The sequence below is a fragment of the Guptibacillus spartinae genome (genome assembly GCF_028610625.1).
GTDB classification, from domain to species: Bacteria; Bacillota; Bacilli; order Bacillales; family Guptibacillaceae; genus Guptibacillus; species Guptibacillus spartinae.
On sequence record NZ_JAQQWU010000001.1, the window covers coordinates 515,066 to 572,736 of the forward strand.

The 57,671-nt window shown below is 42.0% G+C and carries 53 protein-coding genes (1 of these 53 cut by a window edge); all 53 read left to right on the forward strand.

Annotated features, from left to right (window positions below; genetic code table 11):
- The first annotated feature begins 87 nt into the window (after positions 1-87).
- On the forward strand, positions 88-819 hold the full coding sequence (gene rpsB / locus PQ511_RS02730) for a 30S ribosomal protein S2 (RefSeq protein ID WP_159782362.1): 732 nt from the start codon (positions 88-90) through the stop codon (positions 817-819).
- 100 nt (positions 820-919) lie between these two features.
- Positions 920-1,801: a translation elongation factor Ts gene (gene tsf / locus PQ511_RS02735; protein WP_273850393.1), complete on the forward strand. Its 882-nt coding sequence runs from the start codon at positions 920-922 to the stop codon at positions 1,799-1,801.
- A 73-nt stretch (positions 1,802-1,874) separates the two neighbouring features.
- The gene (gene pyrH / locus PQ511_RS02740) at positions 1,875-2,600 is read left to right on the forward strand and encodes a UMP kinase (protein WP_273850394.1); all 726 of its coding nucleotides are present in this window, start codon (positions 1,875-1,877) and stop codon (positions 2,598-2,600) included.
- A 1-nt stretch (position 2,601) separates the two neighbouring features.
- Complete coding sequence (gene frr / locus PQ511_RS02745; RefSeq protein ID WP_098443378.1) at positions 2,602-3,159, forward strand: ribosome recycling factor; 558 nt, start codon at positions 2,602-2,604, stop codon at positions 3,157-3,159.
- Between the two features lie 91 nt (positions 3,160-3,250).
- Positions 3,251-4,018, forward strand: a complete 768-nt coding sequence (gene uppS, locus PQ511_RS02750) for an undecaprenyl pyrophosphate synthase (RefSeq protein WP_411909156.1) — start codon at positions 3,251-3,253, stop codon at positions 4,016-4,018.
- Between the two features lie 21 nt (positions 4,019-4,039).
- Positions 4,040-4,846, forward strand: a complete 807-nt coding sequence (locus tag PQ511_RS02755) for a phosphatidate cytidylyltransferase (RefSeq protein WP_273850395.1) — start codon at positions 4,040-4,042, stop codon at positions 4,844-4,846.
- Positions 4,847-4,878: 32 nt separating this feature from the next.
- Positions 4,879-6,027 (forward strand): 1-deoxy-D-xylulose-5-phosphate reductoisomerase, encoded by a 1,149-nt coding sequence (gene dxr, locus PQ511_RS02760; protein WP_273850396.1) that lies wholly within the window; start codon positions 4,879-4,881, stop codon positions 6,025-6,027.
- A 15-nt stretch (positions 6,028-6,042) separates the two neighbouring features.
- A complete protein-coding gene (rseP, locus tag PQ511_RS02765) occupies positions 6,043-7,296 on the forward strand; it encodes an RIP metalloprotease RseP (RefSeq protein ID WP_273850397.1) in 1,254 nt (417 codons plus the stop codon).
- 41 nt (positions 7,297-7,337) lie between these two features.
- On the forward strand, positions 7,338-8,957 hold the full coding sequence (locus tag PQ511_RS02770; protein ID WP_273850398.1) for a proline--tRNA ligase: 1,620 nt from the start codon (positions 7,338-7,340) through the stop codon (positions 8,955-8,957).
- A 79-nt stretch (positions 8,958-9,036) separates the two neighbouring features.
- Positions 9,037-13,326 (forward strand): PolC-type DNA polymerase III, encoded by a 4,290-nt coding sequence (locus PQ511_RS02775; protein WP_273850399.1) that lies wholly within the window; start codon positions 9,037-9,039, stop codon positions 13,324-13,326.
- A 158-nt stretch (positions 13,327-13,484) separates the two neighbouring features.
- Complete coding sequence (gene rimP, locus PQ511_RS02780; protein ID WP_273850400.1) at positions 13,485-13,955, forward strand: ribosome maturation factor RimP; 471 nt, start codon at positions 13,485-13,487, stop codon at positions 13,953-13,955.
- A gap of 19 nt (positions 13,956-13,974) precedes the next feature.
- Complete coding sequence (gene nusA / locus PQ511_RS02785; RefSeq protein WP_159782372.1) at positions 13,975-15,084, forward strand: transcription termination factor NusA; 1,110 nt, start codon at positions 13,975-13,977, stop codon at positions 15,082-15,084.
- Between the two features lie 24 nt (positions 15,085-15,108).
- Positions 15,109-15,372, forward strand: a complete 264-nt coding sequence (rnpM, locus tag PQ511_RS02790) for an RNase P modulator RnpM (protein WP_273850401.1) — start codon at positions 15,109-15,111, stop codon at positions 15,370-15,372.
- The gene (locus tag PQ511_RS02795; RefSeq protein WP_273850402.1) at positions 15,373-15,678 is read left to right on the forward strand and encodes a YlxQ family RNA-binding protein; all 306 of its coding nucleotides are present in this window, start codon (positions 15,373-15,375) and stop codon (positions 15,676-15,678) included.
- A gap of 15 nt (positions 15,679-15,693) precedes the next feature.
- Positions 15,694-17,778: a translation initiation factor IF-2 gene (infB, locus tag PQ511_RS02800; protein ID WP_273850404.1), complete on the forward strand. Its 2,085-nt coding sequence runs from the start codon at positions 15,694-15,696 to the stop codon at positions 17,776-17,778.
- On the forward strand, positions 17,775-18,050 hold the full coding sequence (locus tag PQ511_RS02805; protein WP_273850405.1) for a DUF503 domain-containing protein: 276 nt from the start codon (positions 17,775-17,777) through the stop codon (positions 18,048-18,050). Before infB ends, PQ511_RS02805 begins: the two co-directional genes overlap by 4 nt.
- Positions 18,051-18,070: 20 nt before the next feature.
- Entirely contained in the window at positions 18,071-18,421 is a 351-nt protein-coding gene (gene rbfA / locus PQ511_RS02810) for a 30S ribosome-binding factor RbfA (RefSeq protein WP_098443391.1), read from the forward strand.
- 65 nt (positions 18,422-18,486) lie between these two features.
- A complete protein-coding gene (gene truB, locus PQ511_RS02815) occupies positions 18,487-19,383 on the forward strand; it encodes a tRNA pseudouridine(55) synthase TruB (RefSeq protein WP_273850406.1) in 897 nt (298 codons plus the stop codon).
- An 18-nt stretch (positions 19,384-19,401) separates the two neighbouring features.
- Positions 19,402-20,334, forward strand: a complete 933-nt coding sequence (ribF, locus tag PQ511_RS02820; RefSeq protein WP_273850407.1) for a bifunctional riboflavin kinase/FAD synthetase — start codon at positions 19,402-19,404, stop codon at positions 20,332-20,334.
- A gap of 131 nt (positions 20,335-20,465) precedes the next feature.
- Positions 20,466-20,735: a 30S ribosomal protein S15 gene (gene rpsO / locus PQ511_RS02825; RefSeq protein WP_048309782.1), complete on the forward strand. Its 270-nt coding sequence runs from the start codon at positions 20,466-20,468 to the stop codon at positions 20,733-20,735.
- Between the two features lie 138 nt (positions 20,736-20,873).
- The gene (gene pnp / locus PQ511_RS02830) at positions 20,874-22,991 is read left to right on the forward strand and encodes a polyribonucleotide nucleotidyltransferase (protein ID WP_273850408.1); all 2,118 of its coding nucleotides are present in this window, start codon (positions 20,874-20,876) and stop codon (positions 22,989-22,991) included.
- 132 nt (positions 22,992-23,123) lie between these two features.
- Positions 23,124-24,080, forward strand: a complete 957-nt coding sequence (locus PQ511_RS02835) for a polysaccharide deacetylase family protein (RefSeq protein WP_273850409.1) — start codon at positions 23,124-23,126, stop codon at positions 24,078-24,080.
- A gap of 83 nt (positions 24,081-24,163) precedes the next feature.
- Entirely contained in the window at positions 24,164-25,405 is a 1,242-nt protein-coding gene (locus tag PQ511_RS02840) for a M16 family metallopeptidase (RefSeq protein WP_273850410.1), read from the forward strand.
- Between the two features lie 100 nt (positions 25,406-25,505).
- Entirely contained in the window at positions 25,506-25,748 is a 243-nt protein-coding gene (locus PQ511_RS02845; RefSeq protein ID WP_273850411.1) for a YlmC/YmxH family sporulation protein, read from the forward strand.
- A gap of 105 nt (positions 25,749-25,853) precedes the next feature.
- Positions 25,854-26,756 carry a dipicolinic acid synthetase subunit A gene (gene dpaA / locus PQ511_RS02850; protein ID WP_273850412.1) on the forward strand — a complete coding sequence of 301 codons (903 nt, stop codon included), beginning with the start codon at positions 25,854-25,856 and terminating at the stop codon, positions 26,754-26,756.
- Positions 26,753-27,346 (forward strand): dipicolinate synthase subunit B, encoded by a 594-nt coding sequence (locus PQ511_RS02855; protein ID WP_273850413.1) that lies wholly within the window; start codon positions 26,753-26,755, stop codon positions 27,344-27,346. Before dpaA ends, PQ511_RS02855 begins: the two co-directional genes overlap by 4 nt.
- A gap of 131 nt (positions 27,347-27,477) precedes the next feature.
- Entirely contained in the window at positions 27,478-28,524 is a 1,047-nt protein-coding gene (asd, locus tag PQ511_RS02860; RefSeq protein ID WP_273850415.1) for an aspartate-semialdehyde dehydrogenase, read from the forward strand.
- Between the two features lie 19 nt (positions 28,525-28,543).
- Entirely contained in the window at positions 28,544-29,797 is a 1,254-nt protein-coding gene (dapG, locus tag PQ511_RS02865) for an aspartate kinase (RefSeq protein ID WP_273850416.1), read from the forward strand.
- Positions 29,798-29,820: 23 nt separating this feature from the next.
- Positions 29,821-30,687 carry a 4-hydroxy-tetrahydrodipicolinate synthase gene (gene dapA / locus PQ511_RS02870; protein ID WP_273850417.1) on the forward strand — a complete coding sequence of 289 codons (867 nt, stop codon included), beginning with the start codon at positions 29,821-29,823 and terminating at the stop codon, positions 30,685-30,687.
- A gap of 158 nt (positions 30,688-30,845) precedes the next feature.
- Positions 30,846-31,592, forward strand: a complete 747-nt coding sequence (locus tag PQ511_RS02875; RefSeq protein WP_273850418.1) for a ClpP family protease — start codon at positions 30,846-30,848, stop codon at positions 31,590-31,592.
- On the forward strand, positions 31,589-31,816 hold the full coding sequence (locus PQ511_RS02880; RefSeq protein ID WP_273850419.1) for a YlzJ-like family protein: 228 nt from the start codon (positions 31,589-31,591) through the stop codon (positions 31,814-31,816). The genes PQ511_RS02875 and PQ511_RS02880 overlap by 4 nt, the downstream gene beginning before the upstream one ends.
- A gap of 111 nt (positions 31,817-31,927) precedes the next feature.
- Entirely contained in the window at positions 31,928-34,279 is a 2,352-nt protein-coding gene (locus tag PQ511_RS02885; RefSeq protein ID WP_273850420.1) for a DNA translocase FtsK, read from the forward strand.
- Positions 34,280-34,588: 309 nt separating this feature from the next.
- Positions 34,589-35,686, forward strand: coding sequence for a BMP family lipoprotein (locus PQ511_RS02890; RefSeq protein WP_273850421.1), 1,098 nt, complete (start codon positions 34,589-34,591; stop codon positions 35,684-35,686).
- Positions 35,687-35,831: 145 nt separating this feature from the next.
- Positions 35,832-37,361: an ABC transporter ATP-binding protein gene (locus PQ511_RS02895; RefSeq protein WP_273850422.1), complete on the forward strand. Its 1,530-nt coding sequence runs from the start codon at positions 35,832-35,834 to the stop codon at positions 37,359-37,361.
- Positions 37,358-38,416 (forward strand): ABC transporter permease, encoded by a 1,059-nt coding sequence (locus PQ511_RS02900; RefSeq protein WP_273850423.1) that lies wholly within the window; start codon positions 37,358-37,360, stop codon positions 38,414-38,416. Before PQ511_RS02895 ends, PQ511_RS02900 begins: the two co-directional genes overlap by 4 nt.
- A complete protein-coding gene (locus PQ511_RS02905; RefSeq protein ID WP_226658276.1) occupies positions 38,416-39,378 on the forward strand; it encodes an ABC transporter permease in 963 nt (320 codons plus the stop codon). The genes PQ511_RS02900 and PQ511_RS02905 overlap by 1 nt, the downstream gene beginning before the upstream one ends.
- A 489-nt stretch (positions 39,379-39,867) precedes the next feature.
- A complete protein-coding gene (yfmF, locus tag PQ511_RS02910) occupies positions 39,868-41,145 on the forward strand; it encodes an EF-P 5-aminopentanol modification-associated protein YfmF (RefSeq protein WP_273850424.1) in 1,278 nt (425 codons plus the stop codon).
- 2 nt (positions 41,146-41,147) lie between these two features.
- Positions 41,148-42,434, forward strand: coding sequence for an EF-P 5-aminopentanol modification-associated protein YfmH (gene yfmH / locus PQ511_RS02915; protein ID WP_273850425.1), 1,287 nt, complete (start codon positions 41,148-41,150; stop codon positions 42,432-42,434).
- 71 nt (positions 42,435-42,505) lie between these two features.
- Positions 42,506-43,216, forward strand: coding sequence for an elongation factor P 5-aminopentanone reductase (ymfI, locus tag PQ511_RS02920; RefSeq protein ID WP_273850426.1), 711 nt, complete (start codon positions 42,506-42,508; stop codon positions 43,214-43,216).
- Between the two features lie 69 nt (positions 43,217-43,285).
- Positions 43,286-43,537: a DUF3243 domain-containing protein gene (locus PQ511_RS02925; RefSeq protein WP_226658272.1), complete on the forward strand. Its 252-nt coding sequence runs from the start codon at positions 43,286-43,288 to the stop codon at positions 43,535-43,537.
- Positions 43,538-43,704: 167 nt separating this feature from the next.
- A complete protein-coding gene (locus tag PQ511_RS02930; RefSeq protein WP_224600091.1) occupies positions 43,705-44,487 on the forward strand; it encodes a YmfK family protein in 783 nt (260 codons plus the stop codon).
- A 17-nt stretch (positions 44,488-44,504) separates the two neighbouring features.
- Positions 44,505-45,452: a helix-turn-helix domain-containing protein gene (locus tag PQ511_RS02935; protein WP_273850427.1), complete on the forward strand. Its 948-nt coding sequence runs from the start codon at positions 44,505-44,507 to the stop codon at positions 45,450-45,452.
- A gap of 166 nt (positions 45,453-45,618) precedes the next feature.
- On the forward strand, positions 45,619-46,197 hold the full coding sequence (gene pgsA / locus PQ511_RS02940) for a CDP-diacylglycerol--glycerol-3-phosphate 3-phosphatidyltransferase (RefSeq protein WP_273850428.1): 579 nt from the start codon (positions 45,619-45,621) through the stop codon (positions 46,195-46,197).
- 184 nt (positions 46,198-46,381) lie between these two features.
- The gene (locus PQ511_RS02945; RefSeq protein WP_273850429.1) at positions 46,382-47,611 is read left to right on the forward strand and encodes a competence/damage-inducible protein A; all 1,230 of its coding nucleotides are present in this window, start codon (positions 46,382-46,384) and stop codon (positions 47,609-47,611) included.
- 12 nt (positions 47,612-47,623) lie between these two features.
- Positions 47,624-49,192 carry a DEAD/DEAH box helicase gene (locus PQ511_RS02950; RefSeq protein ID WP_273850430.1) on the forward strand — a complete coding sequence of 523 codons (1,569 nt, stop codon included), beginning with the start codon at positions 47,624-47,626 and terminating at the stop codon, positions 49,190-49,192.
- Positions 49,193-49,385: 193 nt separating this feature from the next.
- A complete protein-coding gene (gene recA, locus PQ511_RS02955) occupies positions 49,386-50,432 on the forward strand; it encodes a recombinase RecA (protein ID WP_226658266.1) in 1,047 nt (348 codons plus the stop codon).
- Between the two features lie 377 nt (positions 50,433-50,809).
- Positions 50,810-52,372, forward strand: a complete 1,563-nt coding sequence (rny, locus tag PQ511_RS02960) for a ribonuclease Y (RefSeq protein WP_194221458.1) — start codon at positions 50,810-50,812, stop codon at positions 52,370-52,372.
- 105 nt (positions 52,373-52,477) lie between these two features.
- Positions 52,478-53,272, forward strand: coding sequence for a TIGR00282 family metallophosphoesterase (locus PQ511_RS02965; protein WP_273850431.1), 795 nt, complete (start codon positions 52,478-52,480; stop codon positions 53,270-53,272).
- Positions 53,273-53,373: 101 nt separating this feature from the next.
- A complete protein-coding gene (gene spoVS, locus PQ511_RS02970) occupies positions 53,374-53,634 on the forward strand; it encodes a stage V sporulation protein SpoVS (protein WP_044391806.1) in 261 nt (86 codons plus the stop codon).
- Positions 53,635-53,717: 83 nt separating this feature from the next.
- Positions 53,718-54,641, forward strand: coding sequence for a dipeptidase (locus tag PQ511_RS02975; protein ID WP_273850432.1), 924 nt, complete (start codon positions 53,718-53,720; stop codon positions 54,639-54,641).
- A gap of 109 nt (positions 54,642-54,750) precedes the next feature.
- Entirely contained in the window at positions 54,751-56,502 is a 1,752-nt protein-coding gene (locus PQ511_RS02980; protein ID WP_273850433.1) for a 2-oxoacid:acceptor oxidoreductase subunit alpha, read from the forward strand.
- On the forward strand, positions 56,489-57,355 hold the full coding sequence (locus PQ511_RS02985) for a 2-oxoacid:ferredoxin oxidoreductase subunit beta (RefSeq protein WP_273850434.1): 867 nt from the start codon (positions 56,489-56,491) through the stop codon (positions 57,353-57,355). Before PQ511_RS02980 ends, PQ511_RS02985 begins: the two co-directional genes overlap by 14 nt.
- A 185-nt stretch (positions 57,356-57,540) precedes the next feature.
- Positions 57,541-57,671, forward strand: partial view of an L-threonine 3-dehydrogenase gene (gene tdh, locus PQ511_RS02990; protein ID WP_273850435.1) — the 5' portion only. Its footprint extends 910 nt past the window's final position; 131 of the gene's 1,041 nt are visible here — the first part of the coding sequence; it begins with the start codon at positions 57,541-57,543; its stop codon lies beyond the right edge, outside the window.

Below are 57,671 nucleotides of genomic sequence, written 5' to 3' on the forward strand. Positions count from 1 at the left end.
TTGATTTGGAAAGTGGTGCTGCAGACGCAGTTTTTTCCGAAATAGATGCAAGCGGAGGATAAAAAAACCATTAGGAGGAACACAATCATGGCAGTAATCTCTATGAAACAGCTTCTTGAAGCTGGGGTACACTTCGGTCATCAGACTCGTCGTTGGAACCCGAAAATGAAACCTTATATCTTCACTGAAAGAAACGGTATCTACATTATCGATCTTCAAAAAACAGTGAAGAAAGTCGAAGAGGCTTATAACTTCGTTCGTGACATCGCTCAGGACGGTGGTAAAGTTCTTTTCGTCGGTACTAAAAAGCAAGCGCAAGATTCCGTTAAGGATGAAGCGATCCGTGCTGGTCAATACTACATCAACCAACGCTGGTTGGGTGGAACACTTACAAACTTTGAAACAATTCAAAAGCGTATTAACCGCCTGAAGAGCCTTGAGAAGATGCAAGAAGACGGTACTTTCGAAGTACTACCTAAGAAAGAAGTTATCCTTCTTAAAAAAGAAATGGATCGCCTTGAAAGATTCCTTGGTGGTATTAAAGATATGAACGGCGTTCCAGACGCATTGTTCGTAATCGACCCTCGCAAAGAGCGTATCGCTATTGCTGAGGCTCGTAAGCTTAATATCCCAATCGTTGCGATCGTGGATACAAACTGTGATCCAGATGAGATCGACTATATTATCCCTGGTAACGACGATGCAATCCGCGCTGTGAAACTTCTAACTGCTAAAATGGCTGACGCTGTGATCGAAGTTAGCAAAGTAGAAGAAGAAGCAGAAGTTGAAGCGGTAGAAACTGAAGAAACATCTGTATAAGAACACAAAGGGGTGATAAAGGGGAACTCTAACCCCTTTATCACCTTTTTTTAACCCAAAAGGGTATGATTACATATCATAATTCAAGGAGGAATTACTAATGGCAGTAACAGCTCAAATGGTAAAAGAATTGCGTGCACAAACTGGTGCAGGTATGATGGATTGCAAAAAAGCTCTAACAGAAAACGATGGTGACATGGACAAAGCGATCGACTGGCTTCGTGAGAAAGGAATTTCTAAAGCAGCTAAAAAGGCTGACCGCGTAGCAGCTGAAGGTCTTGCAAGCATCGCAGTTGAAGGGAATAAAGCGGTTATCGCTGAAATTAACTCAGAAACTGACTTTGTCGCTAAGAACGAAAGCTTCACAACGTTGATCAACGACATTGCACATCACCTACTTCAAGCTAACCCAGAGTCTGTTGATGCAGCTCTTGAAAGCAAAATGGAGAACGGACAAACTGTTACAGAATTCTTAAACAATGCAATTGCTAAAATCGGTGAGAAAATTTCTCTTCGTCGCTTCCAAATTATTGAGAAGACGGATGCAGATGCATTCGGCGCATACCTTCACATGGGAGGACGTATCGGCGTTCTAACACTTCTTGAAGGCACTACTGACGAAGAAGTAGCAAAAGACGTTGCAATGCACACAGCTGCTGTTAACCCTCGTTTCGTATCTCGTGATGCTGTTCCAGCTGAAGAAGTTGAGCGCGAGCGCGAAGTACTTAAGCAACAAGCTTTAAACGAAGGTAAGCCAGAGAAAATTGTTGAGAAAATGGTAGAAGGCCGTATTAACAAATTCTTCGAAGAAATTTCTCTTGTTGATCAGCCGTTTGTTAAAGACACTGATCAAAAAGTAGGGAAGTACGTTGAATCTAAAGGCGCTACTGTAAAAGGCTTCATCCGCTACGAAGTTGGCGAAGGCATGGAGAAACGTGAAGATAACTTCGCTGAAGAAGTTATGTCTCAAGTGAAGAAGTAAAACAATGATAGGGAACACGCCGTGTTCCCTATTTTTCAAGAACAAATACTGATAAACATGCTGGAGGGTTAAAATGAGCGGAGCCAAGTATGAACGCGTTGTGTTAAAATTAAGCGGAGAAGCATTGTCCGGTGGAGAAGGTCAAGGAATCTCACCTTCAATCGTTCAATCAATCGCATCACAGGTGAAGGAAATTCATGAAATGGGTGTAGAAGTTGCCGTCGTTGTTGGTGGTGGAAACATCTGGCGTGGAAAAGTAGGCAGTGAAATGGGAATGGATCGTGCTACTGCTGATTATATGGGAATGCTTGCAACCGTAATGAATTCACTTGCTATGCAGGATAGCTTAGAGAGCATTGGAGTTGAAACACGTGTTCAAACTTCAATCGAAATGAGACAGGTAGCAGAACCCTATATCCGTCGTAAAGCCATTCGTCACCTTGAGAAAAAACGCGTTGTTATTTTTGCGGCAGGTACTGGTAACCCATACTTCTCAACAGATACAACGGCAGCTCTTCGGGCAGCAGAGATTGAAGCGGACGTTATTTTAATGGCGAAGAACAATGTAGATGGTGTATATACGGCAGATCCAACTGTTGACGCGACTGCGAAGAAGTATGACACACTGTCTTACCTTGATGTCCTCAAAGAAGGATTGGCTGTTATGGACTCTACAGCTTCGTCACTTTGTATGGATAACGATATTCCACTTGTTGTCTTCTCAATTATGGAAGAAGGTAATATTAAGCGCGCCATTTGTGGCGAAGAAATTGGAACAGTAGTAAAGGGGAGAAATTAAGATGACGAAAGAAATCTTGAAAAACGCTGAAGAACGTATGCAGAATGGAATTTCAAGCTTAAAGCGTGAGCTAGCGACACTACGAGCAGGAAGAGCAAATGCGTCTCTACTTGATAAAGTTCAAGTGGATTACTACGGTGCTCCAACACCTGTTAACCAGCTTGCTGGTGTTTCTGTTCCAGAAGCGCGTATGCTATTGATCCAACCTTACGACAAAACGGCAATTGGCGATATTGAAAAAGCTATTCTTAAATCCGATCTTGGTCTTACACCTTCGAATGATGGAAATGTGATTCGTCTTACAATCCCAGCCCTTACGGAAGAGCGACGTAAAGATCTAGTTAAACTCGTTAAGAAATATGCTGAAGAAGGCAAAGTTGTTATCCGTAATATTCGCCGTGATGCAAATGATGAATTAAAGAAACAAGAAAAAGACGGCGACATTACAGAAGATGAGCTTCGCCGTGGAAACGACGATGTGCAGAAGCTTACTGACAAATATGTGGCCGAAGCTGACAGCATTGCTGCTGATAAAGAAAAAGAAATCATGGAAGTCTAATTCAATAACATGTAAAATAAGATAATAAAAGGACCCTCTTTTCCCACAGGGGGTTTTTTTGTTAAGTAAGTGACACAATGGAGGATTTGCAATGCTTGGGAAGTTCTCGAACTGGATGAGAAAGAATGAAGATGAGGAACAATTAGAAATTAACACATCTGCTAATATCCCAGGGCATATTGCGATCATTATGGATGGCAATGGACGCTGGGCCAAGAAGCGAGGTCTCCCACGTGTGGCTGGCCACCGTGAAGGTGTGAAGGTTGTGAAGAAAATTGTTCGAAAAGCAAATGACTTAGGTGTTCAATACTTAACGCTTTATGCCTTTTCAACTGAAAATTGGAAGCGACCGAAAGAGGAAGTAGACTTTTTGATGAAGCTCCCAGAACAATTTTTACTTAGTCATCTGCCCGAATTAATTGAGCAGAATGTTCAAGTACGAATAATGGGAGAACGAGAGCAGCTGCCCCCCCACACGTTCAAAGCCATTAGTAAGGCAGTGAATGAAACGAAAGACAATACCGGATTAATTCTTAATTTCGCACTCAATTATGGCAGTCGTCATGAAATGAAAACAGCCATGCAGCGGTTATTAAGTGACGTGAAAAAGGGGATACTGACGGAAGAAGAGATTACGGAAGAGAAAATTTCTTCCTATTTACTCAGCAGTCAATACCCGGATCCGGATTTACTTATACGGACAAGCGGAGAAATTCGCTTGAGTAACTTTATGCTCTGGCAGTTGGCTTATACAGAACTTTGGTTTACAGAAGTTCTTTGGCCAGATTTCACAGAGCACCATTTTCTTGAGGCCGTACAGGAATATCAACGAAGAGGTAGACGTTACGGCGGGGTGTAAGTGTAGGAGGACATTAACGTAATGAAACAACGTGTTATTACGGGTGTGATTTTTGGCGCCCTTTTGTTAGGAATGATTGTTGTAGGAGACTGGCCATTCATTCTATTAATGGCGCTGGTTGCCACAATTGGGATGGTGGAACTGTTACTAATGAAGAAAATCACATTGGTTTCACTTCCTGGTTTACTTGCCATCGTTGGAACGTGGATCCTAGTCATGCCTGATGCTTGGATTGCCTCAATAACATCATCTGTATTTACCAAAATCGATCTCTTATTCTTCGGATTGCTTATTTTACTGGCAATGACGGTTTTAACGAAGAATAAGTATAGCTTCGATGAAAGCTCTTTTATTATGATGGCATCACTCTATGTTGGTTTAGGTTTCTATTACTTCACAGCAACAAGATACTTAGGTGAAAGTAATTTAGATGGCATGATCCATTTGTTTTTTATTATCTTTTTAATATGGGCGTCTGATTCCGGAGCCTATTTTGTAGGACGATCACTTGGCAAGAAAAAACTTTGGCCACATATCTCCCCGAACAAAACAGTAGAAGGTGCCATTGGTGGAGTAGTGATGGCAGTCATTGTGGGGGTTGTGTTCCAACTGATCTATCCGGTATATGATTCCATGATTGTCGTTCTGATTGTATCTGTGTTAACGTCTGTTTTTGGACAGATTGGGGACCTTGTTGAATCTGCATTTAAGCGTCATTATGGAGTGAAAGATTCAGGCAGTATCTTACCAGGACACGGAGGGATACTCGATCGATTTGATAGTCTCATATTCGTTCTCCCCCTTCTGCATTTACTTAACCTGGTTTAGACGAAACAGAGTGGATTGGAGGAACGGTTCGTTTGAAGAAAATTAGCTTACTAGGAGCATCTGGTTCGATCGGTGTTCAGACTCTCGATATTGTGAGAATGCATCCTGACAAGTTTTCTCTAGTAGCGATTTCAGTAGGGAAAAATGTCAAGAAAGCGATAGAAATAGCTGAGGAATTTAAGCCGAAGTTATTATCTGTCCAAAAGAAAGAAGATGCTGAATCGCTCAGAAGAACCATTTCAAGAAAAACGAAAATTGTCTATGGCGAGGAAGGATTAGTAGAAGTAGCCTGCCATCATGAAACAACCGTTCTCGTTAATGCAATTCTAGGAAGTATCGGACTTTCTCCGACTCTTTCAGCAATTGAACAGGGAAAAACAATTGCGATTGCAAATAAAGAAACGTTAGTAACAGCAGGTCACCTTGTAACGGAAGCTGCCAAAAAACATGGCTCTGCTCTTTTGCCAGTAGATAGTGAGCATTCAGCACTCTTTCAGTGTTTAAATGGGGAAAAGCAGGATCAGATGGAACGGCTTATATTAACTGCATCAGGCGGTAGCTTTCGAGATAAAAAACGCGAAGAACTAGCGGGTGTTAGTGTCAATGATGCCCTCAATCATCCTAACTGGTCAATGGGAGCAAAGATTACAATTGACTCAGCTACAATGATGAATAAGGGGCTTGAAGTGATTGAAGCGCATTGGTTGTTTGGCACGCCTTATGATCAAATTGATGTATTGCTTCACAAAGAAAGTATTATTCATTCAATGGTAGAGTACATAGACGGAAGCGTCATGGCGCATCTAGGTACTCCGGATATGCGAATTCCAATTCAATATGCACTTAGCTATCCTGATCGACTTGAAATCAGAAATGCAAAACGGTTAAACTTATGGGAAGTCGGTCAATTACATTTTGATAAAGTAGATTTTGACCGCTTTCGTGCATTGAAGCTGGCTTATGAAGCTGGTCGTGCTGGAGGTTCTCTTCCAGCTGTATTAAATGCAGCAAATGAAACAGCCGTTGCCGCATTTCTAGAGGGTAAGATCGATTTCTTAACGATCGAAGAGCTCGTAGAAACAGCGATGGAGAAGCATGAAATTATTCAAAATGCGTCGCTTGAAGAAATCCTTGCAGTTGATTCTGAAACAAGATTACGAGTTCAGTCATTAATTAAATAAAGGTGGTAAGTGAATATGAACACTGTGATTTCGATCATTATCATATTCGGAGCACTCGTTTTTATCCATGAATTGGGTCACTTGCTTCTCGCAAAACGTGCGGGGATCCTGTGTCGAGAATTCGCAATAGGCTTCGGACCAAAAATCTTCACATTTAAAAAAGGGGAGACGGTTTACACAATCAGACTTCTTCCTCTCGGTGGATTTGTCCGGATGGCGGGCGAAGATCCTGAAATGATTGAATTGAAACCTGGCCAGCGCGTCGGTCTTCTTTTCAACGCTGAAAACAAAGTAGAAAAGATTGTGATTAACCAAAAATCTGCTTATTCTAATCTTAAAGATGTAACAGTTGAAGAAGCGGATCTTGAGCGTGGCCTTTATATTAAAGGATACGAGGGAGAAGATGAACCAGCGGTTGTTTACACGATTGATGAGACCTCTCATTATGTAATGGACGGTTCTGAGTTTCAAATTGCACCATACGACCGTCAATTTGGATCGAAATCGCTTTGGGATCGCTTCCTTGCTATTTTTGCTGGTCCAGTTATGAACTTTTTGTTAGCAATTGTTATTTTCATTGCGCTAGGTTTATTACAGGGAACACCGACGAACCAGGTAAAAGAAGTGGTTGATGGAAGTCCTGCTGAACAAGCAGGGATGGTCAATGGTGATGTTATTACTGAAATCAATGGAACTGAAATAACGGGGTGGAATCAAATGACCTCGATTATTCAGGAAAATGCGAATAATCAGCTTGGTTTTAACGTTGATCGAAATGGAGAAAATGTATCTCTATCGATTACGCCTGAGAAACAAGAGCTATCAGAGAACCAGTCAGTAGGTCGGATTGGTGTGGCACCTGAATATCAGGTGAACTTCTTAGATTCGATTGTCTTTGGATTTACCTCAACCTACGAATTTGGAAAGGCGATCTTTGTAGGACTTGGGCAACTAGTTACTGGCCAACTTTCAATTGATGCTTTTTCTGGACCAGTAGGTATTTATAGTTATACGGAAGAAGCTGCTTCAGGAGGTCTATATGTCTTAATGAGATGGGCCGGCTTCTTAAGCATTAATCTTGGGATCTTTAACCTGTTGCCGCTTCCTGCACTAGATGGAGGAAGACTTCTCTTCATTGGTGTTGAAGCGTTACGAGGAAAGCCTATTGATCCTCAAAAGGAAAGCCTTGTTCACTTTATTGGCTTTTCGTTCCTTATGTTGCTGATGTTAGTTGTAACATGGAATGATATCCAGCGCTTCTTTTTATAAGAGCGACAGGACCTGTTTTAAGAATGAAATGAGGTGCAGGAATGAAACAATCAAAATACTTTAATCCAACCCTTCGTGACAATCCAGCTGATGCGGAAATTAAAAGTCATCAGCTTCTTGTCCGAGCGGGTTTTATGCGTCAAAATGCGTCTGGGATTTATTCATACCTTCCACTAGGGAAAAAAGTATTAATGAAAATTGAAGAAGTGATCCGAAAAGAGCTTGATGGTGTTGGGGCACAGGAGCTTTTAATGCCAGCTATTCAGCCGGCGGAATTGTGGCAAGAAACAGGACGTTGGGATGTGTACGGACCTGAATTAATGCGACTAAAAGACCGTCATGGTAGACCGTTTGCGCTAGGTGCAACACACGAGGAATTAATTACTAGTCTTGTACGCGATGAGCTAAAATCGTACAAACAGCTACCGGTCACGCTCTACCAGATCCAAACAAAGTATCGCGACGAGCGTCGTCCGCGTTTTGGATTGTTACGAGGAAGAGAGTTCATTATGAAAGATGCATACTCTTTCCATTCTTCCGATGAACAGCTTGATGAGGCTTATCAAACGATGCATAGCGCATATAGCCGTATCTTTACAACGCTTGGTTTAAACTTCCGACCAGTTGTAGCAGATTCAGGCGCCATGGGCGGTAAAGATACAGAAGAATTTATGGCCCTTTCTAGCGTTGGGGAAGATACGATTGCCTACAGTGACTCTTCTGATTATGCTGCCAATATTGAAATGGCAGAAGTTCACGTTACTTATGAGAAATCAGATGAGGCAGAAGCGCCTTTAGCTGAAGGGAAAGGTGAGGCTTCAGCAGATCGCCAAATTCATGCAACGCTACTTAAAGTACAAGAGGAAACCATTCTTGTCTTAGTAAGAGGGGATCATGAATTAAATGACATCAAGGTCAAAAATCTTTTTGGCACCGATTTGGTGGAAGTCATAAATGAAGAAGTAGATGTAAAAACATTTGGTGGAAAGATGATGGCCGATCATGCTGTTCGTTCGATTGTAAATGGTTCATTAACCGGTAAGCATGCTTATCAAAATGTGAATCCAGACCGTGACCTTAATATCGAACGTTATGAAGACCTTCGCTTTATTCAAGAAGGAGATCCATCTCCTGATGGGAACGGATCGATTGTATTTGCAGAAGGCATTGAAATTGGACAGGTCTTTAAACTCGGTACGAAATATAGTGAAACCATGGGAGCTACTTACCTTGATGAAGGTGGGAAAGCGAAACCGATGATTATGGGTTGCTACGGCATTGGCGTCTCAAGAACACTTGCGGCGATTGCAGAACAAAACGCAGATGACAATGGACTAAGATGGCCACTTGCTGTCACTCCGTTTCATGTTCACTTAATTACGATTAACGTGAAAGATGACGAACAAACCGCTTTATCTGATCGCCTCTATGATTCTCTACGTGATCAGCGTTACGATGTCCTTTATGACGATCGAAAAGAGCGCGCGGGTGTTAAGTTTAAAGATGCCGACCTTATCGGACTTCCGATCCGAGTGATTGTTGGGAAGAAAGCGAACGAAGAGATAGTCGAAGTAAAGCGAAGAGATACTGGTGAGTCTATGGAAGTTTCAATGAATGACCTGAACGAGACAATCCAGCAGCTTTTAACACAAATGAACTAAAACTGTGGATAGGTGCCAGTGGTACCTTCCACCTTTTTTTTCGCTACCTCTTCATATTTTAAGAAGGAGGAAGAATGGAATGGACCAGGATTTAAACATACGGAAAGAACGTCTTCAGCTGCTCCTTCAACAAATATCGGTTCCGGATAAATTCGTTGACTATTTCAAGGATGGTTACATCTCAAAGTTAACGGTATATAAAGAAACAAGAAAGTGGCATTTTGATTTTCACTTTTCTGATGTTCTTCCTTTTCATGTTTACGAGTTATTTAGAAGTCGTTTACAAGACGGATTAAAACACATTGCCGAGGTTACCTATAGCATTGCAACGGATTCAGGTGGTAATGAAGACCTTGCAATGGCCTATTGGGAAAATGTTGTGGAGTTGATGCAGGACCATTCTGCGTCATTAACGAATGTCTTAAAAAGTCAAACGCCGAAAATAAGTGGAAACAAGCTGATTGTTACAGTACGTAATGAAACAGAGGCGGCGATTGCCAGAAGAAAGTTATCAGCGCCACTAGCAGACTGTTACACAAATGCTGGCTTTCCGAAATACATGCTTGAAGTAGAAGTGAAGGCGTCTGAGCAAGATTATCAGAAGTTTGTTGAACAAAAGCAGCAGGAAGATCAGTCAAAAATGATGGAAGCGTTGATTGAAAAAGAAAAGGCAGATAAATCTTCAAGCAAGAATGTACCGGATTCCCTTGTTATTGGGTACAAAATTAAAGAAGATCCTGTACCGATTGAAACGATTCAGGATGAAGAGCGTCGAATTGCTGTTCAGGGGTACGTCTTTCACGCTGAAACAAAGGAACTTAGAAGTGGTCGCACATTATTAACCTTTAAAATAACAGATTACACTGATTCGATTCTCGTAAAAATGTTCTCTCGAGATAAAGAAGATGTCCCAATCTTAGAAGCTGTTCGAAAAGGCATTTGGGTAAAGGTACGCGGTGGCATTCAAAACGATACGTTCGTCCGTGATCTTGTCATGATCGGGAATGATCTAACGGAAATCAAACCAGAATTGCGACAGGACGAAGCGCCTGAAGATGAAAAACGGATTGAACTGCATGCTCATACGCAAATGAGTCAAATGGACGCGGTAAGCACAGCTGGTGGACTAATCTCCCAGGCAGCTAAATGGGGACATCCAGCGATTGCCATTACAGATCATAATGTTGTTCAATCATTTCCTGATGCTTACGCTGCTGGTCAAAAGCATGGCGTAAAAGTGATTTATGGTCTTGAAGCTGATCTTGTCGATGATGGTGTACCGATGGCTTATAATGAAGCCGACCGCGATCTTGAAACGGGCACTTACATCGTTTTTGACGTTGAAACAACCGGGCTTTCAGCTGTTTACAATAAAATTATTGAGCTGGCCGCAGTGAAATTGAAAGATGGAGAAATTGTAGATAAATTTGAGCGGTTTGCGAATCCACATCACCCGCTATCGTCCACAACCATTGAACTCACGGGAATTACCGACGATATGGTCATGAATGCACCTGAAATTGAAGATGTTATTAAAGATTTTCATGAATTTATGGGGGATGATATTCTCGTTGCCCATAATGCTAGCTTTGATATGGGATTTTTAAATGTGGGCTTGCGTAATGTCGGTTTAGGAGAAGCGACTAATCCGGTCATTGATACGCTCGAATTGGCACGTTTTCTTTATCCAGAAATGCGAAATCACCGTTTAAATACGCTTTGTAAAAAGTTTGATATTGACTTAACACAACATCACCGAGCGATTTATGATGCGGAAGCAACAGGCTATTTATTGTGGAAGTTAGTGAAAGATGCGCTTGAGCGAGAGATCACGAATCACAACATGCTAAATGACAATATGGGTCAAACCGGTTTTCAGCGCACGCGTCCATCTCATACCATTATTTTGGCGAAAAATGACGTTGGCTTAAAGAACTTATTTAAACTCGTTTCTTTATCGCATATTGATTATTTTTATCGAACGGCTAGAATTCCACGATCAAAGCTTGAGAAGTACCGAGAAGGCCTACTGATTGGTTCCGGATGCGATAAAGGTGAAGTTTTTGAAGGAATGATGCAGAAGTCTCCTGAAGAAGTAGAGGACATCGCAAAGTTCTATGATTACCTAGAAGTGCAACCTCCTCAAAATTACATGCATTTAATTGAGAAAGAACTTGTTCAGGACGAAATGGCTTTAAGAGAGATTATCGGTAAAATCGTTAAGCTTGGTGAGAAGTTGAATAAACCCGTTGTAGCGACTGGTAATGTACATTATCTTGAGCCTGAAGATCATATCTATCGAAAAATTTTAATTAAAGCCCAGGCGGGTAACCCGTTAAATCGCCAAACACTGCCACAAGTTCACTTTAGAACGACGAACGAGATGCTCGATTGCTTTCATTTCCTTGGCGCAGAAAAAGCGAAGGAGATCGTCGTTCAGAAGCCTCAGGTAGTGGCCGATTTAATCGATGATATAAAACCAATTAAAGACGATCTATTCACACCGCGAATTGAAGGCGCTGATGAAGAAATGCGTCAAATGAGCTATGGGATGGCTAGAAGTATATATGGCGATGAGCTTCCTACTATTGTGGAAGAAAGACTTGAAAAAGAACTAAAGAGTATTATCGGTCACGGATTCGCTGTTATTTATCTGATCTCTCATAAGCTTGTAAAAAAATCGCTAAACGACGGCTATCTAGTAGGATCTCGTGGTTCAGTAGGGTCTTCTTTTGTTGCGACAATGACAGAAATTACGGAAGTGAACCCATTGCCGCCGCATTACGTCTGTCCTTCTTGTAAGAAATCACAGTTCTTTGATGATGGATCAGTAGGCTCTGGATTCGATCTTCCTGATAAAAACTGTGAAGATTGCAATATCCCTCTTACAAAAGATGGTCACGACATTCCATTTGAAACGTTCCTTGGTTTTAAAGGAGATAAGGTGCCCGATATTGATCTAAACTTCTCAGGTGAATATCAGCCTCGTGCTCATAACTACACGAAGGAACTGTTCGGGGAAGATAACGTGTTCCGAGCAGGAACAATTGGTACGGTTGCTGAGAAAACGGCGTATGGGTATGTAAAAGGGTACATGGGCGACCATGATCTTCACTATCGCGGAGCTGAGATTGATCGGCTTGTATCAGGTTGTACGGGCGTGAAACGGACTTCCGGTCAGCATCCGGGTGGGATAATCGTTGTGCCAGACTATATGGATATTTATGATTTCTCACCAATTCAATTCCCTGCTGATGATAAAACGTCGGCTTGGAAAACAACGCATTTTGATTTCCATTCTATCCACGATAATCTACTAAAGCTTGATATTCTTGGACACGATGATCCAACGGTTATTCGGATGCTTCAAGATTTAAGTGGGATTGATCCAAAAACCATTCCGACTGATGATGCTGAAGTTATGAAGCTCTTCAGCGGAACCGAGTCACTTGGCGTTACACAAGATCAGATTATGTGTAAAACAGGAACTTACGGTATTCCAGAATTCGGAACCCGTTTTGTTCGTCAAATGCTTGAAGATACGAAACCAAGCACCTTCTCTGAACTTGTACAGATTTCAGGTCTATCGCATGGTACTGATGTATGGTTAGGAAATGCGCAGGAGCTCATCCAGGCTGGAACATGTAACTTGAGTGAAGTGATTGGTTGTCGTGATGACATTATGGTTTACTTGATTTATAAAGGTCTTGATCCCTCCCTTGCGTTTAAAATCATGGAGTTTGTGCGTAAAGGGAAAGGGCTACAAGAAGAATGGGTAGCGGAAATGAAAAAGCATGACGTGCCTGACTGGTACATTGATTCTTGTTTGAAAATCAAGTATATGTTCCCGAAAGCCCACGCAGCTGCCTACGTCTTAATGGCTGTTCGGATTGCTTATTTCAAAGTGCATCATCCGATTTTATTCTATGCGGCTTATTTAACGGTAAGAGCAGATGATTTTGATATCGATACAATGGCAAAAGGTTCGAATGCGATTCGAGCGAAAATCGAAGAGATTAACGAAAAGGGACTTGATGCGTCACCGAAGGAGAAAAACCTCTTAACCGTGATGGAGATTGCGCTCGAAATGTCAGAGCGCGGACTGCGGATGCAGAAAGTTGATCTCTATCGATCGAAAGCCGCTGAATTTGTCGTTGATGGGGATTCACTGATACCTCCATTTAACTCTCTACCAGGTGTTGGAACGAATGCGGCGATTAATATTGAAAATGCGAAAGAAGCTGGCGAGTTTCTTTCAAAAGAAGATTTACAACAGCGAAGTAAGATTTCAAAGACCGTCCTTGAGTATTTAGATGACCATGGATGTCTTGAAGGTCTACCAGATGCGAACCAGCTAAGCTTGTTCTAAAGAAGCGCCTTCGCTTCTCTGTTGAATTGGTTATATGAGTATGGTATAGTAATTGTGGAAATACTAGTGAATACACACGCGACGGAAGAGTGGGGCTATCCCACTCTTTCGTTTTCGATTGGGACCCTGCTGTACAGGATCAGAAAGGAGGACAACCAATGAACGAAAATGTGATTACGGTTACTGAAGAACTAGTAAAACCAATAGTAGATGAAATGAACCTGGAACTTGTAGATATAGAATTCACGCAGGAAGGCAAGAATTGGTTTCTCCGTGTCTATGTCGATTCTCCTCGGGGTGTTGATATTGAGGAGTGCGGGACAATTAGCGAAAAGCTAAGTGAACAGCTTGATAAACATGATCCAATTACACAACCTTATTTCCTAGAAGTTTCCTCTCCGGGTGCTGAACGTCCGTTGAAGAAAAAGACGGACTTTGAAAAAGCGGTAGGGAAGCAAGTCTATATGACTACTTACGAGCCAATAGACGGAGAGAAAAGCTTCGAAGGTAAGCTCTCTGAATTTAATGGTGAAACGGTTGTGATTGAACAGCGAGTGAAAACGAGAGTGAAAAAGGTAGAATTACCTTATGAAAAAGTAGCAAGCGCAAGGCTTGCGGTTGTTTTTTAATTAAAGGGGAGAATGAAAAATGAAGAGTAGTGAGTTATTAGATGCGCTAACCATTCTTGAAAAAGAAAAGGGCATCAGCAAGGATATTATCGTTGAGGCGATTGAAGCAGCCCTTATTTCCGCATATAAGCGAAACTTCCACCAGGCACAAAATGTAAGAGTGGACTTTAATCAGGACACCGGTTCGATCCGCGTATTTGCTCGAAAAGATGTTGTTGAAGAAGTGGAAGATTCTCGCCTTGAGATTTCACTAGAAGACGCGAAAGACATTGATCGTCAATATGAACTAGAAGATATCGTGGAAATCGAAGTGACGCCTCGTAATTTCGGTCGTATTGCAGCTCAAACAGCAAAGCAAGTCGTTACTCAGCGTGTCCGTGAAGCTGAGCGTGGGATCATATTTAGCGAATTTATTGAACGCGAAGACGATATCATGACTGGAATTGTTCAGCGTCAGGATCATCGTTTTATTTATGTTGACCTCGGACGAATTGAAGCACTTCTCCCTGCAGGTGAACAAATGCCTAACGAAACGTATCATTCTCATGATCGTATTAAGGTATATGTAACGAAAGTTGAAAAAACAACCAAAGGGCCACAGGTGATGGTTTCAAGAACTCATCCTGGTCTTCTTAAGCGTTTATTTGAACTTGAAGTGCCAGAAATTTTTGACGGCACAGTAGAAGTGAAGTCCATTTCACGTGAAGCCGGCGATCGTTCTAAGATTGCGGTTCACGCAGAAGATCCTGAAGTGGATCCGGTTGGCTCTTGTGTAGGGCAGCGTGGACAACGTGTTCAAGCGATTGTAAATGAGCTAAAAGGCGAGAAAATCGATATCGTTAGCTGGTCTGAAGATATCGTCGAGTACGTAGCTAATGCGTTAAGCCCTTCTAAAGTACTTAAAGTGAATGTTGATGAAGAAAATAAGATGACTCAGGTTATCGTTCCAGACTACCAGCTCTCTCTTGCGATCGGGAAGCGCGGTCAAAATGCGCGACTAGCAGCTAAGCTAACGGGATGGAAAATTGACATTAAGAGTCAATCTGAAGCGGAAGAGCTCGGCATTTATAGTGCTGATGAAGCTCCTCTTTTTGAAGAGAACGACGCGGAAGATTCAGATCTAGATTAAGCAAGATCGGGAGAGGTGTCCATCGTGCAAAAACGTAAAATTCCGATGCGAAAATGTGTCGCCTGTCAAGAAATGAAGCCAAAAAAAGAGCTTGTTCGAATTGTTCGTTCACCTGAAGGGGTTATATCAATTGACCAAACGGGTAAAAAGAATGGACGAGGCGCTTACCTTTGCAATAAAGAAGAGTGCTTCACTCTTGCTAAGAAGCGTAATTCTTTAGCGGCTCATCTTAAAGCAGAAGTGACAGAAGATATTTATGCTGACCTCGCAGAATCGCGGTCAAAATAAATGAACAATAAGAATTGGGAGTCACTTTTAGGACTGGCTCAGCGCGCTGGCAAAGTCGTATCAGGAGAAGAGCTTGTGGTGAAGGAAATTCAGCGCAAGAGCGCCAGACTTGTTCTAGTTGCGAATGACGCATCTGACAACACGAGAAAGAAAATCACGGATAAAGCAACTACTTATAAAGTCCCAGTATGTTTTGTAACAGGGCGCTATGAACTTGGCCATGCGATAGGAAAAGTTCAACGAGTCACGATAGCCGTTACTGATGCAGGGTTTGCGAAAAAGCTACACGCAATGCTCGATCAATAACTCGGGGGTGATCGTATGAGTAAGATGCGAATTCATGAATATGCAAAAGAACATAATACTACTAGTAAGGATGTTATCGAAAAGTTAAAAAGCATGAATATTACGGTAAACAATCATATGTCTGTGATTGACGATCAGGCAATAGATAAGCTTAATAACAATTCGAAACAATCCAAAAAGGGAAGCGACAAAAACAGTATGGAAAATAAAAACAATCGAAACAACCCAAAAGCAAATGCAAATCAAAAGAATAGTAAAAGCGCACCAAATAATCGCCGTGGTGGACGTCGTCCAAATCGACGTGGAAAAGGACAACCGCCTAAAAACACGGCCGCTCCAAGAAGATTGCCTTCTAAAGTAACGTTTATTGGTTCACTTACAGTTGGCCAATTGGCTGAAAAGCTAGGTAAAGATGCTTCTGAACTTATTAAAAAGCTAATGGGTCTTGGTGTAATGGCAACAATCAACCAGGAACTAGACAAGGACACAATGGAGCTCATTTGTGACGATTACGGCGTGAAAGTTGAAGAAGAAGAGCTGTTCGAAGTAACAGATCTTGATAATTACACTAGTGAAGACGAAGAAGGTAAGCTAGTTGAGCGTCCTGCTGTTGTAACGATCATGGGTCACGTTGACCACGGTAAAACAACACTACTTGACGGAATTCGCGATACAAAAGTAACGCAGGGTGAAGCAGGCGGTATTACACAGCACATTGGTGCATACCAGATTGAAGAGAATAATAAGAAAATCACGTTCCTTGATACTCCTGGACACGCAGCATTTACAACAATGCGCGCACGTGGAGCGAAAGTAACGGATATTACGGTTCTTGTTGTTGCAGCGGATGACGGCGTTATGCCACAAACAGTAGAAGCCATTAACCACGCAAAAGCAGCAGAAGTTCCAATTATCGTTGCAGTTAATAAGATGGATAAAGAAGGAGCAAATCCTGATCGCGTCATGCAGGAACTAACTGAGTATGAACTTGTTTCTGAAGCATGGGGTGGCGATACAATTTTCGTTAATCTTTCTGCTATTAAGCGTGAAGGAATTGACAATCTTCTTGAGACGATTCTTTTGATTTCTGAAGTAGAAGAATTTAAAGCAAATCCAGATAAGCTTGCTACTGGTACTGTAATCGAAGCTCAGCTTGATAAAGGACGCGGACCGGTTGCAACGCTTCTTGTTCAAGAAGGTACACTTAAAGTTGGCGATCCTGTCGTAGTAGGTAATACGTTTGGACGTGTCCGTGCTATGGTCAACGATCTCGGTAAACGTGTTGAAACTGCTGCACCTTCTACTCCTGTGGAGGTAACTGGATTAAGTGACGTTCCTAATGCGGGAGATCGTTTTGTAGCCTTTGAAGACGAGAAAACAGCCCGTCAAGTTGGGGAAGCGCGTAATCAGCAGCAAATTGAAGCTCAGCGTAAAGAATCTTCAAAAATGAATCTGGATGATTTATTTGAAAAGATTCAGCAAGGCGATGTGAAAGATATCAATGTTATCGTGAAAGCTGATGTACAGGGTTCTGTTGAAGCACTTGCTGGCTCACTTCAGAAGATTGAAGTAGAAGGTGTGAAGATCAACATTATTCATACAGCTGTTGGTGCGATTACAGAATCAGATATTATTCTTGCTTCTGCTTCTAATGCGATCATTATTGGATTTAACGTACGTCCTGATTCAAATGCGAAGAAAGTGGCTGATTCTGAGCAAGTAGAAATTCGCTTGCATCGTGTGATTTATACAGCGATTGAAGAAATCGAATCGGCTATGAAAGGAATGCTTGATCCAGTTTATGAAGAGAAAGTGATTGGTCAAGCAGAAGTACGTGAAACGTTTAAAGTTTCTAAAGTAGGTACAATTGCTGGTTCTTACGTAACTGAAGGTAAAATTACACGTAATTCTGGCGTTCGTGTGATTCGCGACGGCATTGTGGTCTTTGAAGGCGAAGTGGATACGTTGAAACGCTTTAAAGATGACGCAAAAGAAGTGGCAAAAGGATACGAATGTGGTATTACACTTGCGAAATTTAATGATGTAAAAGAAGGCGACATTATTGAAGCCTTTATCATGGAGGAAGTAAAGCCTAAGTGATTGGATACGTCGAATGTGAATGCATCATTTATGATGCGCAATCCTTGAAGGAAAAAAGAGCTGTGCTTCAGTCGGTCATAAGCCGTCTGAAGCACAACAACCTTGCTATTTCTGAGCTCGATAGTCAGGACTTATGGCAACGTACTGTCATCGGTATAGTCACAACGGCTTCGAGCAAAACGGCATGTGAGCGTGAGCTACAGCGTGCCATTTCATTGATTGATTCACGTCCTGATATCGAACTCACTCGAGCAACTTATGAGTGGCTTTAGGAAAGAAACGAGGTGTAACGATGAGTAATGTTCGCGCAAATCGTGTTGGTGAACAGATGAAGAAAGAACTTGGTGATATAATCAGCAGGAAGATTAAAGACCCGCGCGTAGGTTTCGTTACAGTAACAGCAGTAGAAGTTACGAATGATCTACAGCAAGCAACGGTATTTATTACTGTCCTTGGTGACGAAGAAAAGAAAGAAGCGACCCTTAACGGCCTTGCGAAAGCAACTGGTTTTATCCGTTCTGAAATCGGGAAGCGTATCCGTCTTCGTAAAACACCGGAAATTTATTTTGAATTTGATGAATCGATCGATTATGGTAACAAAATTGAACGACTTCTTGCAGATTTAAATCAAGCGGATGAGTAGAAATGAAGGGATAGGCAGGAATGTCTATCCTTTCTCTATGTCGTCAGACTGAAAGGAGGAAGAGAATGAACGGAATATTACCTTTAAAAAAACCGGCGGGAATGACTTCTCACGATTGTGTGGCCGTGACTAGAAAGCTTTTGCATACAAAAAAAGTTGGTCATACGGGTACGCTTGATCCTGACGTTACAGGTGTTTTACCGCTATGTATTGGAAGAGCCACAAAAGTAGCTCAATATATGACGGATTTTTCGAAAACGTACGAAGCCGTGATTAAACTTGGTTTTTCAACGACAACGGAAGATGCTTCTGGAGATAAGGTGGAGGAAAAGAAGGTAGAGAAAATACCTTCCGAGCACGAAATTGAAGAAGCACTAGCTGCATTCAGAGGAACCATTGAGCAAGTTCCGCCTATGTATTCAGCTGTTAAAATAAATGGGAAAAAACTATATGAGTATGCATTTAAAGGGGAAGTTGTAGAACGACCATCTCGTCAAGTAACCATTCACGAGCTTGATCGAATTGGTGAGGTAAGTGAAGATGATGGAACTGTTTCAATTCCTGTACGTGTCACTTGCAGTAAGGGAACTTATATCCGAACACTTGCGGTTGACATTGGTGAGCACCTTGGCTACCCAGCTCATATGTCTTTTTTGATTCGAACGGCTTCTGGCCCATTTAAACTAGAAGAATGTTTGACATTTGATCAGATAAAACAGATGATAGAAGAAGAAACGCTCTGTCTATTTCCAATGGAATATGCTCTTTCTACTATGCCATCATTAACAGTAACACCTGAGCTTGAAGCAAAACTCCAAAATGGAGCTGTTCTTCCTCAAGTCGATGAGATGACAGGTGATCGACTTGTTATGTACAATCATAGCGGAGAAGCAATTGCAATCTATCAAAAACATCCAGAGAAACCCGGCTTGATGAAGCCTGAGAAAGTATTTTCGAGATGAAGTAAGAAGGTGAAACCGTTGAAGACTATTTATTTATCGCATCCACATCAATTGAAAGCGGAGCATCCTACAGTCATGGCGCTTGGTTATTTTGATGGCATTCACCGTGGTCATCAGAAAGTGATTACGACTGCAAAGAAGATTGCAGATGAGAAAGGCGTCGAGTCAGCAGTAATGACGTTCTACCCTCACCCTTCAGTCGTTTTAGGAAAGTCCACTCCGCAAACAAAAGCCATTACGCCGCTTGATGATAAAATCGATCTTATTGAAGGTATGGGAATAGATGTTCTCTATATTGTGAAATTTGACCAAACCATTGCTGGCATCACCCCTCAACAGTTTGTTGACGATTATCTTATTGCTTTATCTGTCGTCCACGTTGTCGCTGGGTTTGATTATACATATGGAAGCAAAGGAAGAGGTACGATGGATTCACTTCCTTTCCATGCGCGAAATCAGTTTGATCAAACTGTTATTGAGAAAGTTTCACAGCAGGATGAAAAAGTTAGTTCAACTCTTATACGCTCTTATATCCGTAATGGTGCAGTGGAGAACGTTAAAGCCGTTCTGGGTCGTCGTTATGTCGTAAAAGGAACCGTAGTCGAGGGAGATCAGCGTGGTCGTACAATTGGTTTTCCGACTGCAAACGTGGACCTCAAAGATGACTACCTTGTTCCAGCTACAGGGGTCTATGCTGTTCGGATGCGCGTGAAAAATGAGTGGATGAAAGGTGTCTGTAACGTAGGTTATAAACCAACGTTTTATGAAGAAAAGCCAGACCAGCCGTCACTTGAAGTACACGTATTTGATTTTAGCGGTGATATATATGGTGAGAAGGTTGAGGTCGAATTTCATCAAAAAATCCGAGGTGAAGTTAAATTCTCTTCTGTTGATGATCTCATTGCTCAAATTGGTCAAGATGCGAAAGATGCAAAGAAAATCTTGAAATAGATTTCTCTTGCATTTTAGAACAAAAACCTGTAATCTATTATCTGTACGACAAGTACACAACCTATACTGGGCAATCGAGTCACCGACGTTTGCGCGGTATCAGGGGATTAGAAATTAAGGAGGTGAAACGGATGGCAATCACACAAGAACGTAAACAAGAGCTTATCACTAAGTTCAAAACTCACGAGAATGATACTGGTTCTCCAGAGGTTCAAATCGCTGTTCTTACTGAGGAAATCAACAATTTGAACGATCATCTACGTTTCCACAAGAAAGACCACCACTCTCGTCGCGGTCTTCTTAAGATGGTTGGTAAACGCCGTAATCTTTTAACGTATCTTCGTAACAAGGACGTTACTCGTTACCGCGAACTTATCAAAGAACTTGGTCTACGTCGATAATGATTCAGAAAAGCGGGATATTTCCCGCTTTTTTATTAGGTTAAAAATACATAGATTTCTTCCTTTCTTTTTAGAAGCAAAAAGGTTAGGGTATAATAAAAGAAATGATTTTATTGGATGAGAGGAGTTCTCACATTAATGGCACAAGAAAAGCAAGTGTTTTCAATTGATTGGGCTGGTCGCGAATTGTCAGTTGAGATTGGTCAGCTGGCCAAACAGGCGAGCGGTGCAGCTTTGATACGCTACGGCGATACAGCTGTACTAGCAACGGTTACAGGTTCTAAGGAACCGAAAGACCTTCCGTTTTTCCCACTAACGGTTAACTATGAAGAACGATTATATGCAGTAGGTAAGATTCCTGGAGGCTTCATCAAGCGTGAAGGCCGACCGAGTGAGAAGGCAATTCTTGCGAGTCGTTTAATTGACCGCCCGATTCGACCTTTATTCCCAGATGGTTTCCGTAACGAAGTTCAAGTCGTGAGCACAGTCATGAGCGTAGATCAGAACTGTTCTTCTGAGATGGCAGCAATGTTCGGTTCATCTCTAGCACTTGGAATTAGTGATCTTCCATTCGATGGTCCAATTGCAGGTGTACTCGTTGGACGTGTTGATGGAAAATTCATTGTGAATCCTAACTTGGATCAGCTTGAACAAAGCGATATTCACTTAACAGTAGCCGGTACGAAAGATGCCATCAATATGGTTGAAGCTGGCGCTGAAGAAGTTCCCGAAGAAACAATGCTTGAAGGGATTCTTTTTGGACACCAGGAAATCAAGCGTCTGATTTCATTCCAGGAAGAAATCATTGAAGCTGTTGGAAAAGAAAAGCGTGAAGTTGTGCTACAACAAGCGGACGAAACGCTTGAAGCGAAGCTTAGTGAGCAGTACCTTACTGATATTAAAGAAGCTGTAAAAGTCATTGAGAAGCATGCGAGACAGGAAGCAATTGATGCTGTTATGACGCGTGCAACGGAAGCTTATGATGAAAGTGAAGACTATAGCGCTGAAGAAGTGAAGTCTATTTTGAATAGCTTCGTAAAACAAGAAGTTCGTCGCTTAATTTTGAAAGATAAAGTAAGACCAGACGGACGAGGCGTTGATGAAATTCGCCCGCTAGATTCAGAAGTTGGCATTCTTTCAAGAACACACGGCTCAGGATTGTTCACTCGTGGACAAACTCAAGCGCTTAGCATTTGTACACTTGGAGCACTTGGGGACGTTCAGATCCTTGATGGCCTTGGGACAGAAGAATCGAAGCGATTCATGCATCACTATAACTTCCCTAAATTCAGTGTCGGTGAAACAGGACCAATGCGTGGACCAGGTCGTCGTGAAATTGGTCATGGTGCCCTTGGGGAACGTGCTCTTGAACAAGTGATCCCGTCAGAGAAAGACTTCCCGTATACGATTCGACTTGTATCAGAAGTACTTGAATCGAATGGTTCCACTTCTCAAGCAAGTATCTGTGCAAGTACGCTTGCGATGATGGATGCAGGTGTACCGATTAAAGCTCCAGTTGCAGGTATTGCTATGGGACTTGTTAGTGATGGCGAAGATGTAACAGTTCTAACTGACATTCAAGGTATGGAAGATGCCCTTGGTGATATGGACTTTAAAGTAGCTGGAACAAAGCAAGGTGTAACAGCTCTTCAAATGGATATAAAAATTTCTGGAATTAATGAAGACATTCTTCGTCAGGCTCTTGAACAGGCGAAAAATGGTCGTCTTGCCATTCTAGAAAATATGATGAGCGCGATCAACGAACCGCGTACAGAGCTTTCAGCTTATGCACCGAAGATCCTTACGATGTCAATTAAACCAGATAAAATTCGCGATGTAATTGGACCAAGCGGTAAAATTATCAATAAGATTATTGAAGAAACTGGCGTAAAAATTGATATTGAGCAGGACGGTTCAATCTTCATTTCTTCTACTGAGCAAGAAATGAACGCAAAAGCGAAGAAAATCATTGAAGATCTTGTTCGAGAAGTTGAAGTTGGCACAACTTACCTAGGTAAAGTGAAACGTGTAGAGAAATTTGGCGCATTCGTTGAGCTATTTGCTGGTAAAGAGGGCCTCGTTCATATTTCTGAACTAGCTGAAGAGCGCACAAACAAAGTAGAAGATGTTGTCTCAATCGGTGATGAAATTATGGTTAAAGTAAAAGAAATCGATAAGCAGGGTCGCGTTAACCTTTCACGCAAAGAGATTTTAAAAGAACAGCGTGAACGTGAAGAACAAAGTCAAAAGAGCTAAGGAATTCGGCTGAGGCCGGATTCTTTTTTTATTTCGATCGAGTAGTGACCACGCTTCAAAATTTTGATTCAAGTGATCATGGTTCTAGAGCTTGCCCCATCAACATATTTTTTTACAAAAGGGGGCAGATGAATGAAGAAATCCTGGGTACAATTCATTGTGTTTATTATGATCTTAGGCGTAGCAGCAGGTTCACTTCAGAACCCCTACACATCCATGTATTTGACTGATTTAAAAGAACAAGCAGCAATTAGCGTGAATGGTAGCCCTTTATATGAAGAAATTTTACAAGCAAAGGAACGAACGGATATTCCTCCTGCAAATGCAGTCATTGACCGTGTATGGAAAGGGATCCCTGGGTATAATGGAGTCGTTGTAGATGCAGAAGAATCATATGCGAAAATGAAAGGGAAAGCCTTTGATGAAGATATGCTTGTGCGAAAAGAAGTTGAACCAGAGATTCAGTTAGATGATCTTGAGCCGACTGCCGTCTACAAAGGAAATCCGAACAAGCCTATGGTAGCCTTTATGATTAACGTGGCATGGGGGGAAGAATATTTACCTAACATGCTACAGCAGTTAAAAAAGTATAACGTACATGCAACCTTTTTTCTCGATGGCTCGTGGGCAAAGAAAAATCCTGATATGGTACGTATGCTTGATGAAGAAGGGCATGAGATTGGAAATCATGCATACTCCCATCCCGACTTGAAACAGTTAAGTGATGCTGCCATTCGGAAAGAGCTTGAAGATACAAATCAAGTCATTGAAGCAACGTTGGATAAAAAGCCCGTTGTTTTTGCCCCTCCAAGTGGGAGCTATGCTAACAATGCTGTTCAGATTGCTGATGAGCTTGGCATGCAAACGGTGTTATGGTCAGTCGATACTGTAGATTGGAAAAAGCCTGCCCCACAAGCCTTAACAGCAAAGGTGTTGCAAAATGTGCATGCTGGAGCGCTTATTTTGATGCATCCGACTGAACCAACTGAAAAAAGTTTAGAAGCGCTCATTCGTGGAGTTGAAAAAAGAGGGTTTCAGTTAGGTACCGTTTCACAGGTATTAGATTCGAAGCGAGTAGAGAAAAGGTGATAGAATTGTGTCAATTCTACATTAATGATATAGTGATTTTGGAGTATTACGAAACATAATGGTTCGATACAGGAGGAACAAGCTTGATAAATAAAGTAACGTGTAAAAACGGTGTAAGAGTAGTGTTAGAAAATATCCCAACAGTTCGATCGGTTGCGATTGGAATTTGGATTGGAACCGGTTCACGTTTTGAGCCTAAAGAGTTAAACGGCGTATCGCATTTTCTTGAACATATGTTTTTTAAAGGGACAGAGAAGCGTAGTGCTAAAGAAATTGCTGAATCGTTTGATAGCATTGGCGGTCAAGTTAATGCGTTTACATCAAAAGAATATACGTGTTATTACGCAAAGGTTCTTGATGAGCATGCAGATTATGCGCTTGATGTGTTAACGGATATGTTTTTCCAGTCAACATTTGAAGCAGGAGAGCTTGCGAAAGAGAAGAACGTTGTGCACGAAGAAATTAAAATGTATGAAGATACACCAGATGATATTGTTCACGATATGCTCAGTCAAGCAAGCTATGGTGATCATGAGCTGGCGATGCCAATACTTGGAACAGAAGAGACATTAAAAGATTTTTCTGGAGATACGCTTCGTCAGTACATGCAAACGCACTACACTCCTGACAATATTGTGGTATCCATTGCTGGAAATATAGATGAGTCCTTTATGCAAAAAGTCGAAGCGGCATTTGAGCATTGGGAAACCCCTGCTGGAAAACCTGAAGTAGAGGCACCAACGTTCCATTCTGGGCAAATCGCCCGACAAAAAGAAACGGAGCAGGCCCACTTATGCCTGGGTTATGCTGGATTGCCGTTTGGAACAGAGGATATTTACAGCTTAATTGTGATGAACAATGTGCTTGGGGGAAGCATGAGTAGCCGTCTCTTCCAGGACGTTCGCGAAGATCAAGGTCTTGCTTATTCGGTGTTCTCCTACCATTCTGCTTATCAAGATAGCGGTTTACTTACGATTTATGCAGGCACAGCTCAGAATCAACTTGACCGTTTATATGAAACGATTCAAAAGACCCTTCAAGACTTTAAGCGGGATGGGATCACTTCGAAAGAATTAATGAACTGTAAAGAGCAGCTAAAAGGAAATTTAATGCTCAGTCTTGAAAGCACAAACAGTCGTATGAGTCGAAATGGAAAGAATGAATTGCTATTAAACCAGCATCGCTCGCTGGATGATATCATTACAAACATTGAAAGCGTGAATCATGAAAAAGTAAACGAAATGATTCAATCCATGTTCACAGATGAATTTTCATGTTCCCTTATTAGCCCAAATGGCAAATTGCCAAGTGGTATGAGGTCATAAGACAAAAACCCGCCTGAATGAGGCGGGTTTTTTCATGTCTTCCAAGAAAGGATCTCTCATAGACTAAGATTATCAACCTGTATATGAAGGAGGACCTATTATGCGATTAAGTCAGCTTAGCGGAAAGGAACTGATTGATATTGAAAAAGGGCGTAAGCTTGGCGTATTAGGACAGACTGATCTTTTGTTTGATGAGAAGACAGGCGTATTAAAAGAGTTAATCATTCCAAAATCTTCTTGGATGGGGTTAAAGCGAAAGGAACAAGAGGTCTCAATTCCGTGGGATCACATTGAAACCATCGGTCGCGATATGATCATTCTTCAAAATCATAAGAAGGAATAAAACGGGTACCCAACATGATTCACCAAGCGGGCATACACCACATAGAATGTTGAGAAATTACAATAATCCCCGTAGTAAGACGTGGAAAAGGAAAGGGGAGGAACGATGCTAACGAATCAACATATCGCTGTCATTGGCGGTGATGCCCGCCAGCTTGAAATTATTCGAAAGCTGACTGAACTAAATGCAAATTTGTATTTAATCGGTTTTGATCAGCTAGATCATGGTTTTACCGGTGCAACAAAATGCACGTTAGATGAAGTTAACCTAAATACCCTTGATGCAATTGTCCTTCCAGTTAGCGGTACAACGATTGAAGGAGAAGTTGATACCATTTTTTCAAACGAAAAAGTTGTGTTAACAGCCGATCAATTAAAACAAACTCCAGTGCATTGTACGATCTATAGTGGAATCAGTAACAGCTGTTTAAATGGTATGGTATCAGAGGCATCCAGAACATTGATTCGACTATTTGAACGAGATGATATAGCTATTTATAATTCCATTCCGACAGTTGAAGGAACGGTCATGATGGTTATCCAACATACAGACATTACCATCCATCAATCAAATATCGCTGTGCTAGGTCTCGGTCGTGTCGGGATGTCTGTTGCTAGAACCTTTGATGCGCTTGGCGCGAATGTAAGCGTAGGAGCTAGAAAGCCAGAACATCTTGCAAGGATAACGGAAATGGGATTAAAACCATTTCATTTATCTGACCTCGCCAATCACGTTTCTAATCTAGACGTTTGTATTAACACCATCCCAGCACAAATCGTCACATCACAGGTGATCGCTAAAATGCCGAGTCATACGCTTGTCATTGATTTAGCTTCAAAACCGGGTGGTACTGATTTTCGTTATGCCGAAAAAAGAGGAATTAAAGCCCTTCTGGCACCAGGACTCCCTGGAATTGTAGCTCCTAAAACAGCTGGTAAAATTATCGCGAATGTTCTGACACAGTTATTAATTGAACGGTCTCAGAAAGGAAAGGAGAACACGCCATGAGTTTGAAAGGAAAACACATTGGATTCGGCTTAACTGGCTCTCACTGTACGTATGATGCCGTTGTACCTCAAATCGAAGAACTTGTTCAATTAGGTGCGAAAGTGACTCCGTTTGTCTCTCATACGGTTATGAACACAAATACGCGTTTTGGTGAAGGTGAAGATTGGATTGCACGTATTGAAGAAATTACTGGAAATGAAGCTGTCAATTCAATTGTAAAAGCAGAACCGTTCGGCCCCAAGACCCCGCTTGATTGCATGGTGATTGCCCCCATAACAGGGAACTCAATTAGTAAATTTGCCAACGCTATGACGGAGTCTCCCGTCCTTATGGGAGCGAAGGCGACATTGAGAAATGAGAAACCTGTCGTGTTAGGTATCTCCACCAATGACGGACTTGGACTAAATGGTACGAATATTTTAAGGTTGATGTCCACAAAGAACATTTATTTTATCCCATTTGGTCAGGACGATCCAGTGAAAAAACCTAACTCATTAGTCGCTCGTATGCCTTCTTTAAGAGAAACAGTTGAAAAAGCCCTTCTCGGCAGACAGCTACAGCCAGTTCTAATCGAAAGGTATTTGGATTAACCAATTGATTTATCTTTCTTTAGAATAGGTTTATGATAGAATAGAGAATAAAATCACTAAGAATGGGGAGAAACCTCGGTTTCTCCTTCTGTTATGGTGGATTTGAATGGAATATGGGAGGAGAATAAGTCATGAGCGGGAAAAATTATCATGTAGCAGTAGTTGGAGCAACAGGGGCAGTCGGACAACAAATGATCAAAACACTAGAGGAACGAGATTTTCCGATATCGACCTTAACGCTCCTTTCATCATCGCGTTCAGCTGGTAAGAAAGTAACCTTCAAAGGGCAAGAGTTAACGGTAAAGGAAGCAAATCCTGAAGCGTTTGAAGGGGTACAGCTTGCCTTATTTAGTGCAGGTGGCAGTGTATCAAAAGCACTTGCTCCGGAAGCTGTTAAACACGGAGCGATCGTTGTTGACAATACAAGCGCATTCCGCATGGATCCTGAGGTTCCTCTTGTTGTACCAGAGGTGAACGAAGGGGATTTAAATGATCACAAGGGAATTATTGCAAACCCAAACTGTTCTACCATTCAAATGGTTGCAGCACTTGAGCCATTGAAACAAACATATGGCCTTTCTAAAATTATTGTTTCTACTTATCAAGCTGTTTCAGGTGCAGGTGCAAATGCCGTAACTGAAATGAAAGAGCAGTCTCAAGCGGTGCTAAATGGTGAAAACTATGAGCCACAAATATTACCGGTCAAAGGTGATAAAAAGCACTATCCGATCGCTTTCAATGCCATCCCACAAATCGATGTATTTGAAGAAAACGGATTTACTTATGAAGAAATGAAAATGATAAATGAAACAAAGAAAATTATGCATGATGCTGAGCTTCATGTGGCAGCTACTTGCGTGCGTCTCCCAATTGAAACCGGTCACGCTGAATCGGTATACGTTGAAATTGGGCAGGAAGATGTGAGCGTAGAAGATGTAAAAGCGCTCTTGAAAAATGCACCGGGTGTTACGCTGAAAGATGATCCGGCAAATCAGGTCTATCCAATGCCTGTGGATGCTGTAGGAAAATCAGATGTTTTTGTCGGTCGTATTCGAAAAGATTTAAATCAAAAAAATGGCTTCCATATGTGGATTGTCTCTGATAATCTACTGAAGGGGGCAGCGTGGAATTCTGTTCAAATTGCTGAAAGTCTAGCTGCCCTAAATATATTGAAATAGACATAAGAAGGTGTTCTGAATGAAAGTCATCGTGCAGAAGTTTGGCGGTACTTCATTAAAAAGTGAAGACTGCAGACTGAGAGCTGTTAATCATATTAAAGACGCAGTGAACGATGGATATAAAGTGGTTGTCGTTGTTTCCGCAATGGGTCGTAAAGGAGATCCTTATGCAACCGACACGCTTCTTGGCCTCATTGGCGACCGTGATCGAAAAGTAACATCAAGAGAGTATGATTTGTTAGTGTCATGTGGCGAAAGCATCTCTTCTGTTGTATTCTCGAATCTGCTTTTAAACGAAGGTTTAAAAGCAACGGCGTATACCGGTGGTCAGGCTGGCTTTATGACAACGGCTGAGCATAGCAAAGCAAGAATTTTAGAAATGAAATCTGAACGGTTAATGGAAGAGTTAAAATTGATTGACGTTGTTGTCGTTACAGGCTTCCAGGGTGTTACAAAAGACGGAGATGTGACAACTCTTGGTCGTGGCGGCAGTGACACATCAGCAGCGGCCCTTGGTGCAGCACTTTCAGCTGAATGGGTCGATATCTTTACTGATGTTGAAGGCATTATGACGGCTGATCCTAGGATCGTAGAAAAAGCCCGGCCTCTTTCCATTGTTACTTATAACGAAGTTTGCAATATGGCCTATCAGGGGGCGAAGGTCATTCATCCCCGCGCTGTTGAAATTGCCATGCAGGCTAAAATTCCGCTTAGAATTCGCTCAACGTATTCCTCGTCAACAGGGACACTTGTCACCTCTGCGACTGGTAAGCCAACAGGTGAACAAGTTATCGATCGACTAATAACGGGTATTGCACATGTGAGCGGCGTAACGCAAATTAAAGTATACGCAAAAGAAGGGCAATACGACTTACAATCACGCGTATTTAAAGCAATGGCTCTTGAAGGCATTAGCGTAGACTTCATCAATATTAGCTTAACTGGAGTAGTGTACACTGTTATGGAAGAAATGACGGAGCGCGCCGTGGCAACGCTACATGAAATGGGCTATAAGCCAGAAGTGATCGAAAATTGTGCGAAAGTTTCAGCGGTTGGTGCTGGCATGAGTGGTGTGCCTGGCGTAACGGCAAAGATTGTAGAATCATTAGCAGTAGAAAACATTGATATTCTCCAATCAGCTGATTCCCACACAACCATATGGGTACTCGTAAGACAGCGTGATCTTTCGGCGGCTGTAAACGCATTACATGAAACATTTAACCTTCATCTGGAGCCAGGGCAAGAAGTGGAACAGATAATGGATCAGCTTTAAGTGAAAGGCAAGGAGTGAACGAGATGAATTTTGGAAAAGTACTTACGGCAATGGTGACGCCATTTGACCGTAAAGGATACATTGATTTTGCAAAAACAGAGCAATTGATTAACTATTTAATCAATAATGGAACAGATGGACTTGTTGTCGCAGGTACAACAGGGGAATCACCAACTCTTTCTTCAGAAGAGAAAGTAGCGCTCTTTAAGCATTCTGTGAAAGTGGCAGATGGTAGAGTACCTATTATTGCAGGAACAGGTAGTAATAACACACACGCGTCTATTGAATTAACAAAAAAAGCAGAAGCTTCAGGTGTAGATGCGATTATGATCGTAGCTCCTTACTACAGTAAACCTGGGCAAAAAGGTCTTTATGAGCATTACAAAGCCATCGCTGAGTCAACGAAGCTTCCAGTAATGATTTATAACATTCCTGGTCGCTCGGTAGTTAACATGACTGCAGATACAATTGTTGAGCTTTCGCAAATTAGCAACATTGTCTCAGTTAAAGAAGCGAGCGGTGACTTAGATCAAATCACTGAAATTATTACCCGGACAGAAGAATCTTTTTCTGTTTATAGCGGTGACGATGGTTTAACATTACCGATTTTATCAATTGGCGGAGATGGCGTTATTTCGGTAGCTTCACACGTTCTTGGCAATGAAATGCAACAAATGATTTCTGCCTATGAATCGGGAGAAGTGAAGAAAGCAGCAGCCATCCACCAAAGAATCTTACCAATTATGAATGAGCTCTTTAAAGCACCAAGCCCATCTCCAGTGAAAACAGCGCTTCAACTAAAAGGAATGGACGTTGGAAGCGTTCGTTTGCCAATGGTTCCTCTTTCAGCTGAAGAACGCTCATCACTAGCGGCAGCACTAAATCAATAACGGTTTGAAACGGACGCAGCCGCGTCCGTTTTTGACGTTTTTGGCTATTTGTCCGTTGAAGCAATTCGAACGATCTTGTGTTCAATGACTGATCTGATGAATGGTAAAATAATCTCTCGTTCATACTACTAGTACCAGAGTAAGGAAGGGGTACCAGTATGAACAGTGAGTATCGTAATGAAAACCCAGGTCAAGACGATCCGAAAAAAGATGATCAATCAAAATCAACACTTGTGGATAAAATTCAGCAACTTGGACAAACAAACGTTCCAAGCATGGACCACTCAAATATTCATTGTTTAACGATCATCGGTCAAATTGAAGGGCATGTGCAGCTACCGCCTCAAAATAAAACAACGAAATATGAGCATCTCATCCCGCAAATTGTGGCAATTGAGCAAAACCCGAAAATTGAAGGTGTGCTCATTTTACTTAATACAGTTGGAGGCGATGTTGAAGCAGGACTCGCCATTTCTGAAATGATCGCGTCCCTCTCAAAACCGTCTGTATCAATTGTGCTTGGAGGTGGCCATTCAATAGGGGTTCCGATCGCCGTGGCGGCGAACTATTCTTTTGTTGCCGAGACAGCTACGATGACCATTCATCCCGTCCGCTTAACTGGATTGGTGATCGGCGTGCCACAGACATTTGAGTACTTGGATAAGATGCAAGAGCGAGTTGTGAGCTTTGTCACAAGGCATTCGAATATTACAGAAGAAAAATTTAAAGAGCTCATGTTTTCACGAGGAAATTTGACGAGAGATATTGGAACGAACGTGGTAGGAGATGACGCAGTCAGCTACGGTTTAATTGATGAGGTTGGTGCCGTAGGACCAGCGATGAAAAAGCTAAATGAACTAATTGACGAATACAAAGGCAAACAAGAAGGTGACATTGTCCAATGATTCTTTATACCATTCTTCCAAACGAAGCGGTCTTTCCTGTTGATCAAAGTGTATATGACCAACAAAAGATCATTGAATGGAATGGCGTACAGCTACTTGTTGAGCGAACGTCGCTTACCGAGTGTCGCGTCGTTCAGGTGCTGAGCACAGATCCACAAGACTATTTAAATGATGCCACTCAGCCAGGACAAATGTTAACGTTATCGACTTCTCCACTGAAATAGAGCCTATAGGACCACGGGAAGATGTGGTATACTAGGAATAGATTGGTGAACAAAAAGCAGCCGGAAATGGCTGCTTTTTTCACCAGCTATGGCTTGTATAGAGGTGAGGAAATGGCAAAACGAAAAAGAAAAAAAGCAACAAAGAAACAGGCCGCCTGGCAATCTCAGGTCAAAATTGAATTTATCGGTTTAACCGTTCTAGCATTTACCGTTTTGGGCGTTTTGAAGATGGGTGTTGTTGGACGAGCCATTTACCATATGTTTCGATTTTTTGCAGGAGAATGGTACGGCCTGATTATAGCAGGTCTTGTTCTGTTCGCAGGTTATTTAATTGTAAAGCGAAAGCTCCCGTCATTCTGGTCAAGAAGATTGGCTGGCTTTTACTTGCTTGGCACGTCCTTTTTATTGTTAAGTCACGTTGGTTTATTCGAAACGCTGTCTCGAGAAGGGCAATGGGATAGTCCATCGGTTATTGCCAATACATACGAACTCTTCCGAATGGATGTTAGCGATCCATCAGAATCTAGCCCGCTTGGCGGGGGGATGATCGGCGCGCTTCTCTTTGCTTTTTGTTACAGGCTTTTTGATGCAACTGGAACGCAGCTTATGGCGTTTCTCATGATTTTACTTTCGTTTGTTCTCATTACAGGAAAGTCATTCAGCGATGTTCTTGGTAAAGCTCTTGATTGGGTGAAAAACTTCGTATTAAACACCTACGATGAAGCAAAAGCCCTTTTATCTGAAAGTAAAAGCGCTAGAAGAGAGAAGAAAGAACAGCGTGCGGCATTAAGAGAACAAGAGGCATCGATGAACCAGGAGGAAACATATGAGGTGTCTACACCTCCTCAGGATCAAGGGGAAGAAGAAACCCCATTTGAACCTGAAATTCGAACGTTTACAGAAAGTGCTTATCCAACTCACTCAGAACCACCTGCAGAGAAAGAAGCGGTGGAAAGAAAAAGTAGTGAATCAAATCAGGAAACAGCGGATGGCACACCTATTCAGTCCCTAACTGTAGGCGAATTGGAAAACAAAGATTATCACCTTCCATCTTTGTCATTACTTCAGGCACCAAAAAAGGTCTCACAGGATAATGAGAGACAGCAGATTTCAGCCAACGCACGTAAATTAGAGAAAACATTTGAAAGTTTTGGCGTGAAAGCAAAGGTAATGAAAGTTCATCTTGGACCAGCTGTAACAAAATATGAGGTTTATCCAGATACTGGGGTAAAGGTTAGTAAAATCGTGAATCTAACGGATGACCTTGCTCTTGCGCTTGCCGCACGAGATCTTCGAATTGAGGCGCCAATTCCAGGCAAATCGGCGATCGGAATTGAAGTGCCAAATTCAGAAGTGGCGATGGTGACGCTGAGAGAAGTACTCGAATCGAAGGAGTACCAGTCCCATGCTTCCAAAGTTGCAATTGGCTTTGGACGCGATATTTCTGGTGAAGCTGTTGTATCTGATTTATCAAAAATGCCCCATCTCCTTGTCGCAGGTGCAACAGGTAGTGGGAAAAGTGTATGTATCAATGGCATTATCGCAAGTATCATGATGAAAGCTAAACCACACGAAGTGAAGATGATGATGATTGATCCTAAGATGGTAGAGCTTAATGTCTATAATGGGATCCCTCATCTTCTTGCCCCTGTAGTGACGGATCCGAAGAAAGCTTCTCAAGCACTAAAAAAAGTCGTGAATGAAATGGAACGTCGGTATGAGCTATTCTCTCATACAGGCACGCGAAATATTGAAGGCTATAACAATCATATTAAGCGCCATAATGAAACGTCGGAAGCGAAGCAGCCTTCACTTCCGTACATTGTTGTCATTGTTGATGAGCTAGCTGATTTAATGATGGTCGCATCAAGTGATGTAGAAGATGCGATTACACGACTTGCCCAAATGGCGCGTGCAGCGGGCATTCATTTAATTATCGCAACGCAACGCCCGTCTGTTGACGTTATAACAGGTGTCATTAAAGCAAATATTCCGTCTCGTATTGCGTTTAGTGTTTCTTCGATGACGGATTCTCGCACGATTCTTGACATGGGAGGTGCTGAGAAGCTACTAGGAAAAGGAGATATGCTCTTCCTTCCTGTTGGTGCCAATAAACCAAAACGTGTACAGGGTGCCTTTTTATCAGATGAAGAAGTCGAAGAACTCGTTGACTTTGTCATTGCTCAACAAAAAGCGCAGTATCAGGAAGAAATGATTCCAACAGATAAGCCTGAAGAGGCACAGCCTGAAGTGGATGATGATTTGTACGGTGATGCTGTTCAACTCATCACAGAAATGCAAACGGCATCGGTTTCGATGTTACAAAGAAGATTTCGAATCGGTTATACTCGAGCAGCCCGGCTGATTGATGCAATGGAAGCTCGAGGGGTGGTTGGGCCATATGAAGGCAGTAAACCAAGAGAAGTCCTCGTAAGTAAGGAAGAAGAAGCGCAATCTAGCTGATTGCGCTTCTTCTTTATTTATATTGAAATGCAAAAAGTAAAGTAAAAAGCCTTATGATGTGAGAAATGCTACCATTTAAAATATTGGTAATCGAGCTTTTTTTCAAAAAACTATTTCCTTATCTCCTTGAAAATGGTATAGTTATTGTCGAAATATGACTATTTATTTAAAAATATTTCATGCGTGTTTCATGGCCCATATTCATTCATAATATTTTTTTGGGATCCTTGAAAACGCAACCAAACAAAGCATAGCTCGATAGAGAGAAGAGAGAGCGGGCGGCGTTTAAAAAAATTGAGGGGGATTAAGATGAAAAAGAAGTACGGTTTTATGTTGTCAGCTGTTTTAGCGGCTGGAACGCTTTTATCTGCTTGTGGGACAAATGATGCGAACAATGAAAGTTCTGGCGGCGGAAGTAGTGAAGGTGGGAGCACTGATTTTAAAGTAGCTATGGTAACCGATACAGGCGGTGTAGATGATAAATCATTTAACCAATCTGCTTGGGAAGGACTTCAGCAGTTTGGTAAAGATAATGACTTAGAGAAAGACAAGGACTTTAAATACGTCCAATCAACTTCAGCTAGTGACTATCAACCAAACCTATCAGGTTTAATCCGTGAAGATTATAACTTGGTCTTTGGAATTGGGTTTCTCATGCAGCAAGACATTCAAACAATTGCCGCACAAAAACCTGACGCTCAACTGGCTCTAGTTGATAGTGTTGCGGTAAACGAAGATGGCGATCCGATGGAAAACGTGGCAAGCATCACATTTAAAGAACATCAAGGGTCATTCCTCGTAGGCGTTATTGCAGGAATGCAGTCTGAATCAAATAAAGTAGGCTTCATTGGTGGAGTTGACTCTGAATTAATTAAAAAGTTTGAGAGTGGCTTTAAAGCAGGCGTGAAATCCGTGAACCCGGATGCTGAGATCTTTACACAGTATGCGGATGATTTCAACGCAGCTGAAAAGGGTCAACAAATTGCGGCTACCCTTTATGATAAAGGTGCAGATATCATTTATCATGCTGCTGGTGGAACAGGTAACGGCGTCTTTACTGAAGCGAAGAACCGTGCGAAAAATGGTGAAAAGGTTTGGGTTATCGGTGTTGACCGCGATCAGCATGAAGAAGGAATGCCTGAAAACGTAACGCTTACTTCGATGATTAAGCGTGTGGATACCGCAGTAATCGAAGTCTCTAAACAAACAATGGATGGAAATTTCCCTGGTGGAAAAGTAACAGAATTTGGTCTTGAAGAAGATGGCGTAGGAATTGCTGAATCTCAGGAAAACGTTTCTGAAGAAGCACTACAAAAAGTAGAAGAGTATAAAGAGAAAATCCAGAGTGGCGATTTAGAAGTGCCAAGCACTGACGAAGAGTACGAAAAATTCGAGAGCTCTCTATAAGAGGTCGAGGAACACGTTTTCTTTAGTAGAAAACGCGCTCGATCTACTGGAAATCTCACCTACATTATAGCCAAATACGGAACGAAGGCTAGTATTTTCATAGACTAGCCTTTGTTTCATGTTTGGATAAGGGAGTGGCATCTACATGGAATACGTCATTGAAATGAGGAATATCCGTAAAGAATTTCCTGGTATTGTTGCAAATGACAATATTACGCTTCAGCTAAGAAAAGGAGAAATCCATGCCCTTCTTGGAGAAAATGGCGCTGGAAAATCGACATTAATGAACGTGCTGTTTGGTCTTTATCAACCTGAGAAAGGCGAGATACATGTTCGGGGGAAAAAAGTGAATATTACCGATCCGAACGTGGCTAATGAGCTAGGAATTGGGATGGTTCACCAGCACTTTATGCTTGTTGAGAAATTCACAGTGACAGAAAACATTATCCTTGGGAATGAGCCGACTGCAAAAGGTCAAGTTGACGTGAAGAAAGCCGCAAAAGATGTGGAAGCAATCTCAAAACAGTATGGTTTATCGGTAGATCCGAATGCCAAAATTGAAGATATCTCCGTAGGGATGCAGCAGCGTGTAGAAATTTTAAAAACGCTCTATCGCGGCGCAGATATTTTGATATTTGATGAACCAACAGCTGTATTAACACCACAGGAAATTAAAGAGCTCATTACGATTATGAAGAAGCTGATTTCAGAAGGGAAATCGATTATTCTAATCACTCATAAATTAAAAGAAATTATGGAAGTAAGCGACCGTTGTACAGTTATCCGTCGCGGTGTTGGGATCGGGACAGTAAACGTTGCGGAGACGAATCAGGATGAACTAGCATCCATGATGGTGGGACGAGAAGTGAACTTTTCGATTCAAAAAACACCTTCAAATCCTTCCAATGAAACACTTGAAATTAGTAGCCTTGTTGTAGAAGATGCGAGAAAAGTCCCGGTCGTTAATGGGATGAATTTATCCGTTCGTTCAGGCGAAATTGTAGGTATTGCAGGTGTAGATGGAAACGGACAGTCTGAGTTAATTGAAGCCATAACGGGATTACGTAAAGCGAAGTCAGGAAGCATTAAACTGAATGGAAAAGACGTAACAAACTGGAAACCGCGGCGCGTTACAGAAAGCGGTATTGGACATATTCCACAAGACAGGCATAAGCATGGGCTTGTTTTAGATTTTTCGATTGGCGAAAATATGGTTCTTCAGACCTATTATAAAAGGCCTTTTTCAAGGAATGGTATTTTAAACTTTTCTTCAATTATGGATAAAGCAAAATCATTAATTAAAGAGTATGACGTTCGCACACCTAGTGAAATGACTCCTGCTCGAGCTCTTTCAGGTGGGAATCAGCAAAAAGCAATCATTGCACGTGAAATCGATCGGAGTCCGAATTTATTAATTGCAGCTCAACCAACACGCGGACTAGACGTTGGGGCAATTGAGTTCATTCATGCAAAATTAGTTGAAGAGCGTGACAAAGGGAAAGCAGTTCTATTAATCTCCTTTGAACTAGAAGAGATTATGAATGTCAGTGATCGCATTGCTGTGATCTATGAAGGGAAAATCGTTGCTATTGTAAGGCCGGAAGAAACGACAGAGCAAGAGCTAGGTCTCTTAATGGCTGGTGCAAAACGCAAGAAGGCTGGTGAGACGACATGAAGTTATTAAAAGGGAAATGGGCGAGCATTACTGTACCGTTGCTTTCGGTAGCTCTTGGGTTACTCGTCGGTGGAGTGATTATGCTTGTAAGTGGCTATAATCCGATTGTTGCTTATGCAGCACTATTTAACGGAATTTTCTCAAATACGTATGTCATTGGTGAAACCATTAGGCAAATGACACCGCTTATCTTATCAGGATTAGCCGTAGCGTTCGCTTTCCGGACGGGACTATTTAATATTGGTGTAGAAGGACAGCTACTTGTAGGTTGGCTGGCATCCGTTTATGTAGGACTTCAGTTTGAAGGTTTAAGTCCTATCGTTCATATTCCTCTTGCGATTATTGCAGCGGCTTTAGCTGGTGCGATTTGGGCCTTTGTACCTGGTTTTCTGAAAGCAAAGTATCAAGTTCATGAAGTTATTACAACGATCATGATGAACTATGTTGCCCTTCATGTCGTTAATGCGATTATTCGTACGTATTTACTTGCTCCTGGTGAACGAACAGATCAAATTAATGCTTCAGCATCACTTCAATCACCTTTTTTGGAATCCATTACAGATTTTTCACGCCTACACTATGGGTTTGTCGTTGCGATTATTGGAGCTATTATTATGTGGTTCCTTCTTTGGAAGACGACGACTGGATATGAACTTCGGTCGGTTGGATTTAATAAATATGCTTCAGAATATGCGGGGATTAATGTGCAACGCAATATCGTCCTTTCAATGGTTATCTCAGGTGCTTTTGCAGGTGCGGCAGGGGCGATGGAAGGACTTGGAACATACGGTTACATGACCGTTATGGCTGACTTTACTGGAGTTGGTTTTGACGGAATCGCAGTTGCGCTATTAGGAGCAAATGGTGCGCTTGGTGTTGTACTTGCTTCCGCCTTGTTTGGTGGACTGAAAATAGGGGCACTTAACATGCAGTCTGTTGCCCAGGTGCCAACACAACTAGTTGAAATCGTAATTGCGATGATTATTTTCTTTGTCGCATCCAGTTACTTGATTCACTGGATCAGCAACAGGGTGAGCAAAAGGGGGAAAATTTAATGGATTTTATGCAGATTCTTCAGCTCATTATTCCTGCCGCTATCTTTTCAGCAGCTCCCCTGATTTTCACGGCTCTTGGTGGAGTATTCAGTGAACGATCAGGCGTTGTAAACATCGGTCTCGAAGGGTTAATGTTAATGGGTGCTTTCACAGGCGCATTGTTTACAATCCTTGGCGAACAGTGGGGGATGGGTGCTGCTTCTCCCTGGTTTTCACTAGTCGTTGCGATTATTATCGGCATGCTGTTTTCTTTGCTACATGCGGTCGCAAGTATTTCGTTTCGAGCCGATCAAGTTGTCAGTGGTGTGGCCCTTAACTTCCTTGCGGCTGGTCTTGCCATCTTCCTTGTGAAGAAAATCTTTGATGCAGGGCAAACGCCGATTATTCAAGAACGTATTTATAAAACGGATGTGCCGTTTCTAAGCGACATCCCATTTATTGGACCTCTGTTTTTTTCGAGTGCCTATTATACATCTTACATCGCTATAGCACTCGCATTCCTCGTATGGTGGGTTCTCTATAAAACGCCTTTCGGTCTTCGTCTACGTTCAGTAGGAGAGCATCCAATGGCTGCTGATACGATGGGGATTAATGTAACGAAAATGCGGTATGTGGCGGTTATGCTTAGTGGTGGTTTTGCTGGTCTTGGTGGTGCAGTTTATGCAACATCCATTGCAGGTAACTTCAGTCACGCAACAATTTCTGGACAGGGCTTTATGGCGCTGGCCGCGATGATCTTTGGAAAGTGGCATCCACTAGGGGCGATGGGAGCAGCGTTATTCTTTGGTCTTGCTCAATCGCTCAGTATCACTGGTCAACAAATTCCAGGATTAAAAGAAATTCCAGAAGTATATCTTCTCATTTCTCCTTACGTCTTAACGATTCTTGCCCTTGCAGGACTTGTTGGACGAGCGGATGCGCCAAAAGCAATTGGTCAACCGTATGAGAAAGGGAAGCGATAACGTTTAGAGAAAAGCTCTTCGTGAAAACGGAGGGCTTTTTGATTTGAGAATAGGAAAGACAGTAAATAACACTCTAAAAACTGCGTTCTAGTTAAAGAGCTCCAATATCTCCGTTTCTAAACGCTCGTCTTTGCTTTTTATGAGATCCAGCTGCAGTGGGCAGACACTCGGTCACTTCACCCTATAACTCGAACACAAAGACCGTGTTCAAATTATAGGGCTCCAGTGCCTGCCGTGTCTAAACGCCCACTTCCGCTTTTCATGATCCAGCTGTGACTCGCAGAAACTGCGATATTTCGCTCTTTCACCAGAACACAAAAAGCGTGTTCTAGTTCAAGAACTCCAATATCTCCGTTTCTAAACGCTCGTCTCCGCTTTTCTTTTAAAAAGTACTAATTGCTTACACTATGACACATACTATGGTATAAAGGGGGTAAGTTTTACTTTCCTCTAATGGTAGGTAATGGATTTAAAAAAGGAGTGAGGTCAATGGCGATTATCCCTCATGAGAAAACCTCGTGCGGCGGTTTGACGCTACATAGGATCCAGACGGATAAATATAAAACGACGACGGTTGTGGTGCAATTTAAAGCGCGTTTGACGAAGGAGACGGTGACAGAGCGGGCACTTTTGCCTTATGTCTTGCAAAGCGGTACAGAAAATTATCCTTCATCGAAAGCAGTGCGCACAGAACTTGAGAAGCTCTATGGTGCAACGTTAGGTGTGGATCTTGCCAAGAAGGGTGATTTTCATGTAATGACGTTCCGTATGGATTTTGCGAATGAAAAATTTCTTTCAGAAGATGAGCCTTTATTTAAGAAAGCTCTTTCTTTACTTTCAGAAGTGATTATGAATCCGAAGACGGATGGATCTCGTTTCGATTCTTCCATTGTTGATAAAGAAAAACGTACGATGAAACAGCGAATTCAATCCATTTACGATGATAAAATGCGCTATTCGAACATGAGACTGACACAAGAGATGTTCCCGAATGAGGCTTTTGGGTTGCATATTTACGGAGAAAAAGAAGAAGTAGACCGCGTGACGGCGCAGTCTCTTTATGATTATTATAAAAAAGTTTGTGCAGAAGATGAAATTGACCTCTATTTAGTTGGTAATTTAGAAGACGTGGATGCTGAAAACGTGGTTAAAGAGCTTTTTCCGTTTGATGCACGTCAGGATCGAAAGTCCGAAACAACCGAAAAAGCGTCCTTAGATGTAGAAGAGAAAGAAATTCTTGAAACGCAAGAAATAAAGCAAGGAAAACTTCATATGGGCTTCCGTTCTGGTATTGGCTATGCGGATGATAAGTACTTTGCCCTTCAGGTATTTAACGGTATGTTTGGAGGCTTTTCTCACTCCAAGCTTTTCCGCAATGTTCGTGAAAAGGAAAGTCTTGCTTATTATGCGGCCTCTCGCTATGAAAGTCACAAAGGGTTAATCATTGTCATGTCGGGCATTGAGTTTAAAAACTATAAGAAGACGGTTGATATCATTAAGGAACAGCTTACTGCGATGAGAGATGGAGATTTTAACGAAGACGAAATGAAGCAAACGAAAACAATGATTTGCAATCAGCTCCTAGAAACGGTCGATGATGCGAAGGGTATGGTCGAACTTCTCTATCACGGTGTCGTTTCACAAAAGCTCCGAACAATCGAAGAGTGGCTTGATGGAGTGGAAGCTGTGACAAAAGAAGATATTTTAGCGGTTGCAGATAAGGTTAAGCTTGATACCGTTTATTTCTTAAAAGGCGAGGAGGCTTAATCATGAAAACTATTCCATTTAATCAGTTGCAAGAAACGCTCTATCATCAAACGATGGACAATGGTCTTGATGTCTACGTTCTTCCTAAAAAGGGGTTCAACAAAACGTATGCCACATTTACGACAAAGTACGGATCAGTAGACAATCATTTTGTTCCATTAAACGGCTCAGAGGATGTGCAAGTTCCAGATGGTATTGCCCACTTCCTGGAGCACAAAATGTTCGAAAAAGAAGATCGTGATGTGTTTCAAGACTTTAGTAAGCAGGGGGCATCTTCGAACGCATTTACTTCGTTTACAAGAACCGCTTACTTGTTTTCAACTACTCAGAACGTCATGCAGAACCTTGAAACCCTCGTGAACTTTGTTCAAGATCCGTACTTTAGTGATCAAAGTGTTGAAAAAGAAAAAGGCATTATCGGCCAGGAAATTGAAATGTATAATGACAATTCTGACTGGCGTGCTTATTTCGGTGTTATTGAAAATATGTTTCACCACCATCCGGTAAAAATTGATATAGCTGGAACAATTGATTCAATCGCAAAAATTACGAAAGAATCGCTATATACGTGCTATGAAACGTTCTATCACCCTTCCAACATGGTGTTATTTGTTGTCGGTGCTGTAGAGCCGAATGAAATCATGTCATTTGTAGAGAAAAATCAGGCATCCAAATCGTATAAAGATCAGCCGCCAATCGAACGCTTTTTTGACAAAGAGCCGAAAAAAGTAGCGGAGCAGAAGAAAGTTCTCCCAATGTCTGTTCAAGTGGCGAAATGCCTGGTTGGATTTAAAGAACCGAATCCAGGACGCCAGGGAGAGGACTTATTAAAGCATGAGCTGTCCATTAATCTTGCGCTGGATTTAATGTTTGGTCAAAGCTCAGAGAATTATGAGAAGTTATACAACGAAGGATTAATCGATCAGAGCTTTTCGTATGATTTTACGGAAGAAGAGAAGTTCGGTTTTTCGATCGTGGGAAGTAATACAAGCTCACCTGATGAACTTGCAGATCGGTTATATGAGATGATTCAATCATTTAAGAATGAAGCAGTCAATACCGATCAGCTAGAACGTATCAGAAAGAAAAAAATCGGTAGCTTCTTAAGAGCCTTGAATTCTCCAGAATTTATTGCGAATCAGTTTACTCGCTATCGGTTTAATGATATGGATTTATTTGAAGTTGTTCCTATGCTTGAATCGATTACGGCGAAAGACATTGAAGAAGCGATAAAAGGTCACTTCGCTGAAGAGTCATTTACTGTTTGTCAAGTTGTTCCGAAGAGCTAAAAAGCACCCAGATGGGTGCTTTTTCACTGATGATTAAACTGTTTTCAGTTTCAAAAGAGAGGAAGAGTTTTGTGAAAGACGTTTTGATTACTGGAGCTAGTGGTGGGATTGGAAGAGCCATTACGATGAACTATTTGCAAAAAGGCGATCGCGTTTTTGCTCACTACAACACGAATGCTGTTTCGATACAAGAAATGGAAGGGGAATATCCTTATGCGGACCTTGTACCAGTTCAATCGAATTTAGCAAAAAAAGACGGGGTAGCCATTTTGACAGCTAAGGCAGAAGAAGTAGATACACTCATTCTAAATGCCGGAAACAGCTATTTTGGTTTATTAACGGATATGACATGTGATGAAATAGATGCCATGATTCAGCTTCATCTTACATCATCCATTAAGCTTGCAAAGCACTATATTTCTTCTATGGTGCAAAAGAAGCAAGGTTCCATTATCGTGGTGTCGTCTGTATTTGGCTTATCTGGAGCATCTTGCGAAGTCGTTTACTCTTCCGTAAAAGGAGGACTGAATGCCTTTGTGAAGGGGTTAGCGAAAGAATTAGGGCCGAGTGGGGTCCGGGTGAATGCTGTCGCGCCTGGCTATATTTCAACTGAAATGAATGCACGACTATCTGATGAAGATGAAGAAACGTTAGTTGATGAAATACCTATGGGAAGAGCCGGTCAGCCTGAAGAGGTAGCGGCATTGATATCATTTTTAGACTCAACAGAGGCTTCTTACATAAGCGGACAAATAATTTCCATTGATGGAGCCTGGCAATAAAAAACGATGCATAATGTCCTTTCCTTCGAGACAACATATAGGTGATGACTTGATAAAGGAGGGACATAGATGTCTGTACTAGATAATTTTGATTCATGGAAAGGGTTCTTGCACGATCGCTTAAGCCAAGGCGAACAGCAAGGACTTTCTCAAGAAGTTGTCTCAGATGTTGCTTATCAGATCGGCGGATACCTTGCTGATGGAGTGAAAGCAAAGAATGAGCAGGAACAGCTGCTTGCTGACCTATGGCATGTAGCAAGTCAAGAAGAACAGCATGCGATCGCAAATATGATGGTTAAGCTTGTTCAAAACGAAAGATAAATGATGATTTTTAAAAAGAAGGGTGCACCGTTACCCTTCTTTTTCTATGAAATTGTTCAAATGTTGTAAGAAAAGTAAACAAAATCCCTATTCATCTCTTTTAACCTTTATGAAAATCATTTATGATTAAAGGAACATAGGAAATTTGTGGCTAAAGGAGTTGGCGTATGGAGAAGAAGGAATGGTATCTGGAATACGAAATACATAAAAATAGGCCGGGTCTTTTAGGCGACGTCGCTTCCCTATTAGGCATGCTCGGTATTAATATCATAACGATTAATGGTGTTGATGATATGAGAAGGGGCCTGCTTCTTCTTGTAGATGAAATTGAGCAGATCGAGCGACTTGAGTCCATTCTAAATACGATGGATAATATTACTGTCACCAAAATGAGGGAACCAAAATTACGCGATCGTCTTGCTGTACGACATGGAAGATATATCCAACGTGACGCAGATGATAAGAAAACGTTTCGGTTTATTCGGGACGAACTTGGTTTGCTCGTTGATTTTCTAGCTGAAATTTTTAAGCAGGATGGTCATAAGCTCGTCGGTATTCGGGGAATGCCCCGAGTGGGCAAAACGGAATCGATCGTTGCTTCAAGCGTTTGTGCGAACAAACGATGGGTCTTTTTATCCTCTACGATGCTAAAACAAACGGTTCGTACTCAAATCGCGGACGACGAATTTAATAGCGATCATATTTTTTTAATTGATGGAATTGTTTCTGCAAGAAGAGCTTCAGAGCGGCACTGGCAGGTACTTCGTGATATCATGAGACTACCGGCAACGAAGGTTGTCGAACATCCAGATATATTTGTTCAAGAAACAGAGTATACGATGAACGATTTTGATTATATAATTGAATTGCGAGACGATCCGGATCAAGAAATTACATATCAGGTAATTGAAAATCGGTCTTCTGGATTTTCAAGCTTAGACTTTAACTAATTGGTAGGTGTTTTTCATTGACAGAGCTAGGTCAACGTCTGAAGGAAGCTCGAAATGATAAGGGATTATCGCTCGAGGAAATTCAGTCCATTACTAAGATTCAAAAACGCTATCTTCTTGCCATTGAAGAAGGAAATTACGAACTGCTTCCAGGTAATTTTTATACGCGTGCATTCATTAAAAACTATGCGGAAGCAGTTGGCCTTCACGGGGAAGAATTGCTTGAGGAGTACGCTTCTGAAATTCCAAAAGCAAATGCAGATGTGCCTGAAAGTTTACCACCAAGGAAAATGAGAAAGCCGTCAGCGCCGAGCAAATCTTCATCTGCCTCTTCGAAATGGTCATCCGTTTTTCCATCTGTTCTTGTTGTGCTCCTGATTGTAGGTGTGGCCGCGTTAATCTGGTATGTTGTTCAGAGCGGTGATCAGAAAACAAATCAGAACGCAACGACAAATCAGGCGGAAGAGCAAGTAACAAGTGATGAAAACAGTGGGAGTGCTCCTAACTCAGATGAAGTAAGTAAGGAAGATGAGTCAGCAGCATCAGATGACGCAGCCAAAGACGAGAAAGCAAAGTCTGACGATGAAAAAGCAAAGGATGAAGCTGAAGAAAAGCCTGCTGAAGAGAAAGAAGATGAACCAGCTCCTAAAATGGAGATTAAAAAAGTAAAAAGTGATACAGACCATTCAACGTATGAAATCGCTAACGCTGAAAAGTTTGAAGTGAAGTTAGAAGCATCAGGCTCTAGCTGGGTCGCTTTAACAGGGGCGAGTGATAAAAAGTACGTCTACGAGAGTCTTGCTAAAGGTAAAAACGTGACGGAAGATTTATCGAGTGAAACTTCTGCCACGCTTCGATTAGGAAGTTCACCTAACATTGAAGTGTATGTGAATGGTGAGAAAATCGACATTCCTAAAGAACCAGTTGTTCAAAATGTGACGTTTAACTTCAAAAAAGCAGAGTAAGCTCCCACGGAGTCATCTTTTCAGATGGCTCTTTTCTTTCGATTCTAGATTGGTGAAGTTTTCCTTTCTGCATGAAAGAAACAGTGATAGAATAGAATACGATTTAGTGGGGTTGTGACGATCCGCGCACGATCAATAGGTTACATGACATTTAGGAGGAACAAACGTGAATTTGCCTAATAAAATTACCGTATCACGCATTTTTTTAATTCCTGTCTTTCTTATTTTTCTCCTGGCTCCACTGCCGCTAGGTGAAACAGAAATTGCAGGTGTCGTTTTATTAAATTCTCATTTAATTGCAACCGCGATTTTTATTTTCGCCTCGGTAACCGATTGGATAGACGGTTACATAGCTAGAAAACATAACCTGGTTACAAATCTGGGGAAATTTCTCGATCCGCTTGCCGATAAGCTTCTCGTGACCTCAGCGTTTGTTTCACTTGTCGAGCTTGGAAGTGCGCCAGCGTGGATTGTGGTGATCATTCTTAGCCGTGAATTTGCTGTCACGGGATTAAGATTAGTTGCTTCATCAGAAGGAGAGGTTCTTGCAGCAAGCAATCTAGGAAAGTTAAAAACGTGGATTCAAATCATCGCGATTATTATGCTTTTGATTCAGAATGTTCCGTTTGAAGCCATTGGTTTTCCATTTGCCACAATTTCTCTGTGGGCGGCGCTTATTATTACCGTCTATTCAGGATGGGATTACTTTTCGAAGAATAAAGAGGTTCTACTTAAATCACGTTAACGCCTTTAGGGAACAGATTATTCTGTTCCCTTTTGAGCCCTCATAAAGCGAATAAATTCATACGTATCTTAGTTTCTTCAGTGCGCATCCTTATACGTATAGGCAAAACCATTGTATAATGGAAGTGGACGAATGATAAGCTATTGAATCAGTACCTTGATTCGAATAGAGGGGATGGTTAGAAATGAACGCTGAAATTATTGGAATCGGTTCAGAGTTATTACTTGGACAAATCGCAAACACGAATGCACAATTTATCTCAAAACGCCTGGCTGATCTTGGGATTAATGTTTTCTATCATACGGTAGTTGGGGATAATCACGAGCGCTTAAAACAGGCGATTGAAGTTGCAAAAACACGCTCAGACCTCCTCGTATTCACAGGTGGTCTTGGTCCGACAAAAGATGATCTTACGAAAGAAACGATCGCAGAAACGCTCAATAAAAAGCTTGTTTATAACGAAGAAGCAATGAACACCATTCAAGCCTACTATGATAAAACTGGTGCCCCAATGTCGGAAAACAATCGTAAACAGGCGCTAGTACTGGACGGTGCTGCCGTTCTTCGTAATGACAATGGAATGGCTCCTGGTATGGCTCTCACGGAAAATGATCATACGTATATGCTTTTCCCTGGACCTCCAAAAGAGCTTTATCCAATGTTTACAAACTATGCTGAGCCTTATTTACTTGGGCAGTTGAAACAGGGAGATACGATTGTCTCGCGTGTTCTTCGATTTTTTGGTATTGGAGAATCGAGACTTGAAACAGAACTTGAAGATTTAATTGATCAGCAAACAAACCCTACCATTGCGCCACTTGCAGGTGAGTGGGAAGTGACACTTCGTTTAACCGCGAAGGCTGATTCAAAAGAAGAAGCAAACAAGTTAATTGATGAAACAGAAAAGAAAATCAATGACCGCGTTGGATCGTTTTTATATGGGTATGGAGAAACGACGCTTGCAAAAGAAGTCTTTGCAATGCTAAAGGATCGTAACTGGTCAATTTCAACAGCAGAGAGCCTTACAGGCGGTATGTTTAGTCAGGAGTTAACAGATCTGCCAGGAGTATCATCACTTTTCTACGGAGGGGTTGTATGTTACTCTAACGAAGTAAAGCGAGAGATCGGCGTATCAAATGATACACTTAAAGCATACGGTGCCGTAAGTGAAGAGTGTGCAATTGAACTCGCAAGAAGCGTAAAAGCGAGATACAAAACCGACGTTGGTATCAGCTTCACAGGTGTTGCTGGTCCTGATTCTAGTGAAGGAAAAGACGCTGGAACCGTTTATATCGGCGTGGCCGCACCATCTGGTGAAAAAGTGGTTGCCTTAAATCTTGCTGGGAACCGCAATGCCATTCGCAAACGTACAGTAAAACATGGATTTAATACATTATTGAAGTTAGAAAGGTGAATGTCCTAAGTTATGAAGAATTTCGAAGACTTTGCATTATCAAATGAAGTAAAAAAAGCTGTGTTAGAGCTTGGCTTTAAAGAAGCCACTCCGATTCAGGAGAAAGCTCTTGAGCCAATTCTTGAAGGAAGAGATATGATCGGTCAGGCGCAAACCGGTACAGGGAAAACCGCTGCATTTGGTATTCCCGTCATTGAAAAAGTGAGGAAAATTGGGGGGCCTGAAGCAATCATTCTAACGCCAACGCGTGAGCTAGCGATGCAGGTAGCCCTTGAGCTTCAAAAACTTTCAAAATACAAAGGTTTAAATGTACTCGCTGTTTACGGCGGGGAACCAATCTATCATCAAATTCGCGCTTTAAAAAGAGGCGTTAACATCGTTGTTGGAACGCCCGGACGTATGCTTGACCATTTAAAGCGTAAGACGCTTCGTACGGATAATATTCACACAGCTATTTTGGATGAAGCTGATGAAATGCTTGATATGGGCTTTATTGACGATATTGAACTCATTTTTAAACAGCTTCCTGTTAAGCGTCAGTCGCTCTTATTTTCCGCTACTATTCCTGCACCAATCCGTAAGCTTTCAAGTAAATATTTGAAAGATCCGATTACCATTTCCGTTTCTAAAGGTGATGTAACCGCTGATACCGTGGAGCAGGTCTATTACCGCACATTTGAAAGTGATAAATTCGATACACTCTGTCGCGTCATTGAGAGTGAAGACATTCGTCTTGGGATCATTTTCACGAAAACGAAAAAAGGGGCTGCGCAAGTAACGGAATCATTGAAAAAGCGGGGTTATCGGGCGGAGGAACTCCACGGTGATCTTACTCAGCAACAGCGTTCGAAAGTCATGAATCTCTTTAGACGATCTCAAGTGAATTTCCTTGTAGCGACCGATATCGCAGCAAGAGGAATTGACGTCGCTCACGTGAGTCACGTGATTAACTATGATATCCCTGAAGATCCAGAACGCTATGTTCACCGTATTGGACGGACAGGACGCGCTGGCAACAAAGGAATTGCACTAACGCTTGTAACACCGAAGGATATGCGCTTTCTACAGTCCATTGAATCAAAGATTAAGTTGAACCTTTCAGCTGAGCCACTTCAGGATGAGACGGTAGATCTTGATAACATCGTTAAATCTGTTGAAAAGCAGCTAAAAAAACAGAAAACTGATTCAACAGCTCGCGAAACAGCTGATCTTCTCCTTGCAAAATACAACGCTGGAGATCTTGTTCAAGCATTCCTTGAAAATGCCATTCAAGAGAAGCAAAATACAACGCCTTCTGAATATAATTTTGGTGAAACGGGTGGACAGAACGGAATGGTTCGTTTCTTCTTGAACGTTGGACGAAATATTGATCTTCACCCTAAAAAATTGCTAAGTGAACTTTCAGCTATGGCGGGTGTTGAAACAGAATCCGTCGGTCGTATTGATATCTTCGAGAAATTCTCGTTCTTTGAAGTGCATGAAGACGTTGCCCCATTCGTCTACGAAGCCCTTCGTGCAGGTGGGATTGATGGTAAATCAATCCACTTAGAACCTGCCAAACCACAAAAAAGTAGAGTGTAAAGAGATAACGATCAGCCTCACCAAGGGGCTGATCGTTCTTCTTTCCTCATCAGGTGGTTTAAACATAGAGCTTTAGAAAATGTCAAGAGTCTTCCATAATAAAAAAAGACGAATAAATGTTCGGTTTTCTATTGGCAAATGACCAAAAAAGAGATATGATAGTGATAGCTTAATAACGAGGAGGAATTCATTCGTGAGTGATCGTAAAGCTGCCTTAGATATGGCACTTAGACAAATAGAAAAACAATTCGGTAAAGGTTCAATCATGAAGCTCGGCGAACAAGCGGAGCAAAGAGTCTCTACGGTATCCACTGGTTCACTGGCTCTTGATATTGCTCTTGGGGTAGGAGGATATCCAAGAGGTCGTGTCATCGAAGTATACGGCCCGGAATCTTCAGGTAAAACAACTGTTGCGCTTCATGCCATTGCAGAAGTTCAGCGTAACGGCGGTCAGGCCGCATTTATTGATGCTGAGCACGCCCTTGATCCGGTTTATGCAGAAAAGCTTGGGGTTAACATCGATGAGCTCTTGCTTTCTCAACCTGACACAGGAGAACAAGCCCTAGAAATTGCTGAAGCGCTCGTACGAAGCGGTGCAGTAGATATGGTTGTTGTTGACTCCGTAGCTGCCCTTGTACCAAAGGCTGAAATCGAAGGTGAAATGGGAGATGCACACGTTGGTTTGCAGGCACGTCTAATGTCTCAAGCGCTTCGTAAGCTATCAGGTGCAATTAATAAATCTAAAACGACCGCGGTCTTTATTAACCAGATTCGTGAAAAAGTTGGGGTTATGTTCGGAAATCCAGAAACAACTCCAGGCGGACGTGCGCTGAAATTCTATTCATCTGTTCGATTAGAAGTTCGTCGTGCTGAGACGCTGAAACAGGGTAATGACATGGTCGGTAACAAAACGCGTATTAAAGTTGTCAAGAATAAGGTCGCTCCGCCGTTTAAACAGGCAGAAGTTGACATCATGTACGGAGAAGGTATTTCCAAGCAGGGTGAGATTCTTGATATTGGTTCAAATCTTGAAATCGTTCAGAAGAGCGGCGCATGGTTCTCATTCGAAGGCGAACGCCTTGGACAGGGGCGCGAGAATGCAAAGCAATTCTTGAAAGAAAACCCGGCAATGGAAGCTGAGATTGAAGGGCGTATTCGCGCTCACCATAACCTTGATGCCGATAAGCAAGTGGATGAAGCAGCAGCAGGAAATGAAACGCTTCTTCCTGACGAAGAATAAAAACTTTGAAAAAGCCGGTCACTAAGACCGGCTTTTTCTCTAACTACATCGTCTTTGACTACTAGTTTTATCACCATAAAACTTACTGTGTTTCCATGATCAGGCAGTGAATACCTATTCATTCCCAACGTTTTTAAGAGAAAATAAAGGCGGAAAAATGAGCTATAATGAGATATTTGGAGGAATTTAACCTCTATGTGCTCTCTTGACAACCTTTACGCTGAAAGATACAATATTAATTGTATAATTATAATTTTCTAGTAAAATTATACTTTACTCTTAACAGATGACATGTGCTGGATTGAAATCTTGCAAGTGGTACTAAGTATTAACATGACAGCAAACCAACAAGTTGATAGCAGGAGGAGGTGAGTTCGATGGATATAGTGATCATCATCTCCACTATGCTGGTCTCTGCAGTCGTCGGAGCAGTTGTTGGATTTCTTGTTCGCAAAACGATTGCTGAAGCGAAAATCTCCAGTGCAGAAATGGAAGCGCAACGGATTATCAAAGAAGGTAAAAACGACGCTGAAGCTTTGAAAAAGGAAGCTATGCTTGAAGCGAAGGACGAGAATCATAATCTTCGCGTTGAAGCTGAGCGTGAAATTCGTGAACGCAGAAATGAGTTACAAAAACAAGAGAATCGTTTGGTACAAAAAGAAGAGGTCCTTGATCGTAAAAGTGAGACTCTTGACAAAAAAGAGGATTCCCTCGAAAGAAGAGAGGACTCTCTCACCAAAAAACAACGACAAATTGAAGAGATGGAAGGCAAAGTGGAGGAGTTGCTTCAAGAGCAACAACACGAGCTTCAGCGAATTTCCGGTTTAACGAGGGAAGAAGCGAAGCAAATCATCTTCCGTGAAAGCGAGCAGGAACTTGAGCATGAGCTTGCGCAAATGGTAAAAGAGCGCGAGAATTATGCGAAAGAAGAAGCTGATAAGAAGGCGAGAGAAGTATTGTCGCTTGCGATTCAGCGCTGTGCAGCGGATCATGTTGCAGAAACGACGGTTTCCGTTGTTAACCTGCCAAATGATGAGATGAAAGGTCGAATCATTGGTCGTGAAGGCCGAAACATTCGAACTCTTGAAACGTTAACGGGGATTGACCTCATTATCGATGATACACCTGAGGCAGTTATTTTGTCCGGTTTTGATCCGATACGTAGAGAAATTGCTCGTAATGCCCTGGATAAACTCGTACAGGATGGAAGAATTCACCCTGCACGAATTGAAGAAATGGTTGAGAAATCACGCAGGGAAGTGGATGAATACATTCGCGAAGTGGGTGAACAATCCACATTTGAAATTGGGGTTCACGGACTCCACCCGGATCTCATTAAGATCCTGGGCCGATTGAAGTTCCGTACAAGTTATGGACAGAATGTCTTGAAACATTCCATGGAAGTTGCCTACCTTACCGGTCTAATGGCCGCTGAGCTTGGGGAAGACGTACAGCTTGCACGTCGCGCTGGTCTCCTTCACGATCTTGGTAAAGCAATTGACCACGAGGTTGAAGGTAGTCACGTCGAAATTGGCGTTGAGCTTGCAACGAAGTATAAAGAGCATCCGGTTGTCATTAATGCAATCGCATCTCACCATGGTGATACGGAAGCAACATCAGTAATCTCTACGCTTGTGGCAGCAGCCGATGCCTTATCCGCTGCGCGTCCAGGAGCGCGTCGTGAAACGCTTGAGACGTACATTCGTCGTCTTGAGAAGCTCGAAGAAATTTCTGAGTCATTTGAAGGTGTTGAGAAATCGTTCGCCATTCAAGCGGGTCGAGAAATTCGGATCATGGTGAAACCTGATCTAGTCGACGACGTTTCCTCTTATCGTCTTGCGCGAGAGATTACAAAGAAAATCGAAAATGAATTGGACTACCCTGGGCACATTAAGGTCACGGTCATCCGTGAAACAAGGGCAGTTGAGTATGCAAAATAAAGCGATGCCGCGCGCATCGCTTTATTTAATTTCACCAAAAACTTACGAACGATACTTTCTTTTGATAAACTGATGAAGAATGAAAACAGAGATTGGAGCAGTTATATGAAGATTTTATTTATTGGAGACGTTGTTGGGTCTCCTGGACGTAATATGGTTTCAACCTATTTACCTCGCTTAAAGAAAAAATATAAACCTACCTTTACGATTGTAAATGGAGAGAACGCTGCGGGTGGTCGTGGCATAACTGAGAAAATTTATCGTGGCTTTCTTGAGTCTGGTGCTCAAGTAATTACAATGGGCAACCATACGTGGGATAACCGAGAGATTTTTGAATTTATTGATCGTGCACCGAAACTTGTCAGACCAGCGAATTATCCAGAAGGAACACCTGGAACGGGATCTACTCTTGTTAACATTAATGGTGTTGAAGTTGGCGTGATTAATCTTCAGGGTAGAACGTTCCTTCCTGCTATGGATGATCCATTTCGTAAAGCGGATGAACTAATTGAAGAAATGAGAGAAAGAACTCCAGTCATCTTTGTTGATTTTCATGCCGAAACAACAAGTGAAAAACAGGCAATGGGCTGGTACCTAGATGGGAGAGTTACAGCTGTTGTAGGAACACACACTCATGTACAGACGGCTGATGAACGCATTTTACCTGGTGGAACAGCTTATTTAACAGATGCTGGGATGACGGGGCCTTACGATGGCATTCTTGGGATGGAGCGAGAAGCCGTCATCAATAAGTTCCTAACGACGATGCCTGTAAGGTTTGAAGTGACGAAAGGGCGGGAACAACTTAGTGGGGTCTTTTTAACACTAGATCCAAAAACTGGTAAGGCCACTAAGATTGAACGGATTGCCATTAACGACGACCATCCATTCTATGATTAAAGAACGTTTAGAAAAAATGGCGGAAACAGCAGGAATACAAGCTTCTTACAAGGAATATAGTCTAGAGTGGTAATGGATGATCAAATTAAGGAGGGGCTATAATGGATATATTAAAAGTTTCAGCAAAATCCAATCCTAATTCTGTAGCTGGTGCACTTGCTGGCGTCCTTCGGGAACGCGGAAATGCCGAGATTCAAGCGATTGGAGCAGGTGCACTAAATCAGGCTGTGAAGGCAGTAGCCATCGCAAGAGGGTTTGTAGCACCTAGTGGCGTTGACCTCATTTGTATCCCTGCTTTCACCGATATCTTAATTGATGGTGAAGAGCGTACCGCAATTAAACTTATTGTAGAGCCTCGCTAAATAGTTCCGCCAGAAAAACCTGTTTGTTTTTACAAACAGGTTTTTTATACTTTGTATTGTAGGAAGAATGAAGGAGGAACATCATGAATATAGTAGATGCACATTGTGACGTACTGTGTAAAATGTGGCTTAATCCGTCTCTCTCATTTGAGGATGGTCAAAGTCTTCATACAAACCTTAATCAACTGAGAAAAGCAGGAGCAAGGCTACAACTCTTTGCGATCTACGTGCCAGAAAGCGTTCCAGATTCCGCAAAATTTGATTGCGCGCTAGAAATGGTTGATATTTTCCATGAGAAAATTGTAAAACCCTATGATGACGTTGTAGCAGTCTATTCAAAAAAAGAAGCAGAGCAACTTTCTAAAGGCAAAATTGGTGTCATGCTTACTCTAGAAGGTGTTGATGCCATCGGAAGAGAAGCAACAAGACTAAAAACCATGATCAGGCTCGGGGTGAGGTCTGTTGGTTTAACGTGGAACTACGGAAATTCGACCGCTGATGGTATTCTTGAATCAAGAGGCGCGGGATTAACCGATTTTGGGAGAAGTGTTGTTGATTTACATAACCAGCATCGGATCTGGACGGATGTTTCCCACCTTTCCGTGCGCGCCTTCTGGGATGTCGTGGAACATGGAAGATATGTGATCGCAACACATTCCAATGCAAAAGCCATTTGTACACATCCAAGAAACCTCGATAATCAACAGTTAACTGCACTGATTGAAAAAAATTCCTTAATCGGTGTTACTTTTGTGCCAAAGTTTTTGCGGAATGATCGAAATGCTAGTGTTTCGGATATTATCCATCATATTGAACACATTTGTAGCCTGGGGGGAGCTAGCAATATTGGACTTGGCTCTGATTTTGATGGGATTGATCAAGTTCCAAAAGATCTAACCTGCTACAGCGACTATCCTCGCCTTATTGAGGAGCTCCACCGCTATTACAATGATGACCAGGTAAAGGGCTTTTTAGGTGAAAATTTGATTGCTAGAATCCCTAGCTAAGTAAGAATTTAGTAATTGTGAGTTTTATGAGCAGGGAATTATCATCCTATTTCGAACTAGTAATATAAGCAAGCGGTTTCAGGTACTAGATTAGAAAGGGTGGGGCGTTATGATCGAACAACTTTCGTGGAAAGTTGGAGGACAGCAAGGTGAAGGAATAGACAGTACAGGAGAAATATTTGCAATTGCATTAAATCGACTTGGCTACTATTTATATGGTTACCGGCATTTTTCGTCCCGTATTAAAGGCGGGCATACGAATAATAAGATTCGCGTAAGTACGAAAGAAGTTCGAGCCGTTTCGGATGATCTCGACATGCTGATTGCGTTCGATCAAGAAACGATTGATGTCAATGCACATGAACTTCATAGCGGAGGAATCATTATAGCGGATGCCAAATTTAATCCAGTTAAACCAAATCATTGTCAGGCAACACTTGTGATCATTCCCTTTACTGAAATCGCAACGGAACTCGGCACTTCTCTCATGAAAAACATGGTAGCAATTGGTGCGACAAGTGCTGCTCTTGGGATAGATACGGCAACATATCAAGCTGTCGTAGATGAAATTTTTGGTCGAAAAGGCGAGAAAGTAGTTAACAACAACATGGAGGCTATTCAGCGTGGTGCTGATGCTTATATAGCTTCTGTTGGGGAAAGCGTCCAAACTCTTTCTCTCAAAAAAGCCGATGGTAAAAACCGCTTGTTCATGATTGGCAATGATGCAATTGCGCTAGGTGCGCTTGCCGGCGGAGCAAGACTAATGGCTGCCTATCCCATTACACCAGCGTCAGAAATCATGGAGTATTTAATTAAGAAACTTCCAGAATTCGGTGGAACCGTTGTCCAAACAGAGGATGAAATCGCGGCAGCCACGATGGCGATTGGTTCAAACTACGCAGGCGTAAGAACGTTAACGGCATCAGCAGGACCGGGGTTATCGCTTATGATGGAAGCGATCGGGTTATCTGGGATTACCGAAACGCCGCTCGTGATCGTCGACACCCAGCGTGGCGGACCAAGCACTGGGCTTCCAACGAAGCAGGAGCAGTCGGATTTGCTGGCGATGATTTATGGCACGCATGGCGAAATTCCTAAGATTGTCATCGCGCCAAGTACCGTGGAAGAAGCATTCTATGATGCTATTGAAGCGTTTAATCTTGCTGAGGAATACCAGTGTCCGGTTATTTTGCTTTCTGATTTGCAATTATCGCTTGGCAAACAATCCGTTGAGCCTCTTGATTACGATAAAATACAGATTCGAAGAGGAAAACTAAATGAGGAAGAAATTGCTGAGCGGGAAGATAAATCGTATTATAAGCGATTTGAACTAACCGATGATGGTGTATCTAATCGAGTGATTCCAGGAACGAAGAATGGAATCTTCCACGTTACCGGTGTGGAACATGACGAAACGGGTAAACCTTCGGAAGTGCCGCAAAACCGAAAAGACCAAATGGAGAAACGGTTGCGGAAAATTCATAACATCTCCTTTCAGAACCCAATATATAAAGCCGCGCCTCATCCAGAGCCGGATTTGCTCTTGATTGGCTTTAACTCAACGAGAGGAAGTATCGAAGAAGTGATGCCAAGACTTGAAGCAGATGGTTTAAAAGTAAATCATGCTCAAATTCGCCTTGTTCATCCTTTTCCTGCAGATGAGCTAAAGCCAATGTTACAGGCGGCAAAGAAAGTAATCGTCATTGAACACAATGCAACTGGACAGCTGGCAAGTCTCGTAAAAATGAACGTAGGATACGGTGAAAAGATTGAAAGTATATTAAAATACGACGGCAATCCATTTTTACCAGGTGATATCCATCAACAATGTAAGGAGATGTTCGCGAATGGCCACATTTAAAGATTTTCGTAATCAGGTAAAGCCAAACTGGTGTCCTGGCTGTGGAGATTTCTCCGTTCAAGCCGCCATTCAACGAGCTGCCGCAAATGTGGGACTAGAACCTGATGACCTCGCAGTTATTTCTGGTATTGGCTGTTCAGGTCGAATAAGTGGATATATTAATGCCTATGGCTTTCATGGCATTCATGGACGATCGCTTCCAATTGCACAGGGCGTTAAAATGGCCAATCGAGATTTAACCGTCATTGCTTCAGGTGGAGATGGAGATGGCTTTGCGATCGGAATGGGGCATACCATTCATGCGATGAGACGAAACATTGATGTGACGTATATCGTGATGGATAATCAAATTTATGGGCTCACGAAAGGGCAGACTTCGCCAACGAGCGCTGAAGGGTTTAAAACGAAAAGTACGCCTTCAGGCTCCATTGAATCTTCCCTCTCCATTATGGAACTCGCGCTCTCAAGCGGATGTGGTTTTGTAGCCCAAAGCTTTTCAACCGATTTAAAAGATTTAGTCGCAATCATTGAGCAAGGAATTCAACATAAAGGCTTTTCATTGATCAACGTATTTAGTCCGTGCGTCACGTTTAATAAAGTGAACACGTATGATTGGTTCAAACAAAATCTGGTTAGTTTAAAAGACATTGAAGACTATGATCCTCACAATCGAATGATGGCGATGCAAACGCTTATGGAGCACAATGGACTCGTCAAAGGATTGATTTATCAGAATCCGAACCGCCCTTCCTATCAAGAATCGGTTCGTGGATATAGTTCAAGTGCGCTATCCAAACAGGATCTGACTCTTCCAGAAGAAAAATTCAGCGAGCTAATGGCGGAATTTATGTGAAGCAAAAAACCCTTCAAGTTTGAAGGGTTTTTTTGTGAGGAATGAAGGAGAAAACATATTCCATAAATAAAACTATAAGTGTCCTCATATAGAGGACACATCATCTTTACGTAAAATATGATTAATGATACGATGGTTGTGATAACAGGAGTTAAAGAACGTTTTGGAAAAGTGAGGTGTACGCTGTGGAAGGAAAAATGAAGGCGATTGTAAAGCATGAACGAGGTAAAGGTGCTCAGCTACAAACCGTCGATATTCCACAAATTAATGATAATGAAGTATTAATTCAAGTGAAAGCAACTTCGATTTGCGGTAC

What these genes read in the sequence shown, in the direction of transcription:
- PQ511_RS02875 (WP_273850418.1), top strand. Translation starts at nt 30,846, where the DNA reads ATGAACAGTGAGTATCGTAATGAAAACCCAGGTCAAGACGATCCGAAA.
- PQ511_RS02895 (WP_273850422.1), top strand. Translation starts at nt 35,832, where the DNA reads ATGGAATACGTCATTGAAATGAGGAATATCCGTAAAGAATTTCCTGGT.
- dapA (WP_273850417.1), top strand. Translation starts at nt 29,821, where the DNA reads ATGAATTTTGGAAAAGTACTTACGGCAATGGTGACGCCATTTGACCGT.
- dpaA (WP_273850412.1), top strand. Translation starts at nt 25,854, where the DNA reads ATGCTAACGAATCAACATATCGCTGTCATTGGCGGTGATGCCCGCCAG.
- pyrH (WP_273850394.1), top strand. Translation starts at nt 1,875, where the DNA reads ATGAGCGGAGCCAAGTATGAACGCGTTGTGTTAAAATTAAGCGGAGAA.
- pnp (WP_273850408.1), top strand. Translation starts at nt 20,874, where the DNA reads ATGGCACAAGAAAAGCAAGTGTTTTCAATTGATTGGGCTGGTCGCGAA.
- PQ511_RS02845 (WP_273850411.1), top strand. Translation starts at nt 25,506, where the DNA reads ATGCGATTAAGTCAGCTTAGCGGAAAGGAACTGATTGATATTGAAAAA.
- rimP (WP_273850400.1), top strand. Translation starts at nt 13,485, where the DNA reads ATGAACGAAAATGTGATTACGGTTACTGAAGAACTAGTAAAACCAATA.
- PQ511_RS02775 (WP_273850399.1), top strand. Translation starts at nt 9,037, where the DNA reads ATGGACCAGGATTTAAACATACGGAAAGAACGTCTTCAGCTGCTCCTT.
- PQ511_RS02950 (WP_273850430.1), top strand. Translation starts at nt 47,624, where the DNA reads ATGAAGAATTTCGAAGACTTTGCATTATCAAATGAAGTAAAAAAAGCT.
- PQ511_RS02985 (WP_273850434.1), top strand. Translation starts at nt 56,489, where the DNA reads ATGGCCACATTTAAAGATTTTCGTAATCAGGTAAAGCCAAACTGGTGT.
- rbfA (WP_098443391.1), top strand. Translation starts at nt 18,071, where the DNA reads ATGAGTAATGTTCGCGCAAATCGTGTTGGTGAACAGATGAAGAAAGAA.
- PQ511_RS02980 (WP_273850433.1), top strand. Translation starts at nt 54,751, where the DNA reads ATGATCGAACAACTTTCGTGGAAAGTTGGAGGACAGCAAGGTGAAGGA.
- PQ511_RS02855 (WP_273850413.1), top strand. Translation starts at nt 26,753, where the DNA reads ATGAGTTTGAAAGGAAAACACATTGGATTCGGCTTAACTGGCTCTCAC.
- PQ511_RS02905 (WP_226658276.1), top strand. Translation starts at nt 38,416, where the DNA reads ATGGATTTTATGCAGATTCTTCAGCTCATTATTCCTGCCGCTATCTTT.
- uppS (WP_411909156.1), top strand. Translation starts at nt 3,251, where the DNA reads ATGCTTGGGAAGTTCTCGAACTGGATGAGAAAGAATGAAGATGAGGAA.
- rpsO (WP_048309782.1), top strand. Translation starts at nt 20,466, where the DNA reads ATGGCAATCACACAAGAACGTAAACAAGAGCTTATCACTAAGTTCAAA.
- PQ511_RS02945 (WP_273850429.1), top strand. Translation starts at nt 46,382, where the DNA reads ATGAACGCTGAAATTATTGGAATCGGTTCAGAGTTATTACTTGGACAA.
- spoVS (WP_044391806.1), top strand. Translation starts at nt 53,374, where the DNA reads ATGGATATATTAAAAGTTTCAGCAAAATCCAATCCTAATTCTGTAGCT.
- PQ511_RS02755 (WP_273850395.1), top strand. Translation starts at nt 4,040, where the DNA reads ATGAAACAACGTGTTATTACGGGTGTGATTTTTGGCGCCCTTTTGTTA.
- rseP (WP_273850397.1), top strand. Translation starts at nt 6,043, where the DNA reads ATGAACACTGTGATTTCGATCATTATCATATTCGGAGCACTCGTTTTT.
- nusA (WP_159782372.1), top strand. Translation starts at nt 13,975, where the DNA reads ATGAAGAGTAGTGAGTTATTAGATGCGCTAACCATTCTTGAAAAAGAA.
- PQ511_RS02795 (WP_273850402.1), top strand. Translation starts at nt 15,373, where the DNA reads ATGAACAATAAGAATTGGGAGTCACTTTTAGGACTGGCTCAGCGCGCT.
- PQ511_RS02770 (WP_273850398.1), top strand. Translation starts at nt 7,338, where the DNA reads ATGAAACAATCAAAATACTTTAATCCAACCCTTCGTGACAATCCAGCT.
- PQ511_RS02925 (WP_226658272.1), top strand. Translation starts at nt 43,286, where the DNA reads ATGTCTGTACTAGATAATTTTGATTCATGGAAAGGGTTCTTGCACGAT.
- PQ511_RS02890 (WP_273850421.1), top strand. Translation starts at nt 34,589, where the DNA reads ATGAAAAAGAAGTACGGTTTTATGTTGTCAGCTGTTTTAGCGGCTGGA.
- dapG (WP_273850416.1), top strand. Translation starts at nt 28,544, where the DNA reads ATGAAAGTCATCGTGCAGAAGTTTGGCGGTACTTCATTAAAAAGTGAA.
- tsf (WP_273850393.1), top strand. Translation starts at nt 920, where the DNA reads ATGGCAGTAACAGCTCAAATGGTAAAAGAATTGCGTGCACAAACTGGT.
- yfmH (WP_273850425.1), top strand. Translation starts at nt 41,148, where the DNA reads ATGAAAACTATTCCATTTAATCAGTTGCAAGAAACGCTCTATCATCAA.
- asd (WP_273850415.1), top strand. Translation starts at nt 27,478, where the DNA reads ATGAGCGGGAAAAATTATCATGTAGCAGTAGTTGGAGCAACAGGGGCA.
- PQ511_RS02835 (WP_273850409.1), top strand. Translation starts at nt 23,124, where the DNA reads ATGAAGAAATCCTGGGTACAATTCATTGTGTTTATTATGATCTTAGGC.
- PQ511_RS02930 (WP_224600091.1), top strand. Translation starts at nt 43,705, where the DNA reads ATGGAGAAGAAGGAATGGTATCTGGAATACGAAATACATAAAAATAGG.
- PQ511_RS02885 (WP_273850420.1), top strand. Translation starts at nt 31,928, where the DNA reads ATGGCAAAACGAAAAAGAAAAAAAGCAACAAAGAAACAGGCCGCCTGG.
- PQ511_RS02975 (WP_273850432.1), top strand. Translation starts at nt 53,718, where the DNA reads ATGAATATAGTAGATGCACATTGTGACGTACTGTGTAAAATGTGGCTT.
- PQ511_RS02880 (WP_273850419.1), top strand. Translation starts at nt 31,589, where the DNA reads ATGATTCTTTATACCATTCTTCCAAACGAAGCGGTCTTTCCTGTTGAT.
- PQ511_RS02900 (WP_273850423.1), top strand. Translation starts at nt 37,358, where the DNA reads ATGAAGTTATTAAAAGGGAAATGGGCGAGCATTACTGTACCGTTGCTT.
- frr (WP_098443378.1), top strand. Translation starts at nt 2,602, where the DNA reads ATGACGAAAGAAATCTTGAAAAACGCTGAAGAACGTATGCAGAATGGA.
- yfmF (WP_273850424.1), top strand. Translation starts at nt 39,868, where the DNA reads ATGGCGATTATCCCTCATGAGAAAACCTCGTGCGGCGGTTTGACGCTA.
- rpsB (WP_159782362.1), top strand. Translation starts at nt 88, where the DNA reads ATGGCAGTAATCTCTATGAAACAGCTTCTTGAAGCTGGGGTACACTTC.
- rny (WP_194221458.1), top strand. Translation starts at nt 50,810, where the DNA reads ATGGATATAGTGATCATCATCTCCACTATGCTGGTCTCTGCAGTCGTC.
- truB (WP_273850406.1), top strand. Translation starts at nt 18,487, where the DNA reads ATGAACGGAATATTACCTTTAAAAAAACCGGCGGGAATGACTTCTCAC.
- PQ511_RS02965 (WP_273850431.1), top strand. Translation starts at nt 52,478, where the DNA reads ATGAAGATTTTATTTATTGGAGACGTTGTTGGGTCTCCTGGACGTAAT.
- infB (WP_273850404.1), top strand. Translation starts at nt 15,694, where the DNA reads ATGAGTAAGATGCGAATTCATGAATATGCAAAAGAACATAATACTACT.